Below are 57,671 nucleotides of genomic sequence, written 5' to 3'. Positions count from 1 at the left end.
GGCATAAAGTATTAGAAAATGCACATGACAGTTGCAAAACGCGCGCTAAATATCACCAACACGGCTTCACCGATAGGAATTTTCATGAGTGACACAAGTCTGCACACCAAGGCATTGGGGCAAAATGTAGCCATCCCGCAGGAGCCTCGTGCCGATGTGCTGGAAAAAGTGCCGAATCCGCACCCCGATGCTGATTATGTCGCGCGGTTCACCGCGCCGGAGTTCACATCGCTCTGCCCTGTAACCGGACAGCCGGATTTCGCCCACCTCGTGCTCGATTATGTTCCCGGACAATGGCTTGTCGAATCCAAGTCGCTCAAGCTCTATCTGTTCGGCTATCGCAATCACGGCGCATTTCATGAAGGCTGCACGGTGCAGATCGCCAAGGATCTGATCAGCCTGCTGGAGCCCAGATGGCTGCGAATCGGCGGATATTGGTATCCACGCGGCGGCATACCCATAGATGTCTTCTATCAATATGGCGAAGCACCAAAAGGCATATGGATACCGGATCAGGGCGTGCAGCCCTATCGCGGAAGAGGCTGAGACCTCAGCGCCAGTTCGCGCCCGTATCGAGCGAATAGCGGCGGTAATCCTGCCGCTTCCACATCCGCTCGAACTTTTCAGCAAAAGCCTGAACGGTCTGACGGTCACGGAATATGAGCAGATCATTATCCTGATATTTTAGGCCGGATGCCGAAAAATTGGCCGAACCCGTGCGCAAGGTCGCGCCGTCCACAGTGAATCCTTTCAGATGCATGATCGCCGGCTGCGGCGGTTTGAAGCGAATCGCAACATTCCCCGCTGCGACAAGGCGATCAATGACAGCCTGATTGCGCATGCTGATGCGCCTCTCGCTTCCATCAAGATAGATGCGAATAACAACATTGCGCGCCGCCGCGCGCGTTAATGCTTCAACAAACGCCTTGTCGGTCAGGACATAAGCGGCCAGATCAATATCGTGCTGCGCGCTGTCGATCAGGCCGACATCAATCCTCTCCAGATTTTCAGCCGGCGCATAATGAATCTCATAAGGGCCCGGCTTACCGCCGGATTTCTCCACCGCCACAGGCCCGGCCATGCGCGGGTTGACATGCGGCCAGCGGGCTATGATGCCCAGCACCAGCATACCTCCCAGCGCGAAGGAGAAATATTTGCGACCGCTGCGAATCTTGCTTCTCCGAATACAATAATAGGTTGTAATTACGCGCTAATACAATGCAAAGCAAGTATAACACGTCAACCAACGAAGAAGATAAGTTCAAGAGGCGCTAAAAACTGTCAGGCCTGCGAAATTGTCTTTGCGACCTGAGCCAGAGCTTCCGGATAGGCAATATGTTCCTGCTCAAGCACCCGGGACGCGAGATCATCCGGCGTATCCCCCGGCAGAACCCTGACCTTGCGCTGCAGAATGATCGGCCCTTCGTCCATTTCCGGCACGACGAAATGCACAGTGCAGCCATGCTCGGGCGCGCCGTCGGCCAGCGCCCGCTCATGCGTGTGTAATCCCTTGTACGCAGGCAGAAGAGAGGGATGAATATTGATCATGCGCCCCTGCCAGCGATTGACAAAATCGGCTGTCAGCAGGCGCATGAAACCGGCCAGACAGATCAGGTCTATCTGGTTTCGCGTGAGGACATTCTGGATTTCAGCTTCAAATGCAGCGCGGTCCTTGCCAAAATGCTTATGATCGATAATGCAGGTGGCAATGCCGTGCTCCCGGGCAAAATCGAGCCCGGCGGCGTCAGGCCTGTTTGAAATGACCAGAACAATCTGCGCAGGAAAATCCGGCGAGGCTGCCGCACGCACGAGACTGCGCATGTTCGAACCGCGCCCGGAGATAAAAACGCAGGTGCGAACGCGGCGGCTCAAAGGGCCAATGTCCCGATAGTGGTTATGCGCTCGCCGCCGCCTGACCGGGTAACCCGGCCAAAGCGCACGGGCTTTTCGCCCGCCGCAGCCAGCGCCGCCAGTGCGGATGGAGCATCGGCGGCGGCCACCACTACCACCATGCCGATGCCGCAGTTGAAGGTGCGCAGCATTTCACGCTCTGCCACATTGCCCTCGCCCGCCAGCCAGCGGAAAACCGGCGGCAACTGGATGGCGTTCAGATCAAGCTCCGCGCCCAGACCTTCAGGAAGCACGCGCGGAATATTATCAGGAAAACCGCCGCCGGTGATATGGGCGAGCGCCTTCAACGGCACGCCGTCCCGCAGCACCTTGAGCAATGGTTTGACATAAAGGCGCGTCGGCGTGAGCAAAGCTTCCGCGAGGCTGGCGCCGGGCGCGAAAGGTGCAGGATCCTGCCAGCCCAGACCACTACGCGCGACGATCTTGCGCACCAGCGAGAATCCGTTCGAATGCACGCCCGAGGACGCCAGTCCGATGAGCACATCACCTTCGGCGACATCGCCGCGCGGCAGTAATCTGCCCCGCTCGGCGGCTCCGACGGCAAAACCCGCAAGGTCATAATCGCCCTCGGCATATAGGCCGGGCATTTCCGCAGTTTCGCCCCCGATCAGCGCGCAGCCGGATTCGATACACCCTCTTGCAATGCTCTTGACGATATCGGCGCCTACACGCGGATCGAGCTTGCCGGTGGCGTAATAGTCAAGGAAGAACAGCGGCTCCGCACCCTGAACGATGAGATCGTTGACGCACATGGCAACAAGATCGATGCCGATATGGGTGTGAATGCCGCTTTCAATCGCGATTTTGACCTTGGTGCCGACACCATCATTGGCCGCAACCAGAATAGGGTCGCTGAAGCCGGCCGCCTTGAGATCGAACAAACCGCCAAAGCCGCCAATTTCAGCATCGGCGCCGGGCCGGCGCGTTGCGCGCACATGTGGCTTGATATTTTCCACCAGCGAATTGCCCGCGTCGATATCAACGCCTGCATCGGCATAGGTGAGTTTGGATTTGTCCTGCGTCATGGTCACCTCTTGGCGATCGGTTACAAGGTTACATGCTCCAAGGCAAGGGTAGACAGACTTAACCACATCCCAATGCTAAAAAAGATCGACTTTTGCCTGCATTCGACGCCATAACGGGTCCTTGAGGAGAGGTGCGTTGAAAGTTTACAATAATCTCCCCAATGTCATAACCATTTTACGGCTGCTGCTTGTGCCGATGGTTATTGCGCTCATCGCATCGGGCTGGTGGTTGACCGCCTTTGTTCTTTTCGTTGTGGCGGGTGTTTCCGATGCCATTGACGGCTTCCTTGCCAGACATTTCAACCTGCGCACGGAACTGGGCTCATATCTCGATCCGCTGGCCGACAAAGCCCTTCTCATCTCCATATATGTTGCGCTGGCGATCATCGGAGTGGTGCCCGTCGCGCTGGCTTTGCTCGTGGTCTTCCGCGATGTCATGATCATCAGCGCTATCATCATTTCGTGGCTGATGTCGAACCCGGTGGAAATCCGACCGGTATTTGTCTCCAAGGCAAACACAACGGCGCAGATCGGCTTTGCCGCTTTGATTCTGGGCGCCAAAGCGTTCCTGGTACCGCTTGGCATATGGTTTGACGTGGCAATGATCATCGTCATAGCGCTGACCCTGACATCAACCGCAGTTTACCTTGGCCAATGGTTCAGGCATATGACGTCTGCGCACCCTCCGCGAGGCCCCGTCACGTGAATGCAAACCGTCAAATCATATTCTGGGTTCTGCTGCTGGCTCTGACCGGCTGGTTTATCTATGCGCTCAGCAGCGTCATGCTGCCTTTTGTAGCCGGATTGGCGCTCGGCTATTTGCTCGATCCCTTCGTTCGCCGTCTCGAGCGCCTCGGCCTGTCGCGCCTCTGGGCAACCCTGCTCATTCTTGTCATCTGCGCGTTGGTTCTGGTGGTTCTGACGCTGTTGCTGGGGCCGGTGCTTGGACGCCAGCTTACCGGCCTGCTGAACCATTTTCCGATTTATGCCGCCCGTCTGCAAGAACTGGTGCAGACGCAGGTTGATGCCTTCACCCAAACTTATGGCGATACGATTCTCTCGAAACTGGGCATGAAAGCCGGCAGCAACGGCGCATTCGATACGCAAAAGACGATCGCGGATTTCGCCGGTCAGGCCAGCCAATGGGGCCTGAGCTTCATCCGGTCGCTGCTCTCCGGGGGCGCTGCACTCATTTCGCTCGCCTCGCTGCTCGTGGTGACGCCGGTTGTCGCATTCTACATTCTGGTGGACTGGGACAAAATGATCACCACAATCGACGGCCTGCTGCCCGTGGCGCAGCGCGCGACGATCCGGCTCATCATGCATGATATCGACCGCGCCCTTGCCGGTTTTATCCGCGGCCAATCCGTGGTGTGCCTGATACTTGGCCTCTGGTACGGTCTGGGCCTGTCGCTCATCGGGTTGAACTTTGGCTTCCTGATCGGTTTCAGCGCCGGTATTCTGAGCTTTATTCCCTATGTCGGTTCACTGACGGCGCTGGTTCTCTCGCTGCTGATTTCGATTGTTCAGGGCTGGCCGCATTGGACTTTGACCACTCTGTCCCTTTGCGTGGTGGGTTCCGGGCAGTTTCTGGAAGGCAACGTGCTTTCTCCCAAGCTGGTTGGCGCCTCGGTTGGGCTGCATCCCGTCTGGCTGATGTTTGCACTGCTGGCCTTTGGTTCGGTATTTGGCTTTATCGGGCTGCTGATCGCGGTTCCGGTGGCGGCGGCCATGGGCGTATTGGTGCGCTTTGCGCTCGCGCAATACCGCAAAAGCCCCTATTATCTCGACGGGTCGGCCCAATGACACGCCCGCCGCTGCAATTGCCGCTGGACCTGCCGCTCAAGCCCAGATTCGGCGCTGAGGATTTTCTCGTTTCCAGTTCGAACGAAGCCGCTTATGCCATGATGGAAAGCTGGCCGGAATGGCCCTCTCCGGCATTGCTGCTGGTTGGCCCATCGGGGTCCGGCAAGAGCCATCTTGGCGCGATTTGGTCGCAGCGCAGCCACGCCTCGGTTCTGTCGATCACTGCACTCGGCCAGACCGATCCGCTGGCCTTGACCAAGGCACCCGCCCTGCTGATCGAGGATCTGGACAAGATCAACCGGCTGCCCGACGAAACCGAAACTGCGCTTTTTCATCTGCTCAACGCCGCAAAGGAACGAGGCCTGCCGCTTGTGCTGACATCGGGCCTCGATCTCGACCGGCTGCATTTCAAGACGGCCGATGTGCGCTCGCGCCTGCGGGCTTTTGGCCGGGTCGAGATTGGCGCGCCAGACGATGCCCTGCTCCGGGCCGTCATTGTCAAATTGTTCGTAGACAGACAGCTCGTGGTCGACGTCGGCGTAGTGGAATATCTGGCGCTGCATCTGGAACGCTCGCTCGAGGCTGTGCGCAGTGCAGTGAGTCTGCTCGACAGGCAGGCGCTGGCACTCGGCAAGCGGATAACGCGCGCCATGGCTGCCGATATCGTAAAAAAGATTGACGATTCCATAGCTGATGCCCACCATTGATGTCATGTTGCGGTCATAGAAACGCTATACCCGCAGAGAAAACCAAGAACAGGCAATGCAAACCATGAAACCGGCCATTCCCGCTCTGGAAGAACTCTCAAGTGTAAGCGAAGAGCTTCCCGCAGACAGGTTCATCAATCGGGAACTGTCCTGGCTGGAGTTCAACCGGCGTGTGCTGGCCGAGGCATCCAACACCAGCCACCCCCTGCTTGAACAACTGCGCTTTCTCTCGATTTCAGCCAATAATCTCGATGAATTCTTCATGGTGCGCGTTGCTGGTCTGCGCGGTCAGGTGCGTGAAGGCGTGACCACGCCGAGCGACGACGGCCTGACCCCCGCGGAGCAATTGTCCCGTATCGGTGAACGGGTTGCCGTTCTGGCCAGCGACCAGCAGGCGCGCTGGCGCGAATTGCGTGAAGACGTGAAGCAGGCCGGCATTGTTATCGTGGAACCCTCGGAGCTTAGCGTCACAGAACGCAAATGGCTGGAGGATCACTTTCTGCTGCATGTCTTTCCCGTTCTGACGCCGCTGGCGGTGGACCCGGCTCATCCGTTCCCGTTCATTCCAAATTTCGGCTTCAGCGTTGCGCTGGAACTGGTGCGCCCGAACGATGGCCGCCGCCTTAATGCCCTGATCCGCCTCCCCAACAAAATCGACCGTTTTATCCGCCTGCCGGACGCAGAAAACTCCAGCGTTGCGCGCTTCATCACGCTGGAACATGCCATTGCCGCACATACGGGGCAGTTGTTTCCCGGCTATCTCGTCAAGGGACATGGTGCGTTTCGCATCCTGCGCGATTCCGATCTTGAAATCGAAGAAGAAGCCGAAGACCTTGTGCGTCTGTTTGAATCAGCCCTCAAAGCCCGCCGGCGCGGCGTCGTGATCCGTCTTGAAATCGACGCCAATACGCCGGAAGCGCTGCGCAAATTCGTCGCCAACGAACTCCATGTCGCCGATGACGAGGTGTTCAACGTCAACGGCATGCTGGCACTCAACGACCTGTCTTACATCGTGGGATTGGAGCGGCCGGATCTTAAATTCAAGCCATATAACGCGCGTTTCCCCGAGCGCGTGCGTGACAATGGCGGAGATTGTCTGGCGGCTATCCGGCAAAAGGATCTGGTCGTTCACCACCCCTATGAATCTTTCGACGTGGTGGTTCAGTTTCTGGCACAGGCCGCGCGCGACCCCAATGTCGTCGCCATCAAGCAGACATTGTACCGGACCTCAAACGACAGCCCTATTGTCCGGGCGCTGATCGAGGCGGCGGAAGCCGGCAAGTCGGTCACGGCGCTGGTTGAGCTAAAAGCCCGGTTTGACGAAGAAGCCAATATCCGCTGGGCGCGCGATCTTGAACGCGCGGGCGCTCAGGTGGTGTTCGGCTTTATCGAATTGAAGACCCATGCCAAGCTTTCGATGGTGGTGCGCCGCGAAGGCGGAAATCTCGCCACCTATTGCCATATCGGCACCGGAAATTATCACCCCATCACAGCGCGAATCTATACGGACGTGTCGTTCTTCACCGCTGATCCGGCCATTGCCCGCGATGTTTCGCACATTTTCAACTATATCACCGGCTATGCCGAACCGGCCAGCCTTGAGCGCATGTCCGTCTCGCCGATTTCGATGAAAGCCCGGCTGCTGGAGCATATCGCTCAGGAAATGAGCTTCGCCAAGGCCGGAAAGCCAGCGACAATCTGGGCCAAGTGCAACGCTCTGGTTGATCCGGAGATTATCGATGCCTTTTATCGCGCCAGTCAGGCGGGCGTGAAGATTGAACTCGTCATACGCGGCATTTGCTGTCTGCGCCCCGGCGTGCCCGGCCTTTCTGACAATATCCGCGTCAAATCCATCATAGGGCGCTTTCTTGAACACGCGCGGATCTATGTCTTTGGCGGCGGATATGCCCTGCCGCACCCCAAGGCGCATGTCTACATCGCATCAGCGGATCTTATGCAGCGCAATCTTGATCGCCGTGTGGAAGTGATGGTGCCAATTCTCAACCCGACCTGTCATGATCAGGTTCTGGATCAGATCATGGTGGCCAACCTGATCGACAACCAGCAGAGCTATCGAGTCTTGCCTGATGGATCAAGCGCGCGTATTGAGGCCACAGAAGGCGAAGAGCCTTTCAATGCGCATAATTACTTCATGACCAATCCGAGTTTGTCAGGCCGTGGAAAATCACTCAAAGAATCAAGCCCACGCACTCTCTTCCGCCGCGTCGAGGGGCGGTGATCGGCCCAGCGTCGTTCTGGACGCGCCCGGACGCATTGATTGCGGCAAACCCACCGCTATCGTAGATATCGGCTCGAACTCGGTCCGTCTTGTCGCCTATGAGGGCGAGGGGCGGGCTCCGACATCCATATTCAACGAAAAGGTGCTCTGCGGCCTTGGAAAAGGCGTAGTGACAACAGGCCGCCTGAACGAAGAGGCCATAGCCAAGGCGCTGTCGGCGCTGCGCCGCTTTCGCATACTCTGCCAATCGATGAATATCGGCCAGATGCACGTAATTGCTACGGCCGCCGCGCGCGATGCGCAAAACGGCCCGGATTTTCTTGCCGCAGCGCAGGCCGCCATCGGGGCTCCGATCGATCTGCTCTCAGGCCAACGCGAGGCAGAACTTTCCGCTCTCGGTGTTGTGTCTTCCTTTCATAAGCCCGAGGGGGTTGTTGGCGACCTTGGCGGCGGTTCGCTGGAAATCATTGAAGTCAACGGCTCGAATATCGGGGCCGGCGTATCGCTGGGGCTCGGCGGACTGGCTCTGATGGACCGCTCGGGTAAATCGATAAAGACAGCAGCCAAAATAGCGCGCGATTCTCTCAAGCAGGTACCACAACTGAAGTCTCTCAAAGGCAAGAGCTTCTACGCTGTCGGTGGCACTTGGCGCGCTCTGGCCCGCCTGCACATGATGCAGCGCAATTATCCGCTCAACGTGATGCATAATTACGTCATCCCTGCCCATGAGGCAGAGGACTTTGCCTTGCTTGTCGAGCGGGTCGAAACGGACGCGTTGGTATCCATCGATGCAGTGGCCTCGCAGCGCCGCCCCCTGCTCGCCTATGGCGCTGTCGTGCTCGATGAGATCATCCGTATTGCAAAGCCCCGGCAGATCGTCATTTCCGCCATGGGCGTGCGCGAGGGTCTGCTCTATGAGCGCATGTCCGCCGACATCCGCGCGCAGGACCCTCTGCTCACCGCTGTGCATGACCTCAACCTTCTGCGCTCGCGCAGCCCCGATCATGGTATTGACCTTTTCAACTGGACCGACACATTCATCCGCTCGACCCACATGCTGGAAACGCCGGAGGAGGAGCGCCTGCGGGAAGCAGCATGTCTGCTGGCTGACATCGGCTGGCGCGCGCATCCTGATTACCGGGGCGAACTGACCCTCAATACAATTGCCCATGCGGCTTTTATGGGCATCGACCATCCGGGCCGGGCTTTTCTGGCCATGACGGTCGCCTACCGGCATCTCGGCGTGGGCGAGAGCGTCAGTGTACCCTTGCGATCGCTGGTCACTTCGCGGATGCTGGATCGTGCCCGGATCATTGGCGCGGCCATGCGGGTGGCCTATATACTTTCCGCCGCCATGCCGGGCATCCTCGCGCGCACGGCGCTCGTCTGCTCGAAGGACAAGGTCATCCTCACCCTGCCCCGCAGCCTCGAAGACCTCGCCTCCGAGCGGCTGCTTAACCGCCTGCGCCAGCTGGCAAGGCTCATCGGCAGGGATGCGCTCATTGTCATCAGGGATGATGCTTCCCCGGCCTGAGGGCGTCATGCAATTGTCACCCAGCCGGGCTAATTTCCAGTCATGGATGACTTTCTTTTTTCATATGCAGAACCCGGCACGCCGCCTGTCAAGCGGCATGTCATCCGCATCATCGAGAGAGCGACGGGCCAGCCCTATCTGAAGAGGCTCTATCTCGAAAGTCAGCGCACCCGTTGCGCCCAGTCGAGCTTCTTCGGCGATGCCGTACGCCTTCTCGATCTCGATGTGAAATATGATGCCGAAAAGCTAACCGCCATCCCGGCGCAAGGCCCGCTCGTGATCGTCGCCAACCATCCCTATGGCGTCTTGGATGGCATTGTTATTTCATGGCTGATCGAACAGGTGCGCAAGGATTTTCTCGTTCTGACCAATGCCGTGCTGCTTCGCGCGCCGGAAATTCAGGACCATGTTCTCGCGGTCGATTTTTCCGGCACGCCGGAAGCAATGCAGACCAACATTCGCTCACGCGCCCGCGCCCGCGCGCATCTTGACGCCGGAGGCGCGATCGTGGTTTTCCCTGCTGGTGGCATATCCACGGCGCCGGACAAGCTGGGACGCAAACCCGCCATTGATGCGCCCTGGGGCACATTTACCGCCAATCTCATCCAGCGCAGCCGCGCCCCGGTGGTGCCGATCTGGTTTGCGGGCCAGAACAGCCGATTATTTCAGATCGCCAGCCATCTGAGCCTGTCGCTCCGGCTCTCGCTGGTGTTCCATGAGGTGCGCAGCAGAGTGGGTACAATATTGCCGGTGGTGATCGGCGCGCCGATACAGCATCAGGAACTCGCCGCCTACACGGACCGGCAGCAACTGATGGATGAGTTGCGCCGCCGCACCTATCAACTTGCCGCCGAACTGCCGCTGGCCGATGGCGCCCTCCCGGGCAAACCTCATCGGCTACGCTCTGCCCGGTTTAAAATGCGCGCCAATCACGCGCTGCGCAAGTTGATATACCGGGACCGGACAATCAGCACCGGCCATTGAGTCTGCGATTCTCAAAACAGAAAAAGCCCCGCGCCGGCGACGGCGGGGGCCTGATTTTACATGCAGAACGATGCGCTCGTCTCAGCCGACGATTTCGTTGCCGGAGAAGAACTGTGCGATTTCCTGAGCTGCAGTTTCAGGAGCGTCCGAACCATGCACGGAATTTTCGCCCATCGAGAGAGCGAATTCCTTGCGGATGGTGCCCTCTGCCGCATTGGCGGGGTTGGTTGCGCCCATGACATCGCGGTAACGCTGAATGGCGTTTTCGCCTTCGAGAACCTGCACAACCACCGGCGCGGAAGTCATCATCTCAACCAGTTCGCCAAAGAAAGGACGGGCCGAATGCACGGCATAAAAGGTCTCAGCCTGAGCGCGGGTCATGTGGATGCGCTTCTGAGCAACGATACGAAGGCCGGCAGCCTCAATCTTGGCATTCACCGCGCCGGTGAGGTTGCGCTTGGTGACATCAGGCTTGAGAATTGAAAAAGTGCGTTGCACAGTCATATTAAACTCGCTGTTTAAGTGAATGAAAATGAAGATAATTCTTCATCTTTTACAAACCCGGCCCACCTTTGGCGGCCGGATAGCCCGAAATTTAAACGCGCCGGAAAACCAGCGAAGCGTTGGTACCACCAAAACCAAATGAATTTGACAGTACTGTGTCGATTTTCTTCGATTTTGCGACGTGAGGCACCAGATCGATCATGGTTTCGCGCGACGGATTGTCCAGATTAAGCGTTGCCGGGGCCATGTGATCCCGAATGGCGAGGATCGAGAAGATCGCCTCGACCGCACCGGCAGCCCCCAGCAGATGACCGATCGACGATTTTGTCGAAGACATGGTCAGACGCCCTGCTGCGTCTCCGGCCAGACGCTCGACCGCAGCCAGTTCTATGTCATCACCCATCGGCGTTGATGTCCCGTGCGCGTTGACATAATCAACATCGGCCATGGTGATTCCCGCCCGGTCAAGAGCCGCCTTCATGCCACGATAGGCGCCATCGCCCTCGGGGGAAGGCGACGTGATGTGATAGGCGTCACCAGAGAGGCCATAGCCCACCAGTTCGGCATAGATGCGCGCGCCGCGCGCCACAGCATGTTCGTATTCTTCGAGAATCACGCAGCCCGCACCCTCGCCCATGACGAAACCGTCACGATCCCGGTCATAAGGGCGGGACGCTTTGGACGGCGTGTCGTTGAAATTGGTCGAAAGCGCCTTGCAGGCCGCGAAGCCTGCAAGCGAAAGCCGGAAAATAGGTGACTCGGTCCCGCCGGCTACCATGACATCGGCATCGCCCAGCGCGATAAGCCGCCCGGCATCGCCTATTGCATGCGCACCCGTCGAGCAGGCAGTGACAACGGAATGATTCGGCCCCTTGAGGCCATGCGTGATCGAAACATAGCCCGACGCCAGATTGATAAGACGTCCCGGAATGAAGAAAGGCGAAATCCGTCGGGGGCCACGTTCGTTCAGAATAATGGACGCATCGGCAATGCCGTTGATGCCGCCGATGCCCGAGCCGATCAATACGCCTGTGCGGGTCTGATCTTCGTAGGATTCCGGCTTCCAGCCGGAATCGGAGAGCGCCTGCGTAGCGGCGGCCATGGCGAAAAGGATAAAATCATCGACCTTCCGCTGATCCTTCACATCCATCCATGTATCGGGATTGAACGATCCATCCGTGCCGTCGCCGCGCCTTACCTGCGCAGCTACTTTGCAGGCAATATCCGACACATCGAAAGAATCAACTGCACGAACACCGCTCTCGCCCGCAAGCAGGCTCTTCCAGGTATGATCCAGATTGCCGCCGAGCGGTGTAACCATGCCCATGCCAGTAACAACGACACGACGCAGCCCCGATATCTTTGACAATGCCATACCTACCCCTCACTGCCAGCCTGACTGCACACGATATGCAGCAAGCTGCCAATTGCCCCAACGATATATATAAGGGTCGGCCAGGAACAAGCCTTTCCGACCCCCAACAACTCTGCAAATGTCTGAAAAAGGCCGATCAGGCCTTGGCATTCTTGGACAGGAACTTGACAGCGTCGCCGACCGTCTGGATCTGCTCGGCTGCATCGTCCGGAATTTCCACGCCGAACTCTTCTTCAAAGGCCATCACCAGCTCAACGGTATCGAGCGAATCCGCGCCGAGGTCGTCGATGAAATTCGCGCCTTCGACAACCTTCTCCGGCTCTACGCCAAGGTGCTCAACAACAATCTTTTTAACCCGCTCGGCGACATCGCTCATCGTTCAATTCCTTACTACTAGTTAAACGTCAATTTTACCGGCTCGGCCACATGGGACGCTCTCGGGCCACGAGGCCCTGAACCAACATTCCGAAAAGATATCGGCCCCCTCAAGCGTCCAATCCGGCTGAGAGACAAAGCGTCCTTTGCGAACTTTCTTCATCAATCAACGCGGCTCGTAGCATATTTTTTTCAGGAAGGCGAGAGGCAAGCGGCGGTCAAAACGCATGAGAGAAAAGCGCTTTCACAGATAAATCCGTGCAGTCAAAACAAAACATTCATTTACACTGAAAAAATGAGTGACCGGACGACTGCTTAATCGGACAAAACCGACGCCTGTACAGCAATGCTCTTTCGCAAATGTCAGTTTTGACCAGAAAAAATCAGCGCAGCGCCGAACGCATGAACAGGCTCAACGACGATATGGCCGTTGTAGCCTAGATAGGCAATTCCCTCTTTATCAAACCGGGCAGCAACAGCTGCAAGGTCTCCGGCGCGAAATTGCAGGGCGGCCATGCCGGAACGCGCGGCAGCCGTGATTGGTGCAAATCCATAGTCGAGGCGCAGACGCTCTGGACTGGCAATGATAATGGTCTCAGCGGCTGAAGAAAGGCAGATGTGGCTCTCATCTCCCGCAGATTTGGCATAACGGCTGAACGCACTGAGAAAACCTGCGGTCTTTTCGGGTTCGCCGGAGGCAAAAATCACGCTGGTCAACCCGGTTACGCCATTTTCATGGCTCTGAAATGCCGGGTTCCAGAAGTTCTCGGGATAATGCTGCTGGCAATAAAAAAATCCGCAATCCATATTCTGCGGCGGACGGGCGAACGCCAGACTGAACGCCACCTGCAGGGGACTGCCGTCCGGCTTGCGCCCGGTTCGGGCGAAATCGAAAACATCTCCTTCAACTATATCCAGTTCGCGCAACCGGCCGTGTTCGGCCACGACGTTATCAGTGCCGAGCACCAACATGGCCAGACCTTCGAAACGAGCAATGTAATCTGCCAGAAATCTTGCGAAATATGGCGCGCCGGAACTAACGCACTCGGTATTTTCCGGAAATGCAATCAATTCAAGAAAATGTCCGCCGAATTGAATAATATGATTTTCTGTACCCCAGGGGTGACGATTGCGATACCCGACACGAAATCCGAGACGGGTGTAGAAATCGCGCAGATCGTCCAGACGACGGGCGGCAACAACAATATGATCGAAGTGACTGGCCATAGTCAGGCTGCCTCGCGGAACAACGCCGGCAACAGCGCCGGCATGAAGCACATTTCGCACTCCGTTGCGCTCTCAAGCGCAGCGATCATTTCTTCGTTGGATACGTCCTGAGCCGGATGATCATAAAACACAGCATGCGTGAGAAACGGCGCCAGTTCAGTCGCGATCATATCGGTTCTGGCGTTGCTGACAACGACGACATGCGCGAATGCCTCTTGCAGCACCGCCAAAGCCGACGCCCATGCAAACGACCCGAGCGCTGATGCTTCAAGCCGCATGCGCGTCAATCCGCACCCGGTCTGGGCGCTTAGATGCTCAAAGCATATCTGGCCTCCCGCCCCTGCGCATTGACTCTGCCCGCATTCGTCCTCCGCCAAACCGATGTCGACGAGCAATATCGGCATGGCTTGCGCCAGAGTCCCACATACGGCTTCCACATCCGCCAGTACGAAACCATGGAGCAAAGTGCAGGACTGCTTTTCGCTTGCATAACGCACATTGAAATATTCAACCAGATCAGGTTCTGACACTGAGCAGACCGGCCTGCGCACCGCGTGTGGAACAGCAGTTCTTTCGGGCCGCGGAATACAAACCGTGACGGGAGGCGAATACGATAAATCAGGCACGGCCTTTCGCGAGGGACGGACAAAAAGCGCAAGAGCGCCGATCAGCGCCAGCGCCACACTCGAGAGCGCGGCAACTTCATGGCCTGAACCACCACCCATCAGCCTCACCTGTGCCGGCAGGAAAATCCGCTCCGGCACGATCGGCTGTTTTTCAGCAACCAGATTTACCGGCCCGCCGCCGAACACGGACGATGAAATATTATCCTCCTGCGGCGCAGAAGCAGCAGCAGCCACAAACCGGGACGCCAAGCTATTGGCGACAAGTGCTGCAAGCGAGGGATCTTCTGCCCGCACGGCGATTTCAAGCTGGCGCTGACCGGCATCGCCCGATATGCGCACCAATTCGCTCCATCTCTGCAACATCAAGGCGCGCGCCTGCAGCGGCGCCTCGGGATTTGCCAAAAGCGCCGAGATCAACTTCGATCCGGGAAAATACCGCATTCCTGAAAAATCTGGCGAAGCGGCCAGATTCAACTCCGCCATCACCGCCAGAGACAAATCAGATGCGCGCAGGCGCGTCAGCTCCGCATCCAGATCCGCGTCAGGCCGGGATAGCCCGACATGCGCGGTCGCCACATAAGAGCCCGCCTTATTGCTGTGCCACGCAAACCAAAGGCCGGAGGCAATGAAAAGATTTGCAGCCAGCAAAGCCAGACGCAAAGGCGAGAGGTTTGGAGCAAAATTGAGTCGCTTAAAAAATTGAATCAATGGCACGGAGCAAATCCTTTGCTCCATTAAAGCCAAGCATGGTTGACCAATGGTTAATTCACGCAGCGCACATCAGCAACCCTTGCAATTTGCACACTTTGTTAACCGCGATCCACTAAACAGGTACAAGGAAAACTAAATAAAACCGGCGCACGGAATGAGAAACACAAACATAATAACTTCAGCTCTGCTGATAGTGTGTCTCGCCGGCTGCGCTTCTCCGCGCTACCCGAATTATTTCAGCTCTGACCAGATCAACCGCCCCTACACCCTGGGCAGCGGTGACCGATTGCGCATTATCGTATTCGGTCAGGACAACCTGACCAATATTTATTCTGTCGATGGCAGCGGCAATATAGCCATGCCGTTGATTGGAACAGTTCGCGCGCAGGGCCTCACGACGTCCCGATTGTCGGACGAAATCGCGGCAAAATTCCGTGGCGGCATATTGCGCGATCCGAAAGTCTCGGTCGAGGTCGAGAGCTACAGGCCATTTTTCATATTGGGCGAAGTATCGAACGCCGGGCAATATCCTTTCGTCAATGGCATGACGGTGGAAACGGCGGTCGCCATAGCTGGCGGCTTTACGCCGCGCGCCGCGCATTCCGACGCAACGCTGACGCGCACCGTCGATGGTAAAATAGTCAAGGCCACAGTGCCAATGACGCAGCCGGTGATGCCGGGCGACAGCATAGCCATAAACGAGCGCTATTTCTGAAAATCAAATAATACAGGCGCAGCCTAGCGTATTTCTTGATATATGCATTCAATTTAAATTGCATCGATCTGATTTTTAAGTATTAATTTATTCATTTTGTGCCGATATAATGAATGACGTTCAGTAAAGTTAAGTCATCAGGCGCATAATAATGAATAATTCCTCCGACGACATGAGGCAGGCACCATCCTGCGACGTGGATAGCAACTTCTCTTCTGAACAACTGTTACCTGACAGGGCAGAAGCATTATTGCAAAGTCTGGCGAAGCGCTCGATCTCGCCTGTCGTCATAAATGGCCTGATCCGAACCGCCGACGTCGTGACCATCATCCTGACAGCCCTTCTTGCATACAGGCTATATGTGGGGCCGGTTGTTCAACTGTCGCTGGCCTACGGACTGGCCATTGCTGCTTTGTCAGTTCTGGGCCTTGTTATATTCCATATCATGAGTGTCAACAGCTACAGCAATCTTCGTCAGGTCTCTCAACATGGCCTGCGCGTAGCGGGCGCATGGTCGGTGGTGTTCTTCGCCGGGCTGGCCATTCTCGTTTTTCTGCAGATGGGCGACCATTTCTCACGCATCTGGCTCGCGCTGACTTATGTGATCGGTCTGATAGCCCTGCTCCTCGATCGCGGTCTGGCTTCTATCATTGTTCGGCGGTTGAGCGACGCCGGCAAGATCGAACGGCGCATTGTCATTGTTGGCGGAGGCGAGCCCGGAGAATTGCTGCTGAACAGTTTTCGCAGCGGCAAGCACGGCGATCTGCATGTACTGGGCTTTTTCGATGACCGCAGCGAGCGGCGCTCAAATGATGAGCTGGCGGGCTATCCCAAACTGGGCAATGTCGACGATCTCGTTAGATTTGCGCGACGGACACACCTCGACCTGATCATTTTTTCGCTGCCGATCACGGCCGAAGCACGGCTCCTGCAGATGCTGCGCAAATTATGGGTTCTGCCGATCGATATCCGGCTGGCAGCACATATGAACAAGCTGCGCCTGCGACCACGTTCCTACTCCTATATCGGCGACGTGCCCGTGCTGGACGTGTTCGACAAGCCGATAGCGGAATGGGATATCGTGCTCAAGGCCCTGTTTGACCGCATAGCCGCAATTTGCCTGCTGGTGATACTGGCGCCTCTGATGGCGATCATCGCTCTGGGCGTAAAGCTGACATCGCCGGGACCTGTTTTCTTCCGGCAGGTCCGGCACGGATTCAACAACGAGCACATCATAGTCTACAAATTCAGGACAATGTATGCCGAACAGTTGGATCATTCTGCGCAAAAACAGGTCACGCGCGGCGACGCTCGCGTTACACCGTTCGGACGTCTCCTGCGCCGCAGTTCGCTCGACGAATTGCCGCAACTGTTCAATGTCGCCTTTATCGGCGATCTCTCACTTGTCGGCCCCCGCCCCCACGCTGTCAGCGGCAAAGCTGCTGGCCGCGTCTACGACGAGGTTGTCGACGGCTATTTTGCACGACACCGCGTCAAGCCCGGCATTACAGGATGGGCTCAGGTCAACGGTTGGCGTGGAGAAACCGACACGCCGGAGAAAACGCAGGCGCGCGTCGAACATGACCTGAGTTATATTGAAAACTGGTCGATCTTCTTTGATCTCTATATTCTGTTGCTGACACCGATCGCGCTGATAAAAGGCAAAAATGCCTATTGACCAGCAAATTCCCACCACGCGGCGCTCACCGTGCCGCATGGCCGCAAAGGCTGTATAATTCGGTTTCAGAGGCCATGATCCTTAAACCACGCCTGCAGACGCTGCCATCCATCTTTGGCCGCAGCGGGCGTGTAGGACGCGCGGTAGTCAGCAAAAAACGCATGCGGCGTATCGGGATAAACCACGAACTCGACCTGCTTACCCGCGGCTTTGGCTGCCGCGGTCATTTCATCGATTGAGGATTGCGGTATGCTGGTATCCGCGCCGCCGTAAAGACCCAGCACCGGCGCGTGAAGATCCGCAACAAGGTCCAGCGCGGATTTCGGTTGCAGAGGAGTCGGCTGGCCAACCAGACGGCCATACCACGCAACAGCGGCCTTCAACTGCGCGTTATGTTCCGCGTAAAGCCAGACAATACGCCCGCCCCAGCAAAAGCCGGTAATTCCGAGGCGCCCAGTGTCACCGCCGTCCGACTTTGCGAAGGCAACCGTACCGTCAATATCGCTCATCGCCTGCGCATCCGGCACCTTGGCGGCGAAGTCGTTGATCAGGACCTTGAAATCGGTGATCTGGGTAGCGTCGCCGAGACGGGCAAAAAAATCGGGTGCAATAGCATAATAGCCCAGCCTCGCCAGACGCCGGCAAACGTCCTTGATATGCTCATGCACACCAAAAATTTCATGTATCACGACAATGACCGGCGCCTTGCCCGCGCCCTTCGGCCGGGCGCGGTAAGCCGGAACAGGGCCTGCGGCACCCATGACACTGACCATACCGGCGTCCAGTCCATCGGCAGAAGTCAGAATGGTCTCAGCCGACAGGGGACGAACAGCAAGCGTGAAGCCAGCTGCCGCTGTCAGATTTAAAAATGCGCGACGGGACTCGTTCGAACCGGATGAAATCTGCATGGAAGGCACCTCCTGTGCGACCTAACATAGCGTCCCGGCTGCGCACGCCAAGCCCTACCGGCCCGGCTTTTTGACGGCTTCCGGCGCCAGCGGATAACGCGACAACACATCGGTTTCGGTCACGTCGCGATGGTTACGCGTGTAGACCTCCGAGGCCAGACGCAGAGGCTGGTAATCCCAGGGATAGAGTTTGCCCTTGGTGAGCGCCTGAAACACCGCAAGGCGGGACTTCTGGCTGGCCAAGACCCGCTCATAAATCGCCTGCCGGTCAAACCTGCGCGCCAGCGCAGCCCGGTAGAGCTCAACACGCGCCGTTTGATCGGGATCGGCGGCAAGATTTACATTTTCCAGCGGGTCAGTCGCCAGATTAAACAATTGATCGGGATCGGCGTTGCAGGAGATGAATTTCCAGTCGCCCTGACGCACCATATACATCGGCTCCGGCACGCCTTCGGCAAGATATTCGCCAACCGTCAATTCATCGTGTTCGGCCTCGCCCTTCAGCAAGGGCAGAAGGCTGCGGCCGTCCACCGGCCAGGAAAGGTCGCGCGATGCACCCTCCTCGGCCATGTCAACCAGTGTCGGCACAAGATCAGCGAGAGAGGCAGGAGTTTTAACGCGCCGCGGCGCGAAACGCCCCGGCGCATGTACGATCAGCGGCACACGGGCGGCGGGGTCGCGATAGCTCATCTTGTACCACAAGCCGCGCTCTCCCAGAAAATCGCCGTGGTCGGATGTGATCATCACAATCGTATTATCCGCGAGATCACAGGCCTTCAGCGTCGCCATCAGCTTGCCGACATGCGCGTCGACATAGGAAATATTGGCATAATAGCCATGTCGGGACTGGCGCACGTCATCTTCGTTGATGTCGTAATCCTCCATGGCACAGGCCTCGTACAGGCGTCGGCTGTGGCTGTCCATTGCGTCGGAGCGCAGTGCAGGCACAGCCGGAAGATCAATGTCCTCATCCTTGTACAGGTTCCAGAATTCCGGCCGGGCGGCATAGGGGTCGTGCGGATGCGTGAAGGAAACTGTCAGGCAGAATGGCTGCTTTTCCTTTGCTCTGGCAAAATCGTAAAGCCTGCGCTGGGCAAGAAAGCCGACCTCGTCATCATATTCCAGCTGGTTGGTGATTTCGGCGATGCCGGCCTGCTTGACCGAGGTCATATTATGGTACCACCAGTCAATGCGCTCGTTCGGCTTGCTCCAGTCGGGCGTCCAGCCAAAATCGGCGGGATAGATGTCCGTTGTCAGGCGCTCCTCGAAACCGTGAAGCTGGTCGGGACCGACAAAATGCATCTTGCCGGAAAGGCATGTGCGGTAGCCTCTCAGGCGCAGATAATGCGCGAATGTCGGAATGGACGAAGGAAATTCTGCGGCATTGTCGTAGACTCCCGTGCGCGAAGACAGACAGCCCGTCATGAATGTAGCCCGCGCCGGCGCGCAGAGCGGGCTGTTGGAATACATCTGCTCGAAGACAACCCCGTCTCGGGCCAGCGCATCGATAGCTGGCGCCTTGACCACTTTATGGCCGTAAGCGGGTAGAAACTGTGCGGCCAGTTGGTCAGCGACGATGATGAGAATATTGGGTGCCTGCTTGGTCATATCCTGCCTCTGCGCAAATAAACCAGATCGTTTCAGGAGTCGCTGTCCGGCGCACCCCAGCATTCGACATAAATTGTCGCTGCGATCAACCCCTTGTCCCCCTTCATATCAGGCAGATCGACCCGCTCGACATGAATGTTCAGCTCGCTGTGGTGGGTCCCGAGTTCCTGCGCGCGGCTCTGCGCCTGCGCTTTGGCCAGTTCCTGCGCCCGGGCCAGCGCATCCGTCGGATCGCTGGCAGGCTCGATTCCATGGGCGTGATGAATGCGGTAACTGCCGACGCCAGACGATGTGATCTCGACGATGGACTGCTCCTTGATCACGCCAACCGCCGCCCCTACCGCATTGGCGACATCGCCGAACGGCGGCAGCACAATCTCGCATTTCATCCGCCGGCCAAGATCAGGATAATAGATCGCGCCGGGGCCGCCCACGGCGACAAGCGGCGTTGCCGGACGGATGACAATATCAAGTCCGCGATGGAAATGGGAGCCATCGAGCGCGGCGCGGATGAACGGATCATCGGGCCTGACCGCAAGGCCCGTGAGCGTTTCGATCAGCACGCGGCCACTATCGAAAATCACAGCATCGAACACCTCGCCCGCAAAGGCGCGCGCCTCGGCCTCTCCGGCGCGTGGCGAGGCCATACGCCGCCAGCGTACAAATGCCAGCGCGCCCAGCAACGCAGCCTCACGCGACCATTGTGATTGCTTATCAAGAATATGAGCAGCATCGCTTGGAGTGAAACCTGAGAGTTGTGCCAGCCCGAGTTTCACAAGGCGCAGAAAAATTCGCATGTCCTGCGGACTATGCACCACCTTGTCCAGGCTGCAAGGCGAATCGCCAATCCGGTCATACACGCGCTGTTCACGTTCCGGCAGTTGAAGCGCCGACGGCTGCCCGCCAAAAGGCCGCACGGCAAAGCGGCTCGCATAGGGCGCGCCTTCCGGATCAGCCAGCAAGGCACGCAACTCTCCGACAACCTGCGGGAAACGCGCGCCCAGAAGCGCCAGAGGCACGATGCGGTTTGGCCGCAGCGCCACCTTGCCTGTCACGTCATCGAAATCCACCTCGCTGTCGCCACCAAGCGCGAAGGTCCGCATGTCGATGGTGCGCACCATGGTGCGGTGTCCGCCAACCAGCGCCCCTTCCCGCGTCAGCTTGGGCCAGCCCTGCTCCAGCACGGCGATGTCGGTTGTTGTGCCGCCGATATCGGACACAACGAAATCCTCCAGCCCGGACAGAAACTTTGCGCCGATGACGCTCGCCGCAGGGCCGGAAAGCACGGTCTCGATGGGACGACTGGCTACGGTCGCGGCATTGGCCAGAGTGCCGTCGCCCTTCACCACCATCAGCGGCGCGGTGATTCGCACTTTGTGCATTGCGCTCTGGACGGCATTGATCAGCGCGACAATGCGCGAGATGATCCGCGCGTTGAGCGCGGCCGTCAGCGCCCGGCGCGGCGCATCCAGAGCATGGGCCAGATCACTGGACAGCGTCGCCGGACGGCCGCAGATTTCGGCAATCATCTGCTGCACTGCCTGCTCTTGCGCCGGGTTGCGCACCGAATATTCGGCGGCAATGGCATAGGCCTCTACCATAGGATGCGTTTCGCGGATGAAAGCGGCGATCACTTCCCGGTCAAGCGGCACCTTTTCTTCGCCGCTATAGGTATGTCCGCCGGCACAGCGCAGCATTCTGACGCCCGGCAAAGCCTCGGCTATCCCGGTGCGGGCTGCCATTTTATCGTCGAAGCCGATGAGAATCACGCCGATCTGCGAGCCATGGCCTTCCACAATCGCATTGGTGGCCAATGTCGTTGACAGACAGACCATTTCCACGGCGGCGCCTTCAAGCGCGGGCATGGCTTCGAACACAGCCGCCAGCGCCTCGCCCACGCCGATGGACAGATCGCCCTTGGTCGTCACCGCCTTGGCCTTGGCCAAAACCTGCCGGGCTTGCGTCTCCACGAGCGCTGCGTCGGTATATGTTCCGCCCGTATCAATGCCTATGATCAAACGTGCCATGAAATCTTTTCTCCGCGCCTTGCTTCTAGCCGATATAGTCCAAGAAAACAGGGCTATTCGCGCACCAATCGCCGCAATTCGCGCCTGATAGTCGGTTGCCGTCGCATCAAGGCCAGAAAGTGCGCTAAACTGGCCTGAAAACAGGGGGGCTTTGCACGATGACGCTCAGTTTTGCCGACGAACGCCAGCACAGAATCGATCTGGCCGCCGCCTTTCGCCTTGCTGCCAGATTTGACATGCATGAGGCCGTTGCCAATCATTTCAGCCTTGCGGTTTCGAAGGATGGCAAGCGTTTCCTGATGAATCCGCGCTGGCGGCACTTTTCGCGCATCAAAGCCAGCGATCTGCTGCTGCTCGATGCCAGCGACGACAGCACCATGGGCCGGCCTGACGCACCTGACCCGTCGGCATGGGCCATTCACGGCGCCATGCACGCCCAGATGCCGCAGGCGCGCTGTGTGCTGCATGTGCATTCGCCCTATGCCACAGCGATCGCCTGTCTGGCCGATCCTGAAATCAAGCCCGTCGACCAGAACACGGCCCGCTTTTTCAACCGCGTCGCCATCGACCTGCATTTTGGCGGCATTGCCGACGATCCCGATGAAGCCGGCCGCCTTGTGCGGGTCATGGGCAACAAATCGCGGATGATGATGGGCAATCACGGCGTATTGGTGACCGCACCCACCGTCGCCGAGGCTTTCGACGACCTCTATTATCTTGAGCGCGCCTGCAAGACGCTGGTTCTGGCCTATTCCACCGGCAGGCCTCTCAACCTGCTTTCGGACGAGATCGCCGAGCGCACTGCCCGTGACTGGGAAGATTACAAGGACAGTCCCTTTGCGCACTTCGACGAAATGAAGAAAATCCTTGATGCGGAGGCGCCAGACTACCGGGATTAGGCTGGCGGCCTCTCGCTCTGCGCTATTTTCCGCGCACGTCATCGCCCTTACGGTGCGCAAAGCATGGCAGACATGCGGCGGACTGGCCTCAAATCCGCGCCGTCACGGCCTTGGTACGCAGATAGGCCCTCACGCCGTCCAAGCCTTTTTCGCGGCCAAAGCCTGAGAATTTATTGCCGCCGAACGGCACCTCGATGCCTCCGGCATAATATTCATTGATATAGACCTGCCCCGCATCGATATCTCGCGCGAAGCGCAGGGCCTTGGAAATATCCTTGGTATAAATCCCCGCGGCCAGAGCAAACTGGGTGGCATTGGCGGCGGCGAGTGCCTCCTCCTCGCTGTCCACAACCTGTACAACCATCACCGGCCCGAAAATTTCTTCCTGAACAAGCCGGTCATCCACCTTGAGATTGTCGATGATCGTCGGCTCGAAGAACCAGCCCTTGCCCGTCTGCGGATCGACGGCGGGCTGCCCGCCTGCCGCGATGACAAGGCCGCGCGTGCGCGCTTCATCCACATGCGCCTTGATCCGGTCAAGCTGCAGTAGCGAATTGATCGCACCCACGTCGGGGGAACGCAGCCCGTGCCCCAGCCTGAGCGAGCGTGAGGCCTTAGCGAATTTTTCGACCAGTTCGTCGTGAACCGCCCGTTCCACAACAAGGCGGGAACCCGCCGAACACACCTGCCCGGCATTTGAATAGATCGCCCAGCGCGCGCCTTCAACGGCAGCATCGATATCCGCGTCGGCGAGCACAACCATCGGCGACTTGCCGCCCAGTTCCAGAGTGACGCTGGCGACATTTTTAGCGGCATTCTGCATCGTGGCAATGCCGGTGCGCACCGAACCGGTGAATGTGATGTGCCGCACAAGCGGATGCGTCGCCAGGGCCTCCCCGGCCACGGGGCCGATGCCGGTGACGACATTGCAGACTCCGGCAGGAAGCCCCGCCTCAACCAGCAATTGCGCGATCATCAGCGCCGTAAGCGGCGTTGTCTCCGCCGGCTTGCAGACTGCCGTGCAGCCGGCAGCCAAGGCGGGCGCAATACCACGCACCATTGTCGATGTGGGATAATTCCACGGAATGATATGGGCCGTGACGCCAACCGGCTCCTGAATGGTCATGGACATGTAATCCAACCCGAGTGGAATGGTTGCACCCTGCAATTTATCGGCAAGACCGGCGTAATATTCAAACATACGGGCAGAGGCGAGAATGTCCCATTGCGCTTCATCCAGCGTCTTGCCAGAATCGAGCGTCTCCACAACAGACAGACGGGCAATATCGCGTCTCAGCAATTGCCCGGCTCGGTAAAGAATGGCGCTGCGCTCGGCCGGCTTCGTCCGGCGCCAGACGCCCATGAGCGCCTTATGTGCCGAAACCACAGCCTCGTCGACATCAGCAGCGCTGGCAAGATCGAACGTGGCGAAAGCCCTGCCGCTGCCGGGATCGAATGTTTCCATCCGCTTGCCCGAACTGGCTTTCACAAAACGACCGTCAATGAATAAATGTTCCGGCAAATCCGGCAAAGTGCCGGTCTTGAACGCTTCTGCAGCCAGTTGTTGAACGGACCCGGTCATCCCACGCTCCAAAATTCAATCCATCGACCGAGATAATGCCATTTTCGACGAAATGGAAATGAATGATTTTTGGGCCGCTTCATCGATTTTTGTGGTCTTGCAAGCCGTTTGAGGCTCTGTAAGCTGTCCCATATCGACATTGAGGCGCCGCATTTGTCGTTTGATAGAAAATTTATATATGAAATAAAACATGATTCGACACGTTATGTCGTTTTGCATTAATAATGGCGCATAAAAGCAAAAATGATGTCGTATATCGCACATTTGCCCAAACAGGCTTTGCATGTTTCATAGTCAGTCAAGTCAGGATCCACTGGTTATCGGCTTTTTGCTGGTACCGCGCTTCACCATGATGGCGCTGTTTTCCATCATCGAACCCATGCGCATCGCCAATCGCCTTTCGGGGCGAAATCTGTTCGAGTGGCATTCCTACTCGCTCGACGGCGAACCCGTGGCCGCGTCCAACGGCATGACGATCATGGCCAATGCCGCACTCGGAGAGGTGGATTTCGTACCGACGCTCATCCTTTGCGCCGGATTTGAGCCGCAGGCGGTTGAAAACCGCACTTTGTTCAGCCAGTTGCGCCGTCTGGTGCGCAAAGGCACGGTGCTTGGCGCGGTGGACACCGCGACACATATTCTGGCCGCTGGCGGTTTTCTCGATTCGGGCCGTGTGACAATGCACTGGGAGGCCGTGCCGGCCTTCCGGGAGGATTTCCCTGGCATTGAAGTCTCCGACGAGCTGTTTGAAATTGCCGGCAAGACGTTCACCTGCGCGGGCGGTACAGCGGCAATCGACATGATGCTGCATCTGATAGCCACGCGCTGGGGCCACAAGCTGGCGGCCGACGTGTCCGAGCAATTGATCCACGACCGCATCCGCGAGCCGCACAACCAGCAGCGCATGCATATTCCGGCTCGGCTTGGCTTTGCAAATCCGCGCCTTGAGCGGGTTGTCACGGCCATGGAAGCGCGCCTCGAAGACCCGCTCTGCACTGAAGAACTGGTGCGCATAGCCGGGGTTTCCGGGCGTCAGCTTGAACGGCTGTTTCGCAAACATCTTAACGAAACGCCCACCAGCCATTATCTGAAGCTGCGGCTTGGCCGGGCGCGCCATCTGCTGCGCCAGACCAATATGAGCGTGATGGAAGTTGGCATTGCCACAGGCTTTGGCTCCGCCTCGAGCCTCTCGCGCGCCTATCGCTCGATCTTCGGGCGCTCGCCGCGTCAGGACCGCACCGAGAGCAGCAATACGTCGGCGCCGAAAACCGCGGCGCCGGCGCCCATTTCACGCCGCGCTTAGGCGCCGCGCGCGCTCGTCCAGCAGCGAGGCCGCCGAGAAAATGCCGATCGCCACCCAGATCACGGCAATAGAGGCAAGACGCGCCGGGCTCATGGGCTCATGATAGGCAAACACAGCCAGCGCCACAGCCAGACTTGGCGTCAGGTATTGAATGATGCCTGCCGTCGAATACCAGATGCGGCGCACGGCAGCGGCATATAAGAGCAGCGGAAGCGCCGTGAACGGGCCAAGCCCGAGCAGAAGCAGCGTGTCCGGCACATTGCGCAAAAACGCGCTATGACCGCTCACCAGTCCGGAGCCGACATAGATCGCTGCGGGGACGAGCAGGATCAGCGTCTCCACAAAAAACCCCGCGACGGCACTTACGGCCATCTGCTTGCGCAAAAAGCCGTAGAGACAGAATGTGGCGGCCAGCACGAGCCCCACCCATGGAAACACCCCGACCACGAGCGTCTGAGCGATAACACCCACGGCAGCAATGATCAGGGCAAGCTTTTTCATGCCATTGAGCCGCTCACCCAGAAACCAGACGCCCATCAGCACATTCATTAAGGGATTGATGTAATAGCCCAGAGCCGTCTCCACGACCCGCCCCTCGGCAATGGCCCAGATATATAAAGCCCAGTTGAACGCGATCAGAAATGCGGAAAGGGCCAGCACCGCCAGCTTTTTCGGGTTTTGCAGAACCGCCCGTGCTTCCGGCCAGCACCCTGTCCAGAAAAGCGTCAGCGCGGCCACCGGAAAGGCCCAGAGCCCGCGATGAACCGCTCCCTCGACCGCAGGCACATGCGACAGCAACTTCAGATAGACAATCATTGCTGCCCATAAGGTATGGGCGGTTACGGCGTAGGCCAGACCCTTCCGGGCCTCGCGCGAAGAAGAAACACTCACCTAGATCCGGCCCTCTAAACCTTCTGATTCGGGCCAATACTTCTTCACAAGCGCCAGAAGATCAATCAGGAAATCGTCGCGGCGCTTTTCCAGCGCCTTGACGGAGCGCCCTGCCGCCTGATGCTCGCAGCCCTCGACCACCTTTTCGATCAGATCTTCGGTCAATTCGGGCGCGACAAGCTTGGTCCATGGCAATTTGAGCGCCGGGCCGAACTGGTGCAGCATGTGACGCATGCCCGCGTCGCCTCCGGCCAGATGGAAAGTCAGGAACGTACCCATGAGACTCCAGCGCAAGCCGCAGCCATAAACCACGGCCGCATCTATTTCCTCTGTCGTCGCGATGCCGTCATTGACCAGCCAGAGCGCCTCACGCCAGAGCGCCTCCATCAGGCGATCGGCGACGAAGCCTTCGATTTCGCGCCTGATGTGCAGCGGCCGCATGCCGATACTTTTATAGAAGGATTTGGCCGATTCAATGGTTGCAGCCGAGGTCTTGTCGCCGCCCACCACTTCCACCAGAGGCAACAGATAGACCGGATTGAACGGATGGCCGACCACAACCCGCTCCGGGCTTTTGCATTGTCCCTGAAGCGAACTGGGCAGCAAACCCGAAGTGGATGAGGCAATGATTGCGTGGGGCGGGGCCGCTGCATCGATCTGCGCCAGCAATCCGCGCTTCAGCTCCTCCCGTTCCGGGGCATTTTCCTGAATGAAATCCGCATGAGCGACGGCGGCGTCGACGCTGGCCGCAAATCGCAGGCGGTTTTGCGAAGCACCCGCTGCAAGGCCCATACTCTCCAGAGCCGGCCAGGCGTGCGCCACGGCGGCGCGCAGCTTTTCCTCAGCGGCGGGCGACGGATCCCAGGCCACGACATCCAGCCCATGCGCAAGCGCGCGCGCAGTCCAGCCCGCACCGATCACGCCGGTGCCGATAATTGCGATTGTTTTGACGCTTTGTGTCATATCAAGTCCTGCCCGCAGCCTATGATTATCCCTATGATACCCGGCATTACAGGCCATCGGAGACGATCAACATTGTCAATTCTCGACCTGCACCGCTCAGAAAGCGACGAAACAAAAGGGATGAACGATGCCGCGTGATCAAACGCAGAATCACCACAGAAAAGGCGCGCTGCTTGTCCTCATTGCTGCCATAATATGGAGCACGGCGGGGCCGCTCATGCGGCTTCTTCATCTCGATATATGGACGATTCAGCTCTGGCGCGGCGTTTTCGGCGCGCTTTTTCTGCTCTGCTCGCTTTACGTCAGCCACCGCGGCAGCCTGCTGGCGCAACTGACCTCACTTGCGCCCGTCGATTATGCCTGCGCCGCGCTCGGCACCATTTCGATGTTTTCCTATGTCTCGGCGCTGGCCTATACGAGCGTGGCGGATGTCGTGATCGTCTATGCGACGCTACCCTTCATTTCGGCAATTTTCGGCTGGCTGATCAACGACGAGAAAGTTGGTCCGCGTACCCTGATTGCAAGCGTTGTGGCGCTGGGCGGCATGATGATCATGGTGGGCGGTTCGGAAAACAACCCCAATCGCCTGCTGGGAGACGCACTCTCTCTGCTCATGACGATCTGCTTCGCGCTTCTCGTGGTGCTGATGCGCCGTCGTCCGGGAAAGTCCATCGCCCTGATCAATGCCATCGGCGCCTTCTGGGGCATCATCATCTGCCTCTTTATGGTGCCCAGCCTCACTCTGCCGGGACCGTTCGACCTTGCTGTTCTCGCGGCCCTCGGCACAATCACCATTGGCGCAGGCCTGTTGATCTTCATTGTCGGTTCCCGGCTGATTCCGTCCGCCGAGGCGGGGCTCATCGGGTTGATCGAAGTCGTGCTCTCGCCGCTCTGGGTCTGGCTGGCATTCAGCGAAAACCCCGGCAAACCGGCTATCATCGGCGGATTTATTGTGCTGGCTGCCGTGGCCTGGCAGATGCTGGGAGAACTGAAAAGGGAAACGGCGGCGGCGTAGAAAGATTGAGCCAACCATGCCGGAGTGAATATGGCTCAAACGCCCCGCCACACGGGCCTGCGCTTTTCGCCAAAGGCGTGCGTGCCTTCGCGCGCATCGTCCGAAGCGAGCATGTCGTTGTAGACGGGAATGCCGCCGCTCCGCATCAAGGCATAGGTTCCGGATACCGGGCTCCCCTCCCCGGCCCGCATCACGGCCTTGGCGGCCCGCAACGCCAGCGGCGCGTTGGCAGCAATGCGCGCCGCCAGTTCATGCGCCGCGGACAACACCTCATTGCCGGGCACAACCTTGTTCACTAAGCCCCAGCGGGCAGCCTCATCGGCGCTCATGCGCCGGCCCGTGAAAGCCAGTTCGCTGGCTATCGCGCGCGGCAGGCGCCCGGGCAGCCGCTGCATGCCACCTGAATCGGCGATAATGCCCAGCGAGACTTCCGGCAAGCCAAACTCTGCCCCGTCTGCGGCGACGATAAGGTCGGCGGCCAGCGCCAGTTCAAATCCGCCGCCCAGCGCCAGCCCGTTCACCGCGGCGATCACCGGCTTGTCGAGGCTGAAAAACTCCGTCAGGCCGGCAAATCCGCCGGGGCCGTGATCGGCGTCCACGGCCTCGCCCGCCTTGAGATCCCATCCGGCAGAAAAAAATCTTTCTCCACCCCCCGTGATAATGGCGACACTCAGGCGCCTATCCTGCTGAAATTCGGCAAAAGCCGCATAGAGCGCGTGGCTGGTGGCGACATCGATGGCATTGGCCTTCGGCCTGTCCAGCATGATTTCACAGACCGGTCCAAAATTTTTGACCCTTACCGCCTCAGACATCCGCCACCTCCCGAATGAGCGCATCAACAGCCGTCACGCCGTCCGCCATTACCAGCAGCGGGTTGACATCAAGCTCGGCAAGCCGGTGCCGGTTTGCCTCTCCATAGGCCGCAATGGCGGCAATAGCCTTTACAACGGCACCGATATCGCCGCCAGGCTTGCCGCGATAGCCCTGCAGCAGCCTGAACACTTTCAGCCCCCGCAGCGCCGCCGCGATCTGCTCCTCGCTTGCAGGCAGAAGCAAGGTCGCGCTGTCCTCGATCAGTTCAACCAGCAGGCCGCCAGCGCCGATCACCAGCGCCAGACCAAATTGCGGATCGCTGTTGATTCCGACTATCAACTCGGCCACTGCGCCTGACGCCATGCGCTCCACCAGCACATTCGGGCCAAGGCCCGACATGCCGCGCGCGGCCTCTTCCACGGCCTCGCACGAATTTAGGTTCAGCGCCACGCCGCCCGCATCGCTCTTGTGAGCGAGCATTTCGGAGGAAGTTTTGACCACCACCGGAAAGCCAAGGCGCTTTGCAGCCGTCCCCGCCTGCTCTATCGGTACAAGTTCCCCCTGCGGCACCGGCACGCCGAAAGCGGCCAGCGCGCGCTTGGCGGCAAATTCGGTGAGAAGATGCTGTTCGCACGAATGCTGCGGCCCCGGCCCGGCCAGCGGCATTGGCGCAGGCCGCGCCCAAGCCCGACCGATTTTCGCAGCCAGCGCCACGGCCTGCAACCCATCGCGCAGCCCCATCAGCGGCGCAATTCCGGCCTTGACGAAATCATTTCCGATGGACTCCGGCAGGCATTCGCCGATCGAAGCGAGAATGGCGGCACGCGCGCCGGTGGCTTGACGTGCTGCAGCTAGCGCCTTTCCCGCCGCATTCCAACTTGCGCCATCACAGCGGTCGCTTCGCGGATAATCGAGAATCAGAAGGTTGAGATCAAAACCGCCGCCCAGCATGGCCGTAAAGCAGGCCGTCAGCTTCGGCTCATCGCCCCAGATGTAGGTGTGATAATCCAGCGGGTTGGCAATCGGCACTTTCGGGCCCAACACTACGGCAAGGGCCGAGGCGGTTTCTGCGTCAAGCGGCGGCGTCTCCAGCCCGAAATCCTCGGCCAGATCAGCCACGAGCGAGGCCTCTCCGCCTGAACAGCTCATCGACGATATGCGCGCCCCCGGCAGCGGGCCATAAACATGCAAAAGCTTGAGCGTTTCCAGAAACACGCCCACGTCCGGCGCGCGGGCAATGCCAACCCGGTCAAACAGGGCATCATACAGCCGGTCCGGGCCAGCGAGCGAGGATGTATGGGAGAGAGTCAGCGCCGCCCCAACCTTCGAGCGTCCGGTTTTCAGCGCCACTATCGGCACGCCGGCAGCACGCGCGCGCATCGCAGCTTCTGCAAAACCGGGAATATCCTCCAAGCCCTCGATATGCAGCCCTATAGCCGAGACGCGCGGATCATCGAGAAAGGCCTCGACATAATCCGCAAGATCGCCCTTGGCCTTGTTGCCGACAGTGACAAGGTAGGCGAGCGGCATAGCCCGCTGCTGCTGCGTGAGGTTGCAGGCAATATTGCCCGATTGCGTGACAATAGCGACGCCGCGTTCGACGCGCGCTCCGCCCTGCTGATCCGGCCACAGCGCCGCGCCGTCAAGATAATTGATGTGTCCGTAGGTATTCGGGCCGGTGAGCGCCATTGCCCCCGAAACCTCCGTCAGACGCCTTTGCAGCGCCGCGCCTTCGGCGTCAAGCTCAGCAAAGCCGGAGGCATAACAGACCGCCCCGCCTGCCCCCATCGCCGCAAGCTTTTCAACAGCCTCTATCAGCGCCAGACGCGGCACGGCGATGAAGGCTGCGTCCGGCACGTCCGGCAGAGCCGCGATATCCGGCAAGCAAGGGCGGCCGGCCATTTCAGTACGTTTGGGATTGATTGCCCAAATCCTGCCGCGAAAGCCCAGCTTGTCGCATTGCCGGATGACCTCCTCAGCCTCACGCCCGCCGATGACCACAAGGCTTTTCGGTTGCAGCAGTCGCGTGAGCGGATTCATGCTTCGATATCTCCGTTATGAATGTTGCCGCTTTGGCAGACATGGCCCCTCACCCCACCCTCTCCCCGCAGGCGGGGAGAGGGAATATCGCGGCATATTCAGCACCCCAGCGGACGCAGAAGTGCGCGCGAAATGATATGCCGCTGGATTTCGCTGGTGCCGTCCCAGATGCGTTCGACGCGGGCATCGCGCCAGAAGCGCTCCAATTTGAGCGAATTCATCAGCCCCATGCCGCCATAGATCTGCAGGGCCCTGTCTGTGACACGGGCCAGCGTTTCGGTGGCAAAGAGCTTGGCCATGGCGTAATCCGTATCAGTAACCGTGCCTTTGTCGAGTTTGTCCGCCGCGGCAAGCGTGAGCAGGTCAGACGCGGCAATCTCGGTCGCCATATCGGCAAGCTGGAACGAGACGCCCTGAAACCGGCCGATTTTCTCACCGAACTGCTGGCGCTGCGCTGCCCAATCCAGCGCCAGATCCAGTGTACGCTGCGCCCGTCCCACGGAGGTTGCGGCCACAGTCAGGCGTGTGGAGCCGAGCCATTCGTTCATCAGGTCGAAACCCTTGCCTTCCTCGCCAAGCAACTGGCTCTCATGCACCACGCAATCATCGAAAAACAATTCGCACTGATGATAGCCGCGATGCGAGACGCAATGCGGCCCGCGCCGCATCGTAAAGCCCTTTGTCCCCATATCCACCAGAAAGGACGAAATCAGCGCCTTTTTGCCGCGCTTTGTCTCTTCCATGCCGGTCGCGGCAAAAAGAATGACATAATCGGCCTTGTCGGCATGGCTGATGAAGTGCTTGGCGCCATTGATGACATAATTATCGCCGCGCTTTTCGGCGCGTGTCTTCATCGAGCGGATGTCGGAGCCCGCGCCCGGCTCTGTCATGGCCAGGCAATCGTGCCGCTCGCCCTTTATTGTGGGAATCAGATAACGCTCGATCTGCTCACCGGAACAACCCTGCAGGATGTTGGACGGGCGCGCGACGCACATCTGCAGGGCGTAGCCCGCGCGGCCAAGCTCGCGCTCCATCAATGTGAAGCTGAGAGCATCCAGCCCGCCACCGCCGAACTGCTCCGGCATGTTGGCGGCATAAAGTCCGAGTTCAATGCTCTTGCGCTGGATGTCCTGCGCAATTTCCGCCGGCACATCATCGAGCTGCTCGACAAGGTCTTCGTGCGGATAAAGCTCGTTCTCGACAAAGCTGCGCACCGTCTCGACCAGCATCCGCTGCTCTTCTGAAATGGGAAAACTCATGGCTGCGCCTTACGTTTGATGCCGAGGGTTGTGCCCACCATTTCATGCACAGGCAGATCGGCATGAGCCGCCCGGATCGCGGAAAGACGGGTAAAGAGATCAGAGGGCAGCGGACAGGACCGCCCGGCCTTCATATCGACATGCACCAGCACCTGCTCCCCCACGGCCAGCAGCGCCCCGGTCTGGCCATGCAACATCCGGTGAAATATGTGCAGCCGCTTTTCATCGAGATCTAGCACCTGCAAGGTAAGCCGCAACGGTTCCCCCTCGGAAACCTCGGCCAGATTGCGGATGCGCGTGTCGAGGGTATAAAGCGAAAAGCCGGTGTCGCGATAGGCTTCATCAATGCCGAAATAGCGAAAGAACGCATCGGAACTATCGCCAAAAACAAGGAGATAGATGCTTTCGCTCATGTGGCCGTTATAATCCGTCCATTCCGGCCTGACAAAACAGGAATGCAGGGCAAGCGGCGCGGGAATGGGTGCGGCGTCGTCCCAGCCCCTAAAGGGCACGCCTTCGAGCGGAGAGGTGACGCGGGGTGGATTATTATTTCCGGTCAATGCTTTAATTCTCCAAATTTATTTCCTTTGTGCCCGTCCGTCATTGCGAGCGAAGCGAAGCAATGACATGCGCCTAAGCCCTCACCTTTGCTTCAACAGCCCAAGCTTTGCCCGCGCTTCGGCAGCATTCAGCACCCGCCCGCCCAAGCGCTCGATCACCTCTCTGGCACGGGTGACCAATGACCCGTTTGAGGCATAGACGCCCTTGTCCAGCCAGATATTGTCCTCAAGGCCGACGCGCACGTGCCCGCCCAGCAGCATGGATTGTGCCACAAAAGCCATCTGGTTGCGGCCAATGGCAAATCCCGCCCAGTTCGCCCCCGCGGGCAGATGATTGCGCATGGCCAGCATGGTTTCGGTGGTTGCTTCCGCGCCCCACGGTATGCCGGTGCAGAGCTGGAACAGAGGCGGCGCATCAATCAGACCTTCGGCAATGAGCTGCTTGGCCAGCCAGATATGGCCAAGCTCAAAGCATTCGATCTCAGGCTTGACGCCCGCCGCCTGAATGCGTCTGGCCATGTCACGCAGAATATCGGCGGTGCCGATGAAAGCGCCGTTGCCGAAATTGAGCGAGCCGCAATCCAGCGTGCAGATTTCCGGGCGAAGCTCCTCGACATGCGCAACACGCTCGGCGGCATTGGCCATATCGGTGCCGGCTCCACCTGTCGCGGGGTTGGCGGGATCGAAGAAAAAATCGCCGCCCATGCCAGCCGTGAGGTTGATCACCACATCGGCGCCGCTCGCGCGGACATAGCCGACTGCCTCGCGATAGAGCGCAGGATCGCGCGCCGCTTTGCCGGTTTTCGGGTCACGCACATGAAGGTGCACGATGGCTGCGCCTGCCGCATGGGCTTCCAGAGCCGAATCCGCGATCTGGCGCGGCGTGACCGGAATGGCAGGATGCTTGCCCACCGTATCGCCTGCTCCTGTCACCGCGCAGGAAATGATCACTTCATTGTTCATAACGCCTCCCCGACTTTATTTCTGATTTTGCACGTTTTCCGTCATTGCGAGCGTAAGCGAAGCAATTCGTTGTATTAGAGTGTCTGGATTGCTTCACTTCGTCGGCAATGACGAGTTTGTCCTGAACACAAGCTTATGCGACGGAATCCGGCAAAATTTGTCGGAAATCGACGCCCATTCCGCCCCCCTCGACACAAGAAAAATTCATCATTCCACAGGGTTTGCGGCAATTTCTGCCAGCAGCCATTCGGTGAAGCGGCGGATGCGCGGATCAAGCGCGCGCTCCTGCCGGCAGACCAGATACCACGCGCCGGGCTGCGTGATTTCATGCGCAAAAGGCTGCACCAGACGCCCGGCAGCGAGATCTTCCGACACCAGAAAATGCGGAACCACCGCCACGCCCTGTCCGGCCAATGCGGCCTCGATCACCAGCAGGTAAGAATCGTAACTTGTCTGCGACCGCGCTTTATTGGCATCCAGCCCAAGCGCGGCAAACCAGAGTTGCCAATCATCCCGGGCGGTATAGACCTGCAACAGCCGCATCTGGGCCAGATCGGCGACATCGCGCCGCGGCCTGCCCTCCAGCAAGGCCGGACTGCCGACACAGATCAGCCGCGCATTGAACAGTTTCGTATAGGCAAAGCCGCCGCGATGCGGATTTTTGGTCCAGATAAGGCCAAAGTCGGCCAGCTGCGGGTCAAATTCCCAATCCAGATGGCTGGTGAGCAACCGCACCGCCATTTTCGGATTATGCTGCCGATAGGTGGAGAGACGCGGCATCAGCCAGCGGATGGCCACAGTCACATAAAGCTGGAGCGTGAGTTCATCGACCCGTTCGGCCTGGCTGACCACGGAAATGCCATGAGCAAACTGATCAAACCCGGATTTGACATAGGGATAAAGCAACACGCCTTCCTGCGCGAGTTCGATGCGGCGCGTGCGCCTGTCAAACAAGCGTACATTCAGCGCTGTTTCCAATGCCGCAATCTGGTGCGAGATGGCTGATTGTGTGATGCCGAGTTCCTCGGCAGCCTGCCGGAACGACAAAAGCCGCGCCGTGGCCTCGAAGGCGCGCAGGGCGGTCAAAGGTACATGCGGCAATTTTGCCATGATCCGGTTCCTGATGAGTTCTGATCATGCATGAATAATTTTCATCAATCAATGAATTTCAAGAATTTGTCGCGGACCGGAAATTTTGTCAGTCTCATACAAATTTACAATTCAAGGGAGTAGTCCATGTCTGAGCAGAATGCCAACCGCCGTGGCGGTCGAGAGGCCCGCCGCAGCCTCCGCGCCAATCCGCTCGCCGACAATGTGCGCCCCGTATGGCCGGGCATGGAAGGTGGCCATTACAAGGTGCTGAGCGATGCCGATGTGCTGAAGGTGCATCATATGGCGCTGCGTCTTCTCTCCGAGGTGGGCCTTGCCGACGCCATACCTTCCTGCCTGGAGATATTGCTGGCCAAGGGCTGCTATCTAAATGAACATAACCGCCTGTGTTTTCCGGCAAGCCTGATCGAGGATACTCTGGCAATGGCTGCGCGGCGTTTTCCGCTGTATGCGCAAGACCCCCGGCATGACCTTGAGCCATGGGGCAAGAAGGTTTATTTCGGCACGGCAGGCGCGGCCGTCAATATGGTTTCCCCTGCGGGCGTCTATCGCGAATCGACCGTGCGCGACCTCTATGATATCGGCCGTATCGTCGATGTGATGGAACATATCCATTTCTTCCAGCGCGCCGTGGTGCCGCGCGATATTCCCGATCCTTATGAAATGGATTTCAACACCTGCTATGCGGCGGTCTCGGCTACGACCAAGCATGTCGGCACAAGCTGGGTTGATCCGGTTCATCTCAAAGCCTCGCTCGAAATGCTCCATGCCATTGCAGGCGGCGAAAAAAAGTGGCGCGAGCGTCCCTTCGTCTCGCAGTCCAACTGCTTTGTCGTCCCGCCAATGAAATTCGCAGCCGATGCCTGCCGGTGTCTTGAAATGGCGGTGGAAGGCGGGATGCCGGTTCTACTGCTCTCCGCAGGGCAGGCCGGCGCCACGGCTCCGGCTGCGCTTGCAGGTGCGCTGGCGCAGGAAGTGGCCGAATGCCTTGCAGGCCTCGCCTATGTCAATGCGATCAAGCCGGGCGCGCCAGCCATATTCGGCACATGGTGCTTCGTTTCTGATCTGCGCACCGGCGCCATGTCCGGCGGCAGCCCGGAACAGGCTTTGCTCTCCTCTGCATCGGCGCAGATGGCCCAGTTTTATGACCTGACCGGCGGCACCTCGTCCGGCATCACCGATTCCAAGGTGGCGGATGCGCAGTCGGGCGCGGAAAAGGCCCTCAACCACGTGCTGGTCGGCAATTCCGGCGCCAATCTCATCTATGAATCGGCTGGCATGCACGCCAGTCTGCTTGGCTTCTCGCTGGAGAGCCTTGTGATCGACAATGACATCATCGGCGCGACGCAGCGCACCATCCGCGGCGTTGAAGTCAGCGACGATACGCTCTCCTTCGAAACCATCCGCGATGCCTGTATCGGCGGGCCGGGACATTTTCTTGGCTCGGAACAAACCCTGCGCCGCATGGAGACCGATTACATCTACCCGGCGGTCGGCGACCGCAAGAGCCCGAATGAATGGACCGAACAGGGCTCCTCGGATGTGCTCGACCGCGCCGCCGTGAAAGTGCAGGATATTCTGCGCCGCCATTATCCCGGCCACATTCCGCAGAATGTGGACGAGGCCATCCGTGCGGCCTATCCCGTGAAGCTGCCGCGCGAGGCCATGCGCCGCGCCCCTCTCGCTGCCGAATAGGAGCCGACATGCGCACACAGGCACAAGTTGTCATCATCGGCGGCGGGGTGGTCGGCTGCTCGGCGCTCTATCATCTGGCCAAGCGCGGCTGGACGGATTGCGTGCTGCTGGAGTCCAACGAACTCACCTCCGGCTCGACATGGCATGCGGCAGGCAATTGCCCCAATTTCTCGACAAGCTGGAACACGATCAAATTCCAGCGCCATTCGACACGGCTTTATGCGCGCCTTGCCGAGGAAGTGGATTATCCGATCAACTATCACGTCACCGGTTCGCTGCGCCTTGCCCACACGCGCGAGCGCATGGACGAATATAAGCATGTCGCGGCCATGGCGCAGGCGCAGGGCATTGATTTCGATCTGCTCGGCCTCGATGAAATCAAGGAGATGTATCCTTTCATCGAAATGCATGATCTGCAGGGCGCGCTCTATGATCCTTTTGACGGCGATATCGATCCCAGCCAGCTGACGCAGGCCTATGCCAAGGGCGCGCGGTCGCTGGGATGCGAGGTGAACCGGTTCACAAAGGTCGTGGCGCTGGAACCGCTCGATAACGGCTGGCGCGTGGTTACCGACAAAGGCGAGATCACAGCGAAATATGTCATCAATGCCGCAGGCTATCGCGCTGGCGAGGTGATGGCGCTCGTTGGTCAGAAACTGCCGATTGTCTCCATGTCGCATCAATATCTCGTGACCGAAGAAATCGAGACACTCAAGGCCCGTGCCACCAAACTGCCGCTGCTGCGCGACCCGGATGCCAGCTATTATCTGCGTCAGGAACGCGGCAGCCTGCTGCTCGGCCCCTATGAATGGCAGGCGACGCCCCATTGGCTGGACGGTATTCCCGAAGAATTCGCCAACCAGCTTTATCCGGATGATCTGGACCGGCTGGAAAAATATATCGAGGACGCCATCGCCCGCGTACCCATTCTCGGCACCGCAGGGGTCCAGCGCGTTATCAATGGGCCTATTCCCTATTCGCCAGACGGCAACCCCTATATCGGCCCGGCACATGGCCTGAAAAACTTCTATCAGTGCTGCTGCTTCTCCTTTGGCATCGCGCAATCGGGCGGCGCAGGCAAGACCATTGCCGAATGGGTGATCGACGGCGAACCGGAGTGGGATTTCTGGGGCTTTGATCCGCGCCGCTACACGGATTACGCCACCAAGAGCTATACGGTGGCTAAAGCGATTGAGCTGTATCAGAACGAATATGCAATCGGTTTTCCGGTGGAGGAACGCCCCGCCGGACGCCCCGCCAAGACTACGCCGCTTTACGAAAAGCTTAAAGCCAAGGGTGCGTTTTTCTGCGCGCGCGGCGGCTGGGAACGCGCAGCCTACTTCCCGAAGGATGGCACAAGTGAGCCGCAGAAGCTGTCGTTCCGCCGGGCGGAGACGGCCTATTTCGGCACGGTGGGCGAAGAATGCCGCGCAGTGCGCGAAAATGTCGGCATTCTCGACCTTGGCGGCTTCACCAAGCTTTATGTGGAAGGTCCCGGCGCGCAAGCCTGGCTCGACCGGATCGTCTGCGGCAAGCTGCCCAGACAGGGCCGCATCTCGCTCACATGGGCGCTGAACGACCGCGGCGGCATTCTCTCGGAATTCACCATCACGCGGCTCGGGCCTCAGACGTTCTATCTCATCAGCGCCGCAGCCGCCGAGTGGCACGACATCGACCATCTCATCAAGCATTTGCCTGCTGATGGCTCGGTAACCCTGCGTAATGAGACAACGCGCTACGGTTCGCTGATTCTGGCAGGCCCGCACGCCCGCGACGTGCTGAGCAAAGTCACGGAAGCCGACCTCTCGAACGCCGCCTTCCCCTGGCTGAGCGCGCAGACCATCGAAATCGGCACGGCGCAGGTGCTCGCTCTGCGCGTAAATTATGTCGGCGAACTTGGCTGGGAACTTCACGCTCCCGTCGAAACCATGGTTGCACTCTACGACCTGATCTGGGCGGCTGGCGAGGAATTCGGCATCCGCGATTTCGGCATGTATGCCATGGACTCGCTGCGGCTGGAGAAGTGCTATCGCGGCTGGAAGGGTGATATCACCCATGAATATTCGCCGCTGATGGCCAATTTCGACCGTTTCGTCGCCTTCGACAAACCAGACTTCATCGGCAAGGCCGCGTTGCTTCAAGAGCGCGCCGACGGGCCGAAAGAACGGCTGGTGCCGATTGTCTTCGACGAGGCTGGCGAAGCGGAACCGCCCTATTGCTCTCCGGTGTATCACGGTAGCAATATTGTCGGTCTCACCGTTTCGTCGGGCTGGAGCTACATGATGGGTAAAAGTATAGCCTTGGCCTATGTGCGCGCCGATCTTGCCCACACAGGCAATGCACTCACCGTGCAGGTTATCGGCGAAATGAAACGCGCGGTCATCGGCACCGACCCGTTGTTCGACCATAATAATTCGAGGCTGAGAGCCTAGCCTTCGCATACCCCCTCGCCCCGATTACGGGGAGAGGGGATGCTCACACACGTTATCACCTTACAAGGCCATGCAATGACTGATCTCCCTAAACATGCCCGCGTCGTCGTCGTCGGTGGCGGCGTCATCGGTTGTTCCATCGCTTATCATCTCGCAAAGCTGGGATGGAGCGACGTTGTGGTGCTGGAACGTAAACGCCTCACCTCGGGCACGACATGGCATGCGGCCGGGCTGGTGGGTCAGTTGCGCGCAACCATGAACATGACCAAGCTCGCACAATATACAACCGGGCTTTATGCCGGACTCGAAGCTGAAACCGGACAGGCCACCGGCTTCTTGCAGCGCGGCTCGATTTCCGTGGCAACCAACAAAGAACGTTTCGAGGAACTGCTGCGCGGCGCATCCATGGCCAAGACCTTCGGCCTTGAAGTTCAGGAGATCACGCCGGCGGAGATCCGGCAGAAATGGCCCCTGCTCAATGTCGACGATCTGATTGGCGGCGTGTTCCTGCCCAAAGACGGCCAGACAAATCCCATCGACACCACAATGGCGCTGGCCAAGGGTGCGCGGATGCGTGGTGCCAAGATATTCGAACAGGTCAAAGTCACGGATATTGTGGTCAGAAACGGCCGTGCCTGCGGCGTCATCACGGATCAGGGCACGATCGGGGCTGAACATGTGGTGCTCGCCTCAGGCATGTGGACGCGCGAGATCGGCGCCCGGGCGGGCGTCGCCCTGCCGTTGCAGGCCTGCGAACATTTCTACATCGTTACGGAAGAATTTCCGGGCCTGACCAACACTCTTCCGGTTCTGCGCGACACTGACAATTGCGCTTATTTTAAAGAAGATGCGGGCAAGCTGCTGCTGGGCGCCTTTGAACCCAACGCCAAGCCCTGGGCCATGGACGGCATTCCCGAAGATTTCGAATTCGGCGAACTGGCTGAGGATTTCGACCATTTCTCGCCCATTCTGGAAGCCGCGATGAAGCGCCTGCCCGCTCTGGAGAATGTCGGCATCCGCAAATTCTTCAACGGGCCGGAGAGCTTCACGCCCGATGTGCGCTACATGCTCGGCGAAACTCCGGAAATGCAACGTCTTTATGTGGCGGCAGGGTTCAATTCCATCGGCATCCAGTCGGCGGGCGGTGCGGGCAAAGCTCTGGCCGAATGGATCGTCAACGGCCATCCCACAATGGATTTATGGGATGTCGATGTAAGGCGGATGCTGCCCTATCAGGCGACGCGCGCCTATCTGGCCGACCGCGCCACAGAATCGCTCGGCCTGCTTTATGCGATGCATTGGCCCTACCGGCAGTTTGAAACCGCCCGCAATCTGCGCCAGAGCCCGCTGCACGAGCGTCTGGCGGCGCAAGGCGCCTGCTTTGGCGAAGTGGCAGGCTATGAACGCGCCAACTGGTTCGATGAACCCGGCTCCCGTCCGCATTACGAATATTCCTACGGACGCCAGAACTGGTTCGCAAATACCGCCGCCGAGGTCAGGGCCGTGCGGGAAAAGGTCGGCATGTTCGACATGTCCTCCTTCGGCAAATTCCGCGTCGAGGGGCGCGACGCCGAAAGCGTGCTGCAAAATATCTGCGCGAATGATGTGGCGGTCAAACCGGGCCGCATCGTCTACACGCAATGGCTCAATGAGCGCGGCGGCATTGAAGCGGATCTCACCGTCACGCGGCTTTCCGAAACCGCCTTTATGGTGGTCACGGCTGGCGGCACGGCGCGGCGAGACCTCCACTGGCTGAAAAGCCATATACCCGACGACGCAAATTGCATCGCCACCGATGTCAGTTCCGGCTTGGCGGTCCTGAGCATCATGGGTCCCAACAGCCGCGCGCTGCTGCAAGGTCTCACCAATGCTGATCTTTCTCATGCAGCCTTCCCGTTTGCCACCTCGCGCGAGATCGATATCGGTTGCGCGATTGTGCGCGCGTCGCGCATCACCTATGTGGGCGAACTTGGCTGGGAGCTGTACATACCAGCGGAATTCGCCCGACATGTCTTCGATCTGGTTCTGGCCGCCGGCGCGTCGCATGGCCTCAAGCTCTGCGGCCTGCACGCCATGGATTGCTGCCGGATGGAAAAAGCCTATCGCCATTGGGGGCATGATATTTCGGATGAGGATACGCCGATCGAATCCGGGCTGATGTTCGCGGTGAAAATGTCCAAGGCCAATTTCATCGGCAAAGCGGCGCTGGAGCAGAAACTGGCCCTGCCGCTTAGAAGGCGGCTGGTGAATATTCTGCTGCAGGATCCCGAACCGCTGCTCTATCACAACGAACCGGTGCTGCTTGGCGGCAAGATTATCGGACGCACCACATCAGGTGCCTACGCCCATCATTTAGGCGCGGCTGCCGCGCTGGCACTGATCGAGACAGACGAAATCGATATATCCTCGCTGAGTTCCCTGCCCTTCACAGTTGAAGTGGCGGGCAGGCCGGTGACCGCGCGTGCCAGCCTCGCGCCATTTTACGACCCGGATAACAGGAACATCCGGTGCTAGACAGCCTGACGACAAAATCACATCGTAAAGCGATTTTGTCGCATCTATGCAATAATATGTCGGCATATGTCCAAAATATGTCGGTATATGTTCAAACTTTTCATGAGAATTGATAGTTTTCAGATAGCTACAATCGGTGAGCGGCTCAGATAAGACCGAGACCAGAAATAAAAACATCGGAAGGGGAAACGCTGAAATGACCGCCTTGAAAGACTAGAGCGCGCCTCTCCGAGACCTCGAAAACTGTTGTGATCCGAGCCTTCAAAAGTCTCGGCCGGCGAAAGCTTTTGCCTGAAAAAACATCAAACAATTTAAACGCGTAGCAATATAAATTTTGTGTAGTTCCTTCAGTTGAAATTCAGTTTGACAGACTGGTGCTTTTGAAGCGACGATAACTTGGAACGATCTCGACATTATTCTTTGGACTGAGATTACAACGGAGTGCAGCAGCGCTCCCGGAAGCCCGGCAAAGAAACGGGGTCGGCGAAGGAAGGGGAGTTTATAATGAGCGAATTTGATTATCTCAAAGTTCAGCATGCCCTCGGCAGGATGAGCCGCCGCGACTTCATAGGAAGAGCGATGGCGCTCGGCGCAACAGCACCAATGGTTACGAGCATGCTCGCAGCATCCGACGCGCTCGCTGCCGAGACTCCCCGCAAGGGCGGCGTCCTGCGCCTTGGCCTTGGCGGCGGCAGCACCACGGACAGCCTGGAGCTTGGCTCCTATACCGACTCGGTAATGATCGATGTCAGCCACGGCGTTTGCAACGGACTGGTGGAATGGAGCCAGGAAGGCAAGCCTGTACCGGATCTGGCCGAATCCTTCGAGGCAAAGGACGGCGCCAAGACCTGGGTGTTCAAGCTGCGCAAGGGCGTTCATTTCAGCAACGGCAAGGAATTCGACGCCGACGACGCCATTTATTCGCTCAATCTGCATCGCGGCAAGACCAAGTCCGGCGGCGCGGCCAATCTGAAGCCGGTTACCGACATCAAGAAAGTCAATGCCAACGAAATCGAGATCACGCTCGAATCCGCTGATGCCGACTTCCCCTACGCCCTGACTGACTATCACATCCTGATGGTGCCGAATGGTCATTCGGACTGGAGCAAGCTGATCGGCACCGGTGCATTCACGCTGGAAAAATTCGATCCCGGCGTGCGCATGTCGCTCAAGGCCACCAAGAACTTCTATAAGCCGAACCGCGGCTTCCTTGACGGCGTCGAAGTCACAGTCATCAACGATGCGAGCGCCCGTCTCAATGCGCTGGTTTCGGGCCAGGTGGATGCTGTCAACCGCGTCGATCCGAAGATCGTGGCCATGCTGCAGAAATCGCCGAAGCTCAAGCTGGTTCGCGCCGCCGGCGGCTGGCATCCGGTCATGGCCATGCAGACCGACACTGCGCCCTTCACCAACCCTGACCTGCGGCTGGCCATGAAATATGCCACCGACCGCACGCAGATGCTGAAGACGCTGTTCTCGGGCTATGGCACACTGGGCAACGATCATCCGATCCCGCAGAGCGATCCTTATTTCAACAAAGAACTGCCGCAGCGCCCGTATGACCCGGACAAGGCGAAGTTCCATTTCAAGAAGGCCGGCCTGACCGATCCGAAAATCGTGCTTCAGGCGTCTGACGCCGCCTTCAACGGCGCTGTCGACATGGCAAGCCTGCTGCAGGCCAGCACGGCAAAGGCTGGAATCAAGATGGACGTCAAGAAGGAGCCGGCTGACGGTTTCTGGGACAATGTCTGGCTCAAGGGCGCTTTCGTCAGCTCCTACTGGGGCGGTCGCGCTGCGGCCACGCAGATGCTTGCCGTGGCTTACAAGCGCGGCGCACCCTGGAACGAGACACACTGGTCAAACGACAAGTGGGAAAAGCTTCTGGCTGACGCCCGCGCGGAAACGGATGAAGCCAAGCGCAAGACCTATATCTGGGAAATGCAGGCCATGCTCAGCAATGAGGGCGGCGCAATCATTCCCGCGATGCGCGACTGGCTCGACGCCCACAACGAAAAAGTCGGCGGCCATACCCCGCACGGCGGTTTCGACATGGACAACGGCCTGATCTGTGAAAAAGCCTGGCTGAAGGCGTGATCCATTGCTGAAACTGATAGCACAGCGTCTCGGACTTGGACTTCTAACGCTTGTAGCGGCTTCCGTGCTCATATTTGTGGGCACGGAGATCCTGCCGGGCGACCTTGCATCCGCGATTCTGCAAAACAACGCAACGCCGGAGAATCTTGCGGCGTTGCGGCTGCAACTGGGGTTGGACCAACCCGCCACGATCCGCTTCCTGCATTGGTTTTTCGGAGCCATACGCGGTGATTTCGGACATTCGCTGGCAAATGGTCAGGACGTCATCTCGGAATTGATGCCGCGCCTCAAGAACACAATGTTTCTGGCATCCTATGCCGCGCTGGTGGCGGTGCCTCTGGCGGTCAGCATCGGCCTTCTCGCCGCTATCAGGCAGGGCCGCATTTTTGACCGCGCCGCCAACCTCGTCACGCTGATGACGATTTCGGTGCCGGAATATTTTCTGGCCTATATTCTGATCAAATATCTCGCGGTTGATCACGAGGTTTTCCCGTCCCTCGCCAATGTCACGCCGGATTCGAATTTCCTGCAAAGGCTTGATCTGACATTCCTGCCGATGACGACGCTGGTGCTCGTTGTGGTTGCGCATATGATGCGCATGACGCGCGCCTCGGTGCTCTCCATCATGGCCAGCCCCTATATCGAAATGGCTTTCCTTAAGGGCTTGCCGAAATGGCGGGTGGTGGTGCGGCATGCTTTTCCCAACGCTCTTGCCCCCATCATCAACGTGATTGCACTCAATCTGGCCTATCTCATCGTTGGGGTGGTCGTTGTGGAATCCGTATTCGTGTATCCCGGCCTCGGGCAATTGATGGTCGATGCGGTGTCAAAGCATGATGTGCCGGTGGTGCAGGCCTGCGGACTGATCTTCGCCGCGGCTTTCATTCTGCTGAACATGACCGCCGATATTCTCGCCATCATGAGCAATCCGCGATTGCGCCATCCCCGCTGAGGATCTGGAGTCTGACGTGCGTTTATTCGGTCACAAACTTCCCCTGACAGCGCAGATCGGCATTGCCATCATTGCAATCAATCTGATCATCGCGCTGATCGGCCCTTATCTTGCGCCTTACGGCGAAGCGGACATTGTCTGCGACGCATGGGCTGAGCCGAGCCGGCAGTTTCTGTTCGGCTGCGACAATATCGGGCGCGATATTCTCACCCGCATGATATTTGGCGCGCGCATGTCGATCGGCTTGTCCTTGCTGATCACCGCCCTGTCCTTCAGCATCGGCATTATCGGCGGCTTTTCCGCTGCGGTCTCGGGACGCTGGCTGGATATCCTGCTGTCGCGCATCGTCGACCTGATGCTGTCGATGCCCACGCTCATTTTTGCCTTTGTCGTTCTTTCGGTGCTGGGTACCGACCTGCCGGTGCTGATCGTCACCATCGCGGTGCTTGATTCAACCAAGGTGTTCCGCCTGGCGCGCGCCGTGGCCATGAACATCACCGTTCTGGAATATGTCGAGGCGGCCAAGCTGCGCGGCGAAGGGCTGTGGTGGGTGATCCGGCGCGAAGTTCTGCCCAATGCTGTGCCGCCGCTGGTGGCCGAATTCGGCCTGCGCTTTTGTTTCACCTTTCTGTTCATCGCTGCGCTGAGTTTTCTTGGCCTCGGAATTCAGCCGCCGCAGGCGGATTGGGGCAGCATGGTGAAAGACCTGCGTGACATGATCAATCTGGGCTCTCTGGCGCCGATCTATCCGGCCGCAGCCATTGCCATGCTCACCATCGGCGTGAATTTCGTGGTGGACTGGATGTTGTCCATTCATTCAAAGGGCCATGGAGAAGGCGCATGACAACGTCCCGTTTCGGAGAGACGATTCTGGATGTGCAGAAGCTGCGCATCGAAGTGCGCAACGACGACGGCCCCGGCCCTGTTCTCGTCGACGATGTCAGTCTTTCCCTACGCCGCGGCGAGGTTCTGGGCCTTATCGGCGAATCAGGCGCGGGAAAGTCAACCATCGGTCTTGCCTGCCTCGGCTATACCCGCGGCAATTGTTACATGACCAGCGGCAAGGTTATTTTTCGCGGCAGCGACATCCGGGAAATGACCGTTGCCGAACGCGTCGGCATCCGCGGGCGCGGCGTCGCTTATATTGCACAAAGCGCAGCAGCCTCGTTCAATCCTTCGATGACGCTTTACCAGCAAATCTGTGAAATTCCGGTTTTGCAGGGATTGTTGACCATGGAAGAGGCTAAAGCGGAAGCAGTGAAGCTTTTCCGCAAGCTTGAATTGCCAAACCCGGATGTTTTTGGCGAGCGCTATCCGCATCAGGTGTCCGGCGGCCAGTTGCAGCGCGCCATGGCGGCAATGGCCATGATCACCAAGCCTGATCTGCTCGTCTTCGACGAACCCACAACGGCGCTCGACGTCACAACACAGGTTGAGGTTCTCGCCTCTTTCAAACAATTGATCCGGGAAAATGGAACAGCAGCGATCTATATAACCCATGACCTCGCCGTCGTGGCCCAGATCGCGGATAGCATCATGGTGTTGCGGCACGGCAAGATGGTCGAATTCGGCGAGGCGACGCAGATATTGCAAAACCCTCAGCAGGATTATACGCGCCGTCTGGTGGCGGAACGCAATGCGGCCAGCACATTCGTCGAGGATCATGCCAATTCAGACCGGCCTCTGCTGAGCGTGAGCAATGTCACAGCCAGCTATTCCAAGCTGGCGCGTGTCGTCGACGACATTACGCTGTCCCTGCGCCGTGGCGATACCCTTGCCGTGGTGGGCGAATCCGGTTCGGGTAAATCTACGCTGGCGCGCGTCATCACCGGTCTCCTGCCAAGGGAAGCAGGCGACATCCGCTTCGAAGGCAATTCCCTGCCGCCCCGGCTCAAGGACCGCAATCTGGATCAGTTGCGCCGCATACAGATGATCTACCAGATGCCGGATGTCGCGCTGAACCCCAGACAGACCCTGCTGGAAGTTATTGGCCGGCCAGTGCAATTCTATTTCAACCGCAGCGCGACGGAAGTGCGTGAACGTGTCAAGGAACTGCTGCGCGCCATCGATCTGCCGGAAGACTTTATCAACCGCTATCCTTCGCAATTATCCGGCGGACAGAAACAGCGCGTTTCCATTGCGCGGGCGCTGGCTGCCGAGCCTGACCTGATCATTTGCGACGAAGTGACCTCAGCGCTTGACCAGCTTGTCGGAGAAGAAATTCTTCGCTTGCTCAAACGGCTGCAGGACGAACTTGGTCTGGCCTATCTCTTCATCACGCATGATCTTGGCACGGTGAAGCGGATCGCCAACAAGGTGGCCGTGATGCAGAAGGGCAAGCTCATTTCCTTCGGGGAAACACAGCGCGTCTTCTCGCCGCCCTATCATCCTTACACGGAACTGTTGCTGTCCTCCGTGCCGGAGATGCGCGCAGATTGGCTGGATGAAACTCTGGCCCGGCGCAAGACCATTGCCGCTGCCTGACAAAGCCGCCATAAGCACACGACGCCAACGGAGTACGGGACTTTGCCATCCCGATTCCGGAAAGATTAAATTAATTTAATATTAACGTTATATCGTTCAAATTTTAGCGAATACCATTAAAATTTCGACATTATTTACCTCTGCGCATGAAAATGCCACTTTCGCCGCCTCTATTGCGGACATGAAATACAGAGGTTTCGCCATGATCAATGACATCCGCCAATTGCTCGCAACGCATTGTAAAATGACCGCAGATATGACGACCCTGCCAGAAACAGCAGATCTCTATGATGCCGGGTTGACCTGCTTTGCCTCGGTGGAACTGATTCTGGCCCTTGAAGATCATTTTCATGTCACATTCCCGGAGCGCCTGCTCCGCAGGGCGACATTCTCCAGCATCCGCTCCATTGCCTCCGCCCTGCAGGAAATCACGCCCGGACGTATGGCCGCCTGAGCGGATTGTGAAGCAAGGGTCAGTCCAGCATCGCACGCAATTCTGCAGCTATCACCTGCCCCAGTTTTGCGTGCTCAGGTTCATCCAGATGGATGCCGTCGCCCGTGCTTGACGTGACAACCCTGCCCGCTTCAAGAAACCGTGCCCCGAATATTTGCGCAACCTCACGATAATAATGCGGCAACTGCGCCGATTTCGCCGCGCCACCTGCAAACATGGCCGCGAAGCCGCCCAATTCCAGAATCGGCGGCGGACAAACAAGCAAGACTTTCACCGCGCCATAATCGGCAGAAAAATCGCGGATAACCTTCAGCAAAGCGCCTATGCCCGCCGCTATGTCGAACGGACCAAGAGCGAACCGGGCCTTCAGATCATTGGTGCCCAGCATCAGCACAATGGCATCGAGCGGCGCGTGGCTCTCCAAAATCGGCAGGAGCGTGGCGCGGCCATTTTTATGGACTCCCTCCACGGGATCGTCGTGCACCGTCGTGCGCCCCGGCAGGCCTTCCACGATCAGGCGATAGCCCTCGCCAAGTTCGCGCTGCGCGATGCTCGTCCAGCGCCGTTCAAACGGGTGCCGGTAACCCTGCGCCTCAAGCGGGCGGGCGGGCGAACCGAATGTGTTGGAATCACCGTAGCAAAGAATCGTTTTCATGCCTGCTCCTCCGTTACGGCCTAAGTTGCCACAGGCGGGCCGTGCGATCCAGTCATGCCGCCTCTGCTTTCCGGCTTCTGGTCTGCCCGTCCAAGCTGTGCTAGGAAGCGCCATTCACAGGAACACGACATGACGACTTCAGCCCCCTCCAAACGCCTGACCAGTGTCGATATAGCCCGCATGAAGGGCGGAACGCCCATTGTGGCGCTCACAGCCTATCACGCCCATACAGCGCGGATGGTGGATGGCCTCGCCGATATCATTCTGGTGGGCGACAGCCTCGGCATGGTGATGCACGGGCTGGAGACAACAGTCCCCGTGACACTCGACATGATGATCCTGCAAGGGCATGCGGTCATGCGTGGTTCGACAAAATCGCTTGTCGTGGTCGATATGCCATTCGGTTCCTATGAAGAGAGCAAGGAACAGGCCTTTCGTAATTGTGCCCGTGTGCTCAAGGAGACACATTGCGGCGCGATCAAGCTTGAAGGCGGCGCGCATATGGCTGAAACGATTCGTTTCATGGTTGAGCGCGGCGTGCCGGTGATGGCCCATATCGGCCTGACACCGCAGAGCATCAATGTATTGGGCAGTTTCCGCGCGCAGGGACGCGACGAAAAAACATGGAACAAGTTTATCGATGACGCCAAAGCTGTGGCGCAGGCCGGAGCCTTTGCTGTTGTGGTCGAGGCCGTGGCTGAACCGCTGGCGGCCCGCATCACCGAGGAAATTACCGCGCCCACCATCGGTATAGGTGCATCCGCAGCCTGCGACGGCCAGATTCTGGTGCTGGAAGACATGCTCGGCCTTTCCGAGCGCGTGCCGAAATTCGTCAAGAAATATGGCGCGATCGGCGATCACATCAGAGGCGCGATCGAAGCCTATGCGCATGAGGTGCGCGAGCGCAGCTTTCCGGCGCCCGAACACACTTATGCGGTCAAAAAATCATAAAGCCTGGCTCAGGCCGGGCAATCAATCCCGAGAACCAGCCTCGATTTCCGGCTTCTAACCTAATCTCACAGGCTCTGCCTCGCAGCGGCACCATCCGATGGGACAATGATGGTCGCCGGGAAAGCCGATTTTTGGCGGGGCCGAGTAACGAAAGCGCCGGCCATTGAACTTCGCGCATTCGTCGCAAACTTCGCTGTCCTCGGCCGTTCGCCAGATAAAATATTTGCAGCCGCTTGATACCGCATGCTCGCGATTGATTCTGGAAATAGAACGAAAACGTTCCGACATTTCATTTTCAAAACGGATGCGATCAGCTGTAATTTCTTCAGCTGTATATCTGCCACTTTTTGTTATGGGTCGCTGGACATGCGGCCAGGGCTCCCGCGCCTTCTGCGCCGATGCCGATGGCATCAAAGACAGATCGGGGTCGCTGCGCCAGCCATAAATATAGGCAATGAACTGCCAAATACGCATGTATGACCTCGAATCTCAATAATCATATGATTTAAAGTCAGATACATGCCGAAGTCCAGCACCGATAGATAGAGAGTCGGTTTGAAATTTGATAAACAATGGTTAAAAGGCGTTGTACGCACTCTGGACAACAGGCGCATTTGTTCAGAGCTTGCGGATTTTCGATGATGCCTGAACCGCCCAGCAACACGCGAGCGCCCGTGGCACAAACGCTCAGGCCAGCGATTTAACGGGAACAAATGGTGGGCGGTAACGGGCTCGAACCGCTGACCCTCTCGGTGTAAACGAGGGAGTTTTATTGAAATCATTGAGTTTTTTCTATTTTGAATGCCAATTTCACCCCGTTTTGTCCCGCTTTGTTCTATCTATTCTGTGCGGAAACTGTGCGGGAGATTGAACGATTAGTAAGAGCGTCCGCCACGCTCCTTTGATGATCCGGATGATGGTGCCCATAGACCCGATCAATCAGTTCTTGCGTCACCCCAAAAAAGCCTGCGGCCTTGTAGGGATCGGCGCCTGATTGCATCGCCCATGTGATCGCCGTATGTCGCAGAATATGCGGCGAGACATCATCAAAGCCGGCATCGCGCGCGACATTAGCAAAGGCTTTTTTCACGCTCGCCACCGGACGGCCATAAAATTCAATAACGGCTTTTGTTGATATGCCTTTGTTTTTCCACCGGCGCATATGGGCAAGCAAGCGATCAGGAATCCGGATTGTTGGCTGGCGTTTGTTCGTTTCACGAACGCCGAGGCCGCGGCGATAAAATATTCCGGACACGAGATCGACATAGCCTTTGCCTTCGACAGGCGTCAGGGCGGCATTGCAGACGGCTCCCGAGCGCGTGCCGGTATAAAGCGCCACCAGAATGAACCGGGCAATGTGACGGCGCGAATTGCGTTCCGTGACAACGCCTTTTTGTTTTTCCTTATAGCGCCAGGCTGTCCAGATCAGGCGCGCGGCTTCGGACCGTGTGAGCCAACGTTCGCGCGGAACGGCCTTGGGCGGCAGCACCACGTCAATAACCGCCCGGCAATATCCCTCCCGACGATGATGGTTGATCGCTGCGCGAAGATCCTCTAACTCGCGGCGCGCGGCTTGTTGACTGCCGCGGTGCGCCGCATATGCGCGACACAGATTGCCGTTGATGTCATTGAGTGTCTTGTCCGCAAAAAACTCCCCCAGAGCCAGAACACGCGAAGCCAGCGCTTCCGGGCGCGCGACGCTAGCGCCCTTGTCTTTTAGGTAGAGTGTCAGGACATCGATTATTTGGACGGCAGAGGGATCACGATCCCGGTCGCGCGGCGGCTCGTGCTTTTCTGCGAGATATTGCGCGAGGATTTTTTCAGCGCCCTGGCGGTCGCTTTCAGAGCATCCAGTGCTGATAAATTGCTTACCGTCGCGGATGACCCATCGACCCGGCGCTTTGGTGTTTTCCCTGCGAAAGTAGAGCCTTGCTCCTTTGGATTCGCGCGGCACAGTTCCCTCATGCGGTTGATAGTCGCCAAAGTCACGTATTCATTGCCCGCTATGATTTCGATTGCAAGACCGTGGCGCCGCAATTCACGGCGCAGGCGGATCGGGGTCATGGTTCCATCCGGAAATGCCTCCCTGCAGGCCGCACGCAGACACAGCGGCGTGTCAGGCGCGATCGGAAATGCGTTGCTCATTCCTTCTGCTCCGCTTCGGCCTGGCGCTCATGGGAGGCGATCTGACGCAACAAATCGCGGATGCCCTTCTCGTGTGGCTTGAGCAGGTCGAGATCCTCGGGCTTCTGCTTCTCGAGCCATGCATTGTAGGCCTTGCGCCCTTCCATGGCGGCGGCACGCGCCTCGGCGAGTATCCGGTCTTCGCGCGGCAATTCGGCCTCGTCCTCCCGGGCCGGAGTTTCTTTGGCTTCAGTTTTCTCTCCCGGTCTATCTTCGACCTCTTCACGGATCTCGCCGGTTTCCGGATCAAAGCCCTGCTCGGCCGCGGCCTCGGCTTCCTGACGCTGGACAGGAACGGCCGCCAGCGCGGCAAGCTTCGCGCCGACGCCTTTGGGCGTGACATCCCGTGCTGTTTCCGGGCGCAGCCTTTCCTCTTCCTCCACCATTTCGTCGACGGCATAGACGCCAAGCAGCACGTCCGGAAAATGCCGGCGGCACATGGCGCGCGAGGCGTAATAGAACAACTGCTGATCGGGATCGCCTTTCCAGAGCGGCGAATTCTTGACCGGGATCTTGCCGATCGGCGGCGAGGTATATTCGACGATCTCGTCTTCCTCGCGCAGTCTTGCCCAGACGCGGCAAGTGCGACCTTCGCCCTGCCCCTGATATTCGACCTTCAAACGGCCCTTGATCGGCGCACGGCGCAGGATCACGGCATTGATGAGCTGCGCCTCGTAGGCCAGACGGTCATTGACCGAATAGCTCTTGTTCGCCACGGCAAAAGGCGACATTTCCCATTCGACGGCCTGGATGGCGACGCCGAGGCAGGCGCCGACATTGTTGCGCAGGTGCTTCGGAATCGCGATCTGGGCGATTGCCATGGTTTTGGCGAATTCCATGATCTGGGCCATGTTGGCGAAAGCGAGACCGCCAGTGCGATGCGACGCGATCGCCATGTTCGACGTGACATCATTGTCGATCTTGGCCGCGATGCGGTGTTCGATCTGGTCTGTAACAAGCATATTCGTCATGCTGCTTCTCCTTGTTCATCGTTGTTGGATTTGCGAGTAACGCGCAGCACCGCAAATTCGCACGCGGGAATGAGCGTCTCTTTGCGCTTCTGGATCTTGCGCGTGATTTTGAAATCGGGGTGTTTGGCTTCCTCTGCGCCTTTGAGAATGTCGATGATTTCGGCATCGACTGTCTCGAGCGCGTGCTCGGCATTGAGCCTGCGGCGGGACCAGCGTTGTTTTTCCTCGCACAGTTCGCCGATGCGATTATCGAAGGTCAGGTCGATGACCTTGCCCTTTTCCGGCGGATAAAGACCCGCCAGCACTTCGCCGTCCTTGGCGTAATCGGGATCGTAGGGGCGGTTTTCGCGGATGCGCGCCCAGAAGTCGCGGATCTTGTCCTTGATCATGTCGATCAAGCCCGGCGTGATGGGCACCTCGAGCAGATAAAAATCAGCGTTGAAGTCGATCACCATGGCGCCGACATAGGCGCGCGCGCAGCCCGACATATAGGCGTCGATCGTCGCCTGCACCGCAACGTGGAGCGGCGGTTCGAACTGGCCGTCCTCGTTAAACCAGCTCTTGCGGAAGGCGTGAGGTGCGACGGTCTTGATCTGCAAAGCGCCAAGCCCTTCCCTGCCCTTTTCCTCAATGAAGGCGTCCGGCGTGCTCGACATGTCGATATCTGGGTCGAAAAACACGGTTCCGCCTGGAATCTGGTTCGGGGTAATTTTCCATTCGGGCCGCAGCATGTTGCACAGCTCGAAGGCCTTGGCCTCGAGGAAGTTGCCGCGCTCGGTCGGCGGCAGGTGGATCGAATTCTCCTCAATTCGGATCTCGTCGAATTCCTTCTGGAACTGGCCGCTCTTGATGGCGAACAGTTCAAACGGGCTCAGATAGGCATGGATCCCGAACAGGGCGGCGGCCTCGGAAGCCCCGATGGTCTTTTCCTTGCCGGCGAGCCATTCCTCGCGGGATTTTGGTTTGATGATCTCAATGGCCATTGTTGACCTCTCGTTGCAGCCGGGCCGTCTGGATCTGTCTCAGACGTTTCAGTTCCGGCTTGGTGTTGCGATGGCCGCGGCGCTTGGCGTCGTAGCGGGCTTTGACTTCGGCAATTTCGGCAGCGACCGGCGGCGGATTCCAGCGACGCGACCAGCGCTGCACGAAGCGCACGACCGAATGCCAGAAGGCGCTTGTCATGCCGCCCTCCCCTGGTGGAGCGGGCGAACCGGCGGATGCTGAATCTGGTGAAACACCGGATGCGAGATCGGGCGAACCGGCTCCGGCGGGCAGACAAGGCAATAAGCCGCCATGCCGCCGAGAATGATGCTGAATGCCGCGAGGGCCTCGAGGATCTTGCTCATGGCTTGCCTGCCAGTCCGCAATAGCCATGTGTCGGGGCCGGTGGCAGGCCATAGGCCGCCGGATCAGCTTGAACAGTGAGCACGGCCTGATTCCAGCGCTCCGTGGTGCAGCCGGGTTCACCGCCGGCCTTTTTCACGGCGGCCCGGAATGCCGCGCTCTCATCCGCGGGCACCCAGCGCCACGCCATGCACTTTGAGGCGATGCAGCGGCAAGTCGACGGGTTTTGATCGTTGTATCCTACGCCGCTAACGCGGTTACTTGCGGCGCTTTCCAATGATTTTCCTAGTCCAGTGGAATGAAACCTCACATGCGGGCACCATTTCCCCCTGGCTTCATGTTCGGTCATCATCATGCGGCCTCCTGCTCGGATGTCTCGCCCTCGCCCTCGCTCATGATCGCGTTGATCGCGTCGGCAATGCGCTGCGCCTTGCCAAGCAAGCGCGCGGGAAGAAAGAGGCTCATTTCATCAAGCCCGAAATGGCCGTCCCGCGCGACAATCTCGAACGAGCAATTGTTGTAGGTGACGTATTTCGCGCGGGCCTTGATCGGGCCGTCACAATGGAAAGTGGAATAGGCTCTGATTCTCATGGTTTAAGCCTCCTGTTTGAGAACGTTGCGGCGGCCGGTTTCGGCAATCAGCGCGAACGGGCCGAGGATCTCGATTTGCAGCTTTGTGAACCCTGCCGCCTGAAACGCGGCGACGCTGGCAGGGATTGAAAGAAGGTTCTCGACGCCCTCGAGGGCCTTGGTCATCTGGAAGATCAGCAGGTCGGTGACGTTGACCTTCGGATCCAGCAGAGGCTTGAGGGGGATTTCGGCGGCGCTCGTCATGGCTGCAGATCAAGCGAAGATGGATTGACGAAGCGCGCTGATCTTGGCTTGAGCCGCGTCAATGATCGGGCGGGCCTCGCGCCAGTTGTTGACGCGATATGCGCAAGCCAGATCGAATTCAGCCTCGGCGAGAGCCCGCAGCTTCACGGGATCAGCAGCCGCTGCGGCCTTCTGGTCGCGGGCAGAGCGCCAAGCGGTTTTCAGAGCCTGCCGGAAATGCTCGACGAGCGGGGTGCCTTTAAAAGGGAATTGCGGGCCGTAGGGCGGGCGAGCAGGCTGACGGTTACGCCAGCAGCGGTGTTCCTGCTCCTGCCAGATGTGAGCAAGCTCCCATGCGTAGGCCATGATCACGACGCGGTCGAAGCCTGCAGTCGTGTAAAGGGTCGGAATGGTGAACATCTCTCAACTCCGCGAGTGCGTTTGTTGAGGATAAGGTACGATATGTACCAAATAAGTCAAGTACGATTTGTACCTATAATGACATTTCGTACCAATTTTCCATCCCGCCGTCACCCCCGACGTGGACGGGGGCAATCATGGCGTACGCTAACGGAAAAGGATGCCGATCGGAGCTCGAGGCGATCACTTGTTTAGCTTGACAGAGTGCTGCGGTTCTTCCACGGTCATCGCAACACGGTCGACTCCTCTGCTATGCAAGGATCGGCCTTCTTCGTTCCCTTCGCGGGAGGCGTAAGGTTGTCAACGCATTCCGAGTCATACCAATCGTTACCCGATCAGATCGCGATTTCGCGACGCTCCCGTTCTTTAGGCAATGACCCCGATTAACGAAAAAATGATTTCACACCAAGAATATAGACAAGACATCCAAGGACTTCGCGCCGTTGCTGTTCTTTCCGTAATCTTGTTTCATGCCGGCCTTCCCTTGCTGAAAGGCGGCTTTCTGGGCGTCGATATTTTTTTCGTCATCAGCGGATTTCTGATTACGTCGATCATTGCCCGCGAATTGAATGAGGATCGATTCAGTTTCGTCGAGTTCTACAAGCGGCGGGCGCGGCGCATATTGCCCGCTCTGCTGACCGTGATCACCGCCTGCCTGCCCTTCGCGGCGGTTTGGATGTTGCCCGACGAAATAGCGCAGTTCTCACGAAGTATCATTTATGTTTTATTGTTTCTGTCCAATATCTTCTTTTGGAACAGCACCAATTATTTCGACACTTCCTCTGAGTTGAAGCCCTTGCTGCATACTTGGAGCCTGGCCGTCGAAGAACAATTTTATTTGTTGTTCCCACTCGTGTTGGTAGGTCTTTGGAAATTCAATCGGCGCTTCATCGTATTTTCGATTGCAGCAGTTTTTGCGGCGTCGTTTCTTGCAAGCTGGTTTACCGCCTATCACCGGCCAAGCTTTGACTTTTTCTGGTTTGCAACTCGCGCTTGGGAATTATTGGCCGGAGCCCTCTGTTCGTTCATCACAGTCACACCCCTGAAGAGACGAAATAACATTTTGGTGGGACTTGGAATTTTGTTGATTGCTGCGTCCCTCTTGGGGTTAAATTCAACTTTCCCGCTTCCCTCTCCTTTTTCTTTGGCTCCGGTAACGGGCACGTGCCTCGTTCTCGTGTTTGGTTCGAGTGAGCTGTTCGTTTCCAAAGCACTGACAGCGCCAATCATGCTCTTGATCGGCAGAATCAGTTACAGCGCCTACCTATGGCATCAGCCCGTGTTTGCCTTCGCTCGCATAAGGTTATTCCGGGAACTCGATACGATTGAAGCCATTGTGCTTACCTTGTCGACCCTGATCCTCGCGTATGCTTCCTGGCGCTGGGTGGAAGAGCCTTGGAGGCGACCAAAAAATTTACATACGAAGTGGATCCAGCCGACACTGGGCGTAGTGATCCCGGCCTTGCTCATTGTTTTTGCAATTTTTGGCGTCACTCCGCAGGACAAGCTTGGACCCTTGAAAGGATGGATCGGCCTCAATTTGAAAGAAACGCAGATCCCTGAAATCTCCATGCCAATGATCTCAAACGGCTGGTGTTTTTACAGCGTAGATACAATCCCCCACTTGCCGGTCGGTGCAGAGGGTACGCAATGCGTTTTGTCTGAAGGCATTGCCGGCGCACCCAAAGGATTGATTTTCGGTGATTCATTTGCTGCGCAGTACGATCCTTTTTGGTCAGAAATATCCAAGCAAACCGGCATCTATTTGCGGTCAATATCGACCAACTGGTGCAATCCAACGACCAACGACAATTTTGTTGGAAGAGTTGATAGCCGAGCAAGTGAACAATGTAGGCTAGACCGGCAGTACCTCGCCGCGAACGCAAGCAATTTTGATTTCATCATATTAGGCGGATATTGGGGCGCCTTGCTTGAGAAACACAAGTTTCAAGGGGTTCTTGATGAAATCAAAGTTCTTTCAGAACGATCCAAGTTAATTCTGGTAATGCCCTCACCGACAACATTCAACTTCGACGTCGGCTTGGCATATCGGCGGACCGTGGCGCTGGGATCGACATTCAATTTAAACTGGATTGATCGAAATTCGGATTCGTTCAGCGCAGATGCAAACGATCGACTTCAAAAATACGCGAGCCAATTTTCAAATGTCAGGTTCATACCGCGGTCAGATATTTTCAAAGCCTTCGGCAAAGAATCGGATGTAACCAGCGATGGAATGCCCTTTGACCTGAGCCCCTAAATCTCCTCCAAAAATTTGGTAGAGTCTGTCGCTAGAGGAGACGGATAGGATGAAGCGTTCACGGTTCACGGAAGAGCAGATCATCGGGAT

General features: G+C 58.1%; 54 protein-coding genes. 22 read left to right on the top strand and 32 right to left on the bottom strand.

The features are described 5' to 3' along the window. Positions 1–84 precede the first annotated feature (84 nt). Positions 85–546 (top strand): preQ(1) synthase, encoded by a 462-nt coding sequence (gene queF, locus AC0N03_RS14415; RefSeq protein ID WP_474289514.1) that lies wholly within the window; start codon positions 85–87, stop codon positions 544–546. Between the two features lie 4 nt (positions 547–550). On the opposite strand, the gene AC0N03_RS14410 is transcribed toward queF, so the two are convergent. From AC0N03_RS14410 to purM, 3 genes are all read right to left on the bottom strand, one after another. Continuing rightward, positions 551–1,123: a phospholipase D-like domain-containing protein gene (locus AC0N03_RS14410; protein ID WP_474289513.1), complete on the bottom strand. Its 573-nt coding sequence runs from the start codon at positions 1,121–1,123 to the stop codon at positions 551–553. Positions 1,124–1,281: 158 nt separating this feature from the next. After that, on the bottom strand, positions 1,282–1,872 hold the full coding sequence (gene purN, locus AC0N03_RS14405) for a phosphoribosylglycinamide formyltransferase (protein WP_474289512.1): 591 nt from the start codon (positions 1,870–1,872) through the stop codon (positions 1,282–1,284). Then, positions 1,869–2,936, bottom strand: coding sequence for a phosphoribosylformylglycinamidine cyclo-ligase (gene purM / locus AC0N03_RS14400; RefSeq protein ID WP_474289511.1), 1,068 nt, complete (start codon positions 2,934–2,936; stop codon positions 1,869–1,871). The genes purN and purM overlap by 4 nt, the downstream gene beginning before the upstream one ends. Before the next feature lie 136 nt (positions 2,937–3,072). Here purM and AC0N03_RS14395 point away from each other — a divergent pair, with 136 nt between their 5' ends. From AC0N03_RS14395 to AC0N03_RS14370, 6 genes are all read left to right on the top strand, one after another. Further along, complete coding sequence (locus AC0N03_RS14395; RefSeq protein WP_474289510.1) at positions 3,073–3,642, top strand: CDP-alcohol phosphatidyltransferase family protein; 570 nt, start codon at positions 3,073–3,075, stop codon at positions 3,640–3,642. Beyond that, positions 3,639–4,742 carry an AI-2E family transporter gene (locus tag AC0N03_RS14390; protein WP_474289509.1) on the top strand — a complete coding sequence of 368 codons (1,104 nt, stop codon included), beginning with the start codon at positions 3,639–3,641 and terminating at the stop codon, positions 4,740–4,742. The genes AC0N03_RS14395 and AC0N03_RS14390 overlap by 4 nt, the downstream gene beginning before the upstream one ends. Continuing rightward, positions 4,739–5,449, top strand: a complete 711-nt coding sequence (locus AC0N03_RS14385) for a P-loop NTPase family protein (protein WP_474289508.1) — start codon at positions 4,739–4,741, stop codon at positions 5,447–5,449. The genes AC0N03_RS14390 and AC0N03_RS14385 overlap by 4 nt, the downstream gene beginning before the upstream one ends. 64 nt (positions 5,450–5,513) lie before the next feature. After that, a complete protein-coding gene (locus tag AC0N03_RS14380; RefSeq protein ID WP_474289554.1) occupies positions 5,514–7,688 on the top strand; it encodes an RNA degradosome polyphosphate kinase in 2,175 nt (724 codons plus the stop codon). Next, a complete protein-coding gene (gene ppx / locus AC0N03_RS14375) occupies positions 7,627–9,222 on the top strand; it encodes an exopolyphosphatase (RefSeq protein WP_474289507.1) in 1,596 nt (531 codons plus the stop codon). The genes AC0N03_RS14380 and ppx overlap by 62 nt, the downstream gene beginning before the upstream one ends. Before the next feature lie 42 nt (positions 9,223–9,264). Next, positions 9,265–10,206 carry a lysophospholipid acyltransferase family protein gene (locus tag AC0N03_RS14370; RefSeq protein ID WP_474289506.1) on the top strand — a complete coding sequence of 314 codons (942 nt, stop codon included), beginning with the start codon at positions 9,265–9,267 and terminating at the stop codon, positions 10,204–10,206. An 81-nt stretch (positions 10,207–10,287) separates the two neighbouring features. Here AC0N03_RS14370 and ndk read toward each other — a convergent pair whose 3' ends face one another. The 5 genes from ndk to AC0N03_RS14345 all read right to left on the bottom strand — a co-directional run bounded on the left by ndk (position 10,288) and on the right by AC0N03_RS14345 (position 15,027). Beyond that, positions 10,288–10,710, bottom strand: coding sequence for a nucleoside-diphosphate kinase (ndk, locus tag AC0N03_RS14365; RefSeq protein ID WP_474289505.1), 423 nt, complete (start codon positions 10,708–10,710; stop codon positions 10,288–10,290). A 91-nt stretch (positions 10,711–10,801) separates the two neighbouring features. Next, positions 10,802–12,061, bottom strand: coding sequence for a beta-ketoacyl-ACP synthase II (gene fabF / locus AC0N03_RS14360; protein WP_474289553.1), 1,260 nt, complete (start codon positions 12,059–12,061; stop codon positions 10,802–10,804). Positions 12,062–12,221: 160 nt separating this feature from the next. Beyond that, positions 12,222–12,461, bottom strand: coding sequence for an acyl carrier protein (locus AC0N03_RS14355; protein WP_474289504.1), 240 nt, complete (start codon positions 12,459–12,461; stop codon positions 12,222–12,224). Positions 12,462–12,823: 362 nt separating this feature from the next. Next, positions 12,824–13,687, bottom strand: a complete 864-nt coding sequence (locus AC0N03_RS14350) for a VOC family protein (RefSeq protein WP_474289503.1) — start codon at positions 13,685–13,687, stop codon at positions 12,824–12,826. 2 nt (positions 13,688–13,689) lie between these two features. Then, on the bottom strand, positions 13,690–15,027 hold the full coding sequence (locus tag AC0N03_RS14345; RefSeq protein ID WP_474289502.1) for a hypothetical protein: 1,338 nt from the start codon (positions 15,025–15,027) through the stop codon (positions 13,690–13,692). 151 nt (positions 15,028–15,178) lie between these two features. On the opposite strand from AC0N03_RS14345, the gene AC0N03_RS14340 reads away from it, so the two are divergent. Together AC0N03_RS14340 and AC0N03_RS14335 are read left to right on the top strand one after the other, a co-directional pair. Beyond that, positions 15,179–15,739 carry a polysaccharide biosynthesis/export family protein gene (locus AC0N03_RS14340; RefSeq protein ID WP_474289501.1) on the top strand — a complete coding sequence of 187 codons (561 nt, stop codon included), beginning with the start codon at positions 15,179–15,181 and terminating at the stop codon, positions 15,737–15,739. A gap of 250 nt (positions 15,740–15,989) precedes the next feature. Continuing rightward, positions 15,990–17,417 carry an undecaprenyl-phosphate glucose phosphotransferase gene (locus AC0N03_RS14335; RefSeq protein WP_474289500.1) on the top strand — a complete coding sequence of 476 codons (1,428 nt, stop codon included), beginning with the start codon at positions 15,990–15,992 and terminating at the stop codon, positions 17,415–17,417. Between the two features lie 65 nt (positions 17,418–17,482). Here the strand turns inward: AC0N03_RS14335 and AC0N03_RS14330 are convergent, their stop codons facing one another. The 3 genes from AC0N03_RS14330 to AC0N03_RS14320 are packed head-to-tail and all read right to left on the bottom strand — an operon-like array spanning position 17,483 to position 21,960. After that, positions 17,483–18,325: a dienelactone hydrolase family protein gene (locus AC0N03_RS14330; RefSeq protein WP_474289499.1), complete on the bottom strand. Its 843-nt coding sequence runs from the start codon at positions 18,323–18,325 to the stop codon at positions 17,483–17,485. A gap of 54 nt (positions 18,326–18,379) precedes the next feature. Further along, complete coding sequence (gene betC / locus AC0N03_RS14325; protein WP_474289498.1) at positions 18,380–19,933, bottom strand: choline-sulfatase; 1,554 nt, start codon at positions 19,931–19,933, stop codon at positions 18,380–18,382. A 32-nt stretch (positions 19,934–19,965) separates the two neighbouring features. Further along, a complete protein-coding gene (locus AC0N03_RS14320) occupies positions 19,966–21,960 on the bottom strand; it encodes a hydantoinase/oxoprolinase family protein (RefSeq protein ID WP_474289497.1) in 1,995 nt (664 codons plus the stop codon). 158 nt (positions 21,961–22,118) lie between these two features. Between AC0N03_RS14320 and AC0N03_RS14315 the strand changes: the two genes are divergently transcribed. After that, positions 22,119–22,859, top strand: coding sequence for a class II aldolase/adducin family protein (locus tag AC0N03_RS14315; protein WP_474289496.1), 741 nt, complete (start codon positions 22,119–22,121; stop codon positions 22,857–22,859). Positions 22,860–22,947: 88 nt separating this feature from the next. On the opposite strand, the gene AC0N03_RS14310 is transcribed toward AC0N03_RS14315, so the two are convergent. After that, the gene (locus tag AC0N03_RS14310; RefSeq protein ID WP_474289495.1) at positions 22,948–24,441 is read right to left on the bottom strand and encodes an aldehyde dehydrogenase family protein; all 1,494 of its coding nucleotides are present in this window, start codon (positions 24,439–24,441) and stop codon (positions 22,948–22,950) included. Positions 24,442–24,724: 283 nt separating this feature from the next. On the opposite strand from AC0N03_RS14310, the gene AC0N03_RS14305 reads away from it, so the two are divergent. After that, positions 24,725–25,744, top strand: a complete 1,020-nt coding sequence (locus AC0N03_RS14305) for a GlxA family transcriptional regulator (RefSeq protein WP_474289494.1) — start codon at positions 24,725–24,727, stop codon at positions 25,742–25,744. On the opposite strand, the gene rarD is transcribed toward AC0N03_RS14305, so the two are convergent. Both rarD and AC0N03_RS14295 read right to left on the bottom strand, forming a co-directional pair. Next, complete coding sequence (gene rarD, locus AC0N03_RS14300; RefSeq protein WP_474289493.1) at positions 25,730–26,635, bottom strand: EamA family transporter RarD; 906 nt, start codon at positions 26,633–26,635, stop codon at positions 25,730–25,732. The genes AC0N03_RS14305 and rarD overlap by 15 nt on opposite strands. Next, positions 26,636–27,598, bottom strand: coding sequence for an L-carnitine dehydrogenase (locus AC0N03_RS14295; protein WP_474289492.1), 963 nt, complete (start codon positions 27,596–27,598; stop codon positions 26,636–26,638). A 127-nt stretch (positions 27,599–27,725) separates the two neighbouring features. Between AC0N03_RS14295 and AC0N03_RS14290 the strand changes: the two genes are divergently transcribed. Further along, on the top strand, positions 27,726–28,613 hold the full coding sequence (locus AC0N03_RS14290) for a DMT family transporter (protein WP_474289491.1): 888 nt from the start codon (positions 27,726–27,728) through the stop codon (positions 28,611–28,613). A 35-nt stretch (positions 28,614–28,648) separates the two neighbouring features. Here AC0N03_RS14290 and AC0N03_RS14285 read toward each other — a convergent pair whose 3' ends face one another. From AC0N03_RS14285 to AC0N03_RS14260, 6 genes are all read right to left on the bottom strand, one after another. Next, positions 28,649–29,425: an enoyl-CoA hydratase-related protein gene (locus tag AC0N03_RS14285; RefSeq protein ID WP_474289490.1), complete on the bottom strand. Its 777-nt coding sequence runs from the start codon at positions 29,423–29,425 to the stop codon at positions 28,649–28,651. Continuing rightward, entirely contained in the window at positions 29,418–31,466 is a 2,049-nt protein-coding gene (locus AC0N03_RS14280) for an acetate--CoA ligase family protein (protein ID WP_474289489.1), read from the bottom strand. The genes AC0N03_RS14285 and AC0N03_RS14280 overlap by 8 nt, the downstream gene beginning before the upstream one ends. A gap of 98 nt (positions 31,467–31,564) precedes the next feature. After that, complete coding sequence (locus AC0N03_RS14275; RefSeq protein ID WP_474289488.1) at positions 31,565–32,725, bottom strand: acyl-CoA dehydrogenase family protein; 1,161 nt, start codon at positions 32,723–32,725, stop codon at positions 31,565–31,567. Further along, entirely contained in the window at positions 32,722–33,285 is a 564-nt protein-coding gene (locus tag AC0N03_RS14270) for a thioesterase family protein (RefSeq protein WP_474289487.1), read from the bottom strand. Before AC0N03_RS14270 ends, AC0N03_RS14275 begins: the two co-directional genes overlap by 4 nt. A gap of 81 nt (positions 33,286–33,366) precedes the next feature. Beyond that, complete coding sequence (locus AC0N03_RS14265) at positions 33,367–34,248, bottom strand: beta-keto acid cleavage family enzyme (RefSeq protein WP_474289486.1); 882 nt, start codon at positions 34,246–34,248, stop codon at positions 33,367–33,369. Between the two features lie 207 nt (positions 34,249–34,455). Further along, entirely contained in the window at positions 34,456–35,358 is a 903-nt protein-coding gene (locus AC0N03_RS14260; protein ID WP_474289485.1) for a LysR substrate-binding domain-containing protein, read from the bottom strand. A 126-nt stretch (positions 35,359–35,484) separates the two neighbouring features. On the opposite strand from AC0N03_RS14260, the gene AC0N03_RS14255 reads away from it, so the two are divergent. From AC0N03_RS14255 to AC0N03_RS14220, 8 genes are all read left to right on the top strand, one after another. Then, complete coding sequence (locus AC0N03_RS14255; protein ID WP_474289484.1) at positions 35,485–37,053, top strand: trimethylamine methyltransferase family protein; 1,569 nt, start codon at positions 35,485–35,487, stop codon at positions 37,051–37,053. Positions 37,054–37,061: 8 nt separating this feature from the next. Continuing rightward, a complete protein-coding gene (locus AC0N03_RS14250; protein WP_474289483.1) occupies positions 37,062–39,485 on the top strand; it encodes a GcvT family protein in 2,424 nt (807 codons plus the stop codon). A gap of 75 nt (positions 39,486–39,560) precedes the next feature. Beyond that, positions 39,561–41,999, top strand: coding sequence for a GcvT family protein (locus AC0N03_RS14245; RefSeq protein ID WP_474289482.1), 2,439 nt, complete (start codon positions 39,561–39,563; stop codon positions 41,997–41,999). A gap of 504 nt (positions 42,000–42,503) precedes the next feature. Then, positions 42,504–44,093: an ABC transporter substrate-binding protein gene (locus AC0N03_RS14240; RefSeq protein ID WP_474289481.1), complete on the top strand. Its 1,590-nt coding sequence runs from the start codon at positions 42,504–42,506 to the stop codon at positions 44,091–44,093. Between the two features lie 4 nt (positions 44,094–44,097). After that, positions 44,098–45,045 carry an ABC transporter permease gene (locus tag AC0N03_RS14235; protein WP_474289480.1) on the top strand — a complete coding sequence of 316 codons (948 nt, stop codon included), beginning with the start codon at positions 44,098–44,100 and terminating at the stop codon, positions 45,043–45,045. Between the two features lie 16 nt (positions 45,046–45,061). Continuing rightward, the gene (locus tag AC0N03_RS14230) at positions 45,062–45,889 is read left to right on the top strand and encodes an ABC transporter permease (RefSeq protein WP_474289479.1); all 828 of its coding nucleotides are present in this window, start codon (positions 45,062–45,064) and stop codon (positions 45,887–45,889) included. Further along, complete coding sequence (locus AC0N03_RS14225; RefSeq protein WP_474289478.1) at positions 45,886–47,529, top strand: ABC transporter ATP-binding protein; 1,644 nt, start codon at positions 45,886–45,888, stop codon at positions 47,527–47,529. The genes AC0N03_RS14230 and AC0N03_RS14225 overlap by 4 nt, the downstream gene beginning before the upstream one ends. Positions 47,530–47,710: 181 nt before the next feature. Beyond that, complete coding sequence (locus AC0N03_RS14220; RefSeq protein ID WP_474289477.1) at positions 47,711–47,983, top strand: acyl carrier protein; 273 nt, start codon at positions 47,711–47,713, stop codon at positions 47,981–47,983. A 19-nt stretch (positions 47,984–48,002) separates the two neighbouring features. Here AC0N03_RS14220 and AC0N03_RS14215 read toward each other — a convergent pair whose 3' ends face one another. After that, positions 48,003–48,638 (bottom strand): SGNH/GDSL hydrolase family protein, encoded by a 636-nt coding sequence (locus AC0N03_RS14215; protein WP_474289476.1) that lies wholly within the window; start codon positions 48,636–48,638, stop codon positions 48,003–48,005. A 129-nt stretch (positions 48,639–48,767) separates the two neighbouring features. On the opposite strand from AC0N03_RS14215, the gene panB reads away from it, so the two are divergent. Next, positions 48,768–49,589 (top strand): 3-methyl-2-oxobutanoate hydroxymethyltransferase, encoded by an 822-nt coding sequence (gene panB, locus AC0N03_RS14210; RefSeq protein WP_474289475.1) that lies wholly within the window; start codon positions 48,768–48,770, stop codon positions 49,587–49,589. Between the two features lie 54 nt (positions 49,590–49,643). Here the strand turns inward: panB and AC0N03_RS14205 are convergent, their stop codons facing one another. The 11 genes from AC0N03_RS14205 to AC0N03_RS14155 all read right to left on the bottom strand — a co-directional run bounded on the left by AC0N03_RS14205 (position 49,644) and on the right by AC0N03_RS14155 (position 55,321). After that, the gene (locus tag AC0N03_RS14205) at positions 49,644–49,877 is read right to left on the bottom strand and encodes a phage minor head protein (RefSeq protein ID WP_474289552.1); all 234 of its coding nucleotides are present in this window, start codon (positions 49,875–49,877) and stop codon (positions 49,644–49,646) included. A 547-nt stretch (positions 49,878–50,424) separates the two neighbouring features. Then, on the bottom strand, positions 50,425–51,081 hold the full coding sequence (locus AC0N03_RS14200; protein ID WP_474289474.1) for a tyrosine-type recombinase/integrase: 657 nt from the start codon (positions 51,079–51,081) through the stop codon (positions 50,425–50,427). 248 nt (positions 51,082–51,329) lie between these two features. Continuing rightward, positions 51,330–51,734: an excisionase gene (locus AC0N03_RS14195; protein ID WP_474289473.1), complete on the bottom strand. Its 405-nt coding sequence runs from the start codon at positions 51,732–51,734 to the stop codon at positions 51,330–51,332. Beyond that, on the bottom strand, positions 51,731–52,744 hold the full coding sequence (locus AC0N03_RS14190; RefSeq protein ID WP_474289472.1) for a recombinase RecT: 1,014 nt from the start codon (positions 52,742–52,744) through the stop codon (positions 51,731–51,733). The genes AC0N03_RS14195 and AC0N03_RS14190 overlap by 4 nt, the downstream gene beginning before the upstream one ends. After that, positions 52,741–53,727: a hypothetical protein gene (locus tag AC0N03_RS14185; RefSeq protein ID WP_474289471.1), complete on the bottom strand. Its 987-nt coding sequence runs from the start codon at positions 53,725–53,727 to the stop codon at positions 52,741–52,743. The genes AC0N03_RS14190 and AC0N03_RS14185 overlap by 4 nt, the downstream gene beginning before the upstream one ends. Further along, a complete protein-coding gene (locus tag AC0N03_RS14180; protein WP_474289470.1) occupies positions 53,717–53,926 on the bottom strand; it encodes a hypothetical protein in 210 nt (69 codons plus the stop codon). Before AC0N03_RS14180 ends, AC0N03_RS14185 begins: the two co-directional genes overlap by 11 nt. Continuing rightward, positions 53,923–54,090, bottom strand: a complete 168-nt coding sequence (locus AC0N03_RS14175; RefSeq protein ID WP_474289469.1) for a hypothetical protein — start codon at positions 54,088–54,090, stop codon at positions 53,923–53,925. Before AC0N03_RS14175 ends, AC0N03_RS14180 begins: the two co-directional genes overlap by 4 nt. After that, entirely contained in the window at positions 54,087–54,278 is a 192-nt protein-coding gene (locus AC0N03_RS14170) for a hypothetical protein (protein ID WP_474289468.1), read from the bottom strand. Before AC0N03_RS14170 ends, AC0N03_RS14175 begins: the two co-directional genes overlap by 4 nt. A gap of 161 nt (positions 54,279–54,439) precedes the next feature. Then, positions 54,440–54,679: a hypothetical protein gene (locus AC0N03_RS14165; protein WP_474289467.1), complete on the bottom strand. Its 240-nt coding sequence runs from the start codon at positions 54,677–54,679 to the stop codon at positions 54,440–54,442. 3 nt (positions 54,680–54,682) lie between these two features. After that, positions 54,683–54,922, bottom strand: a complete 240-nt coding sequence (locus tag AC0N03_RS14160; RefSeq protein WP_474289466.1) for a hypothetical protein — start codon at positions 54,920–54,922, stop codon at positions 54,683–54,685. Positions 54,923–54,931: 9 nt separating this feature from the next. Continuing rightward, complete coding sequence (locus AC0N03_RS14155) at positions 54,932–55,321, bottom strand: hypothetical protein (protein WP_474289465.1); 390 nt, start codon at positions 55,319–55,321, stop codon at positions 54,932–54,934. A gap of 373 nt (positions 55,322–55,694) precedes the next feature. On the opposite strand from AC0N03_RS14155, the gene AC0N03_RS14150 reads away from it, so the two are divergent. Further along, positions 55,695–57,581, top strand: a complete 1,887-nt coding sequence (locus tag AC0N03_RS14150; protein WP_474289464.1) for an acyltransferase family protein — start codon at positions 55,695–55,697, stop codon at positions 57,579–57,581. Positions 57,582–57,671 lie beyond the last annotated feature (90 nt).

The sequence above is a fragment of the Methylocystis sp. sgz306128 genome (assembly GCF_056032725.1).
The sequence above is the reverse complement of the archived record's forward strand: the minus strand, read 5'-3'. Positions and strand labels throughout refer to the sequence as shown.

Excerpts from the sequence above, each read along its gene's own strand:
- queF (WP_474289514.1), top strand. The coding sequence starts at position 85 with ATGAGTGACACAAGTCTGCACACCAAGGCATTGGGGCAAAATGTAGCC.
- purM (WP_474289511.1), bottom strand. The coding sequence starts at position 2,936 with ATGACGCAGGACAAATCCAAACTCACCTATGCCGATGCAGGCGTTGAT.
- AC0N03_RS14385 (WP_474289508.1), top strand. The coding sequence starts at position 4,739 with ATGACACGCCCGCCGCTGCAATTGCCGCTGGACCTGCCGCTCAAGCCC.
- AC0N03_RS14380 (WP_474289554.1), top strand. The coding sequence starts at position 5,514 with ATGAAACCGGCCATTCCCGCTCTGGAAGAACTCTCAAGTGTAAGCGAA.
- AC0N03_RS14370 (WP_474289506.1), top strand. The coding sequence starts at position 9,265 with ATGGATGACTTTCTTTTTTCATATGCAGAACCCGGCACGCCGCCTGTC.
- ndk (WP_474289505.1), bottom strand. The coding sequence starts at position 10,710 with ATGACTGTGCAACGCACTTTTTCAATTCTCAAGCCTGATGTCACCAAG.
- AC0N03_RS14355 (WP_474289504.1), bottom strand. The coding sequence starts at position 12,461 with ATGAGCGATGTCGCCGAGCGGGTTAAAAAGATTGTTGTTGAGCACCTT.
- AC0N03_RS14350 (WP_474289503.1), bottom strand. The coding sequence starts at position 13,687 with ATGGCCAGTCACTTCGATCATATTGTTGTTGCCGCCCGTCGTCTGGAC.
- AC0N03_RS14340 (WP_474289501.1), top strand. The coding sequence starts at position 15,179 with ATGAGAAACACAAACATAATAACTTCAGCTCTGCTGATAGTGTGTCTC.
- AC0N03_RS14330 (WP_474289499.1), bottom strand. The coding sequence starts at position 18,325 with ATGCAGATTTCATCCGGTTCGAACGAGTCCCGTCGCGCATTTTTAAAT.
- betC (WP_474289498.1), bottom strand. The coding sequence starts at position 19,933 with ATGACCAAGCAGGCACCCAATATTCTCATCATCGTCGCTGACCAACTG.
- AC0N03_RS14320 (WP_474289497.1), bottom strand. The coding sequence starts at position 21,960 with ATGGCACGTTTGATCATAGGCATTGATACGGGCGGAACATATACCGAC.
- AC0N03_RS14315 (WP_474289496.1), top strand. The coding sequence starts at position 22,119 with ATGACGCTCAGTTTTGCCGACGAACGCCAGCACAGAATCGATCTGGCC.
- AC0N03_RS14310 (WP_474289495.1), bottom strand. The coding sequence starts at position 24,441 with ATGACCGGGTCCGTTCAACAACTGGCTGCAGAAGCGTTCAAGACCGGC.
- AC0N03_RS14305 (WP_474289494.1), top strand. The coding sequence starts at position 24,725 with ATGTTTCATAGTCAGTCAAGTCAGGATCCACTGGTTATCGGCTTTTTG.
- AC0N03_RS14295 (WP_474289492.1), bottom strand. The coding sequence starts at position 27,598 with ATGACACAAAGCGTCAAAACAATCGCAATTATCGGCACCGGCGTGATC.
- AC0N03_RS14290 (WP_474289491.1), top strand. The coding sequence starts at position 27,726 with ATGCCGCGTGATCAAACGCAGAATCACCACAGAAAAGGCGCGCTGCTT.
- AC0N03_RS14285 (WP_474289490.1), bottom strand. The coding sequence starts at position 29,425 with ATGTCTGAGGCGGTAAGGGTCAAAAATTTTGGACCGGTCTGTGAAATC.
- AC0N03_RS14280 (WP_474289489.1), bottom strand. The coding sequence starts at position 31,466 with ATGAATCCGCTCACGCGACTGCTGCAACCGAAAAGCCTTGTGGTCATC.
- AC0N03_RS14275 (WP_474289488.1), bottom strand. The coding sequence starts at position 32,725 with ATGAGTTTTCCCATTTCAGAAGAGCAGCGGATGCTGGTCGAGACGGTG.
- AC0N03_RS14265 (WP_474289486.1), bottom strand. The coding sequence starts at position 34,248 with ATGAACAATGAAGTGATCATTTCCTGCGCGGTGACAGGAGCAGGCGAT.
- AC0N03_RS14260 (WP_474289485.1), bottom strand. The coding sequence starts at position 35,358 with ATGGCAAAATTGCCGCATGTACCTTTGACCGCCCTGCGCGCCTTCGAG.
- AC0N03_RS14255 (WP_474289484.1), top strand. The coding sequence starts at position 35,485 with ATGTCTGAGCAGAATGCCAACCGCCGTGGCGGTCGAGAGGCCCGCCGC.
- AC0N03_RS14250 (WP_474289483.1), top strand. The coding sequence starts at position 37,062 with ATGCGCACACAGGCACAAGTTGTCATCATCGGCGGCGGGGTGGTCGGC.
- AC0N03_RS14245 (WP_474289482.1), top strand. The coding sequence starts at position 39,561 with ATGACTGATCTCCCTAAACATGCCCGCGTCGTCGTCGTCGGTGGCGGC.
- AC0N03_RS14240 (WP_474289481.1), top strand. The coding sequence starts at position 42,504 with ATGAGCGAATTTGATTATCTCAAAGTTCAGCATGCCCTCGGCAGGATG.
- AC0N03_RS14225 (WP_474289478.1), top strand. The coding sequence starts at position 45,886 with ATGACAACGTCCCGTTTCGGAGAGACGATTCTGGATGTGCAGAAGCTG.
- AC0N03_RS14220 (WP_474289477.1), top strand. The coding sequence starts at position 47,711 with ATGAAATACAGAGGTTTCGCCATGATCAATGACATCCGCCAATTGCTC.
- AC0N03_RS14215 (WP_474289476.1), bottom strand. The coding sequence starts at position 48,638 with ATGAAAACGATTCTTTGCTACGGTGATTCCAACACATTCGGTTCGCCC.
- panB (WP_474289475.1), top strand. The coding sequence starts at position 48,768 with ATGACGACTTCAGCCCCCTCCAAACGCCTGACCAGTGTCGATATAGCC.
- AC0N03_RS14205 (WP_474289552.1), bottom strand. The coding sequence starts at position 49,877 with ATGTCGGAACGTTTTCGTTCTATTTCCAGAATCAATCGCGAGCATGCG.
- AC0N03_RS14195 (WP_474289473.1), bottom strand. The coding sequence starts at position 51,734 with ATGAGCAACGCATTTCCGATCGCGCCTGACACGCCGCTGTGTCTGCGT.
- AC0N03_RS14190 (WP_474289472.1), bottom strand. The coding sequence starts at position 52,744 with ATGACGAATATGCTTGTTACAGACCAGATCGAACACCGCATCGCGGCC.
- AC0N03_RS14185 (WP_474289471.1), bottom strand. The coding sequence starts at position 53,727 with ATGGCCATTGAGATCATCAAACCAAAATCCCGCGAGGAATGGCTCGCC.
- AC0N03_RS14180 (WP_474289470.1), bottom strand. The coding sequence starts at position 53,926 with ATGACAAGCGCCTTCTGGCATTCGGTCGTGCGCTTCGTGCAGCGCTGG.
- AC0N03_RS14175 (WP_474289469.1), bottom strand. The coding sequence starts at position 54,090 with ATGAGCAAGATCCTCGAGGCCCTCGCGGCATTCAGCATCATTCTCGGC.
- AC0N03_RS14170 (WP_474289468.1), bottom strand. The coding sequence starts at position 54,278 with ATGGCGTGGCGCTGGGTGCCCGCGGATGAGAGCGCGGCATTCCGGGCC.
- AC0N03_RS14165 (WP_474289467.1), bottom strand. The coding sequence starts at position 54,679 with ATGAGAATCAGAGCCTATTCCACTTTCCATTGTGACGGCCCGATCAAG.
- AC0N03_RS14160 (WP_474289466.1), bottom strand. The coding sequence starts at position 54,922 with ATGACGAGCGCCGCCGAAATCCCCCTCAAGCCTCTGCTGGATCCGAAG.
- AC0N03_RS14155 (WP_474289465.1), bottom strand. The coding sequence starts at position 55,321 with ATGTTCACCATTCCGACCCTTTACACGACTGCAGGCTTCGACCGCGTC.
- AC0N03_RS14150 (WP_474289464.1), top strand. The coding sequence starts at position 55,695 with ATGACCCCGATTAACGAAAAAATGATTTCACACCAAGAATATAGACAA.